The sequence below is a fragment of the Methylobacter tundripaludum SV96 genome (assembly GCF_000190755.2).
Taxonomy (GTDB): domain Bacteria; phylum Pseudomonadota; class Gammaproteobacteria; order Methylococcales; family Methylomonadaceae; genus Methylobacter_A; species Methylobacter_A tundripaludum.
This window is the reverse complement of record NZ_JH109152.1, coordinates 403,207-460,877: the sequence shown is the minus strand read 5'-3', so window position 1 is coordinate 460,877 and position 57,671 is coordinate 403,207. Positions and strand designations below refer to the sequence as shown.

The 57,671-nt window shown below is 49.2% G+C and carries 48 protein-coding genes (2 of these 48 only partly in view); 29 read left to right on the top strand and 19 right to left on the bottom strand.

Going from position 1 to position 57,671, the window contains the following annotated elements; genetic code table 11:
* Nucleotides 1–417 carry the beginning of a phosphoketolase family protein gene (locus METTU_RS02065; protein ID WP_006889644.1) on the bottom strand. The gene continues 1,956 nt to the left of window position 1, outside the view, so the window shows 417 of its 2,373 coding nt (coding positions 1–417); the start codon lies at nt 415–417; its stop codon lies beyond the left edge, outside the window.
* Between the two features lie 327 nt (nt 418–744).
* On the opposite strand from METTU_RS02065, the gene hemP (METTU_RS02060) reads away from it, so the two are divergent.
* Complete coding sequence (gene hemP / locus METTU_RS02060) at nt 745–942, top strand: hemin uptake protein HemP (protein WP_006889643.1); 198 nt, start codon at nt 745–747, stop codon at nt 940–942.
* A 176-nt stretch (nt 943–1,118) separates the two neighbouring features.
* Here hemP (METTU_RS02060) and METTU_RS22060 read toward each other — a convergent pair.
* Nucleotides 1,119–1,876, bottom strand: a protein-coding gene (locus METTU_RS22060; RefSeq protein ID WP_436969932.1) for an IS1 family transposase whose coding sequence is annotated in 2 segments (ribosomal slippage) — nt 1,119–1,618 and nt 1,618–1,876 — 759 coding nt in all. Because the reading frame shifts where the segments join, the coding sequence is not laid out codon by codon here.
* Nucleotides 1,877–2,044: 168 nt separating this feature from the next.
* On the opposite strand from METTU_RS22060, the gene hemP (METTU_RS22055) reads away from it, so the two are divergent.
* The 7 genes from hemP (METTU_RS22055) (at nt 2,045) to METTU_RS02025 (ending at nt 7,904) form a co-directional block, all read left to right on the top strand.
* Nucleotides 2,045–2,242 (top strand): hemin uptake protein HemP, encoded by a 198-nt coding sequence (gene hemP, locus METTU_RS22055; RefSeq protein WP_006889642.1) that lies wholly within the window; start codon nt 2,045–2,047, stop codon nt 2,240–2,242.
* 244 nt (nt 2,243–2,486) lie between these two features.
* Nucleotides 2,487–2,627, top strand: coding sequence for a hypothetical protein (locus tag METTU_RS23920; protein ID WP_217182753.1), 141 nt, complete (start codon nt 2,487–2,489; stop codon nt 2,625–2,627).
* Nucleotides 2,628–2,636: 9 nt separating this feature from the next.
* Entirely contained in the window at nt 2,637–3,398 is a 762-nt protein-coding gene (locus METTU_RS02045; RefSeq protein WP_006889641.1) for an energy transducer TonB, read from the top strand.
* Between the two features lie 7 nt (nt 3,399–3,405).
* A complete protein-coding gene (locus METTU_RS02040; RefSeq protein ID WP_006889640.1) occupies nt 3,406–4,194 on the top strand; it encodes a MotA/TolQ/ExbB proton channel family protein in 789 nt (262 codons plus the stop codon).
* Nucleotides 4,191–4,619: an ExbD/TolR family protein gene (locus METTU_RS02035; protein ID WP_006889639.1), complete on the top strand. Its 429-nt coding sequence runs from the start codon at nt 4,191–4,193 to the stop codon at nt 4,617–4,619. The genes METTU_RS02040 and METTU_RS02035 overlap by 4 nt, the downstream gene beginning before the upstream one ends.
* A 104-nt stretch (nt 4,620–4,723) precedes the next feature.
* Nucleotides 4,724–6,934 carry a TonB-dependent receptor gene (locus tag METTU_RS02030; protein ID WP_006889638.1) on the top strand — a complete coding sequence of 737 codons (2,211 nt, stop codon included), beginning with the start codon at nt 4,724–4,726 and terminating at the stop codon, nt 6,932–6,934.
* 310 nt (nt 6,935–7,244) lie between these two features.
* Nucleotides 7,245–7,904: a PepSY-associated TM helix domain-containing protein gene (locus METTU_RS02025; RefSeq protein ID WP_006889637.1), complete on the top strand. Its 660-nt coding sequence runs from the start codon at nt 7,245–7,247 to the stop codon at nt 7,902–7,904.
* 71 nt (nt 7,905–7,975) lie between these two features.
* Here the strand turns inward: METTU_RS02025 and METTU_RS02020 are convergent, their stop codons facing one another.
* Nucleotides 7,976–9,598 carry a GTPase domain-containing protein gene (locus tag METTU_RS02020; RefSeq protein ID WP_006889636.1) on the bottom strand — a complete coding sequence of 541 codons (1,623 nt, stop codon included), beginning with the start codon at nt 9,596–9,598 and terminating at the stop codon, nt 7,976–7,978.
* Nucleotides 9,579–11,318, bottom strand: a complete 1,740-nt coding sequence (locus tag METTU_RS02015; RefSeq protein WP_006889635.1) for a GTPase domain-containing protein — start codon at nt 11,316–11,318, stop codon at nt 9,579–9,581. The genes METTU_RS02020 and METTU_RS02015 overlap by 20 nt, the downstream gene beginning before the upstream one ends.
* 123 nt (nt 11,319–11,441) lie before the next feature.
* Here METTU_RS02015 and METTU_RS02010 point away from each other — a divergent pair, with 123 nt between their 5' ends.
* Nucleotides 11,442–11,867: a hypothetical protein gene (locus tag METTU_RS02010; RefSeq protein ID WP_006889634.1), complete on the top strand. Its 426-nt coding sequence runs from the start codon at nt 11,442–11,444 to the stop codon at nt 11,865–11,867.
* Between the two features lie 2 nt (nt 11,868–11,869).
* Here the strand turns inward: METTU_RS02010 and METTU_RS02005 are convergent, their stop codons facing one another.
* Entirely contained in the window at nt 11,870–12,529 is a 660-nt protein-coding gene (locus tag METTU_RS02005; protein WP_006889633.1) for a DUF2959 domain-containing protein, read from the bottom strand.
* 189 nt (nt 12,530–12,718) lie between these two features.
* A complete protein-coding gene (gene cysS / locus METTU_RS02000) occupies nt 12,719–14,107 on the bottom strand; it encodes a cysteine--tRNA ligase (protein ID WP_040579862.1) in 1,389 nt (462 codons plus the stop codon).
* 153 nt (nt 14,108–14,260) lie between these two features.
* Here cysS and METTU_RS01995 point away from each other — a divergent pair, with 153 nt between their 5' ends.
* From METTU_RS01995 to METTU_RS01980, 4 genes are all read left to right on the top strand, one after another.
* Complete coding sequence (locus METTU_RS01995) at nt 14,261–14,842, top strand: peptidylprolyl isomerase (protein WP_006889631.1); 582 nt, start codon at nt 14,261–14,263, stop codon at nt 14,840–14,842.
* 109 nt (nt 14,843–14,951) lie between these two features.
* Nucleotides 14,952–15,677, top strand: a complete 726-nt coding sequence (locus METTU_RS01990) for a UDP-2,3-diacylglucosamine diphosphatase (RefSeq protein WP_006889630.1) — start codon at nt 14,952–14,954, stop codon at nt 15,675–15,677.
* A gap of 321 nt (nt 15,678–15,998) precedes the next feature.
* Complete coding sequence (locus tag METTU_RS01985) at nt 15,999–17,855, top strand: methanol/ethanol family PQQ-dependent dehydrogenase (RefSeq protein ID WP_006889629.1); 1,857 nt, start codon at nt 15,999–16,001, stop codon at nt 17,853–17,855.
* 158 nt (nt 17,856–18,013) lie between these two features.
* Nucleotides 18,014–18,883 carry a quinoprotein dehydrogenase-associated putative ABC transporter substrate-binding protein gene (locus METTU_RS01980; RefSeq protein ID WP_006889628.1) on the top strand — a complete coding sequence of 290 codons (870 nt, stop codon included), beginning with the start codon at nt 18,014–18,016 and terminating at the stop codon, nt 18,881–18,883.
* 48 nt (nt 18,884–18,931) lie between these two features.
* On the opposite strand, the gene malQ is transcribed toward METTU_RS01980, so the two are convergent.
* From malQ to glgC, 3 genes are all read right to left on the bottom strand, one after another.
* Nucleotides 18,932–20,401, bottom strand: a complete 1,470-nt coding sequence (gene malQ / locus METTU_RS01975) for a 4-alpha-glucanotransferase (protein WP_006889627.1) — start codon at nt 20,399–20,401, stop codon at nt 18,932–18,934.
* A gap of 77 nt (nt 20,402–20,478) precedes the next feature.
* Complete coding sequence (locus METTU_RS01970) at nt 20,479–22,173, bottom strand: glycoside hydrolase family 57 protein (protein ID WP_006889626.1); 1,695 nt, start codon at nt 22,171–22,173, stop codon at nt 20,479–20,481.
* Nucleotides 22,163–23,443 carry a glucose-1-phosphate adenylyltransferase gene (gene glgC / locus METTU_RS01965; protein ID WP_006889625.1) on the bottom strand — a complete coding sequence of 427 codons (1,281 nt, stop codon included), beginning with the start codon at nt 23,441–23,443 and terminating at the stop codon, nt 22,163–22,165. The genes METTU_RS01970 and glgC overlap by 11 nt, the downstream gene beginning before the upstream one ends.
* A gap of 91 nt (nt 23,444–23,534) precedes the next feature.
* Here glgC and glgB point away from each other — a divergent pair, with 91 nt between their 5' ends.
* The 3 genes from glgB (at nt 23,535) to METTU_RS01950 (ending at nt 28,412) form a co-directional block, all read left to right on the top strand.
* Nucleotides 23,535–25,709 (top strand): 1,4-alpha-glucan branching protein GlgB, encoded by a 2,175-nt coding sequence (glgB, locus tag METTU_RS01960; RefSeq protein ID WP_006889624.1) that lies wholly within the window; start codon nt 23,535–23,537, stop codon nt 25,707–25,709.
* 230 nt (nt 25,710–25,939) lie between these two features.
* Complete coding sequence (gene glgA, locus METTU_RS01955; RefSeq protein ID WP_006889623.1) at nt 25,940–27,373, top strand: glycogen synthase GlgA; 1,434 nt, start codon at nt 25,940–25,942, stop codon at nt 27,371–27,373.
* A 268-nt stretch (nt 27,374–27,641) separates the two neighbouring features.
* Nucleotides 27,642–28,412 carry a polysaccharide deacetylase family protein gene (locus METTU_RS01950; RefSeq protein ID WP_006889622.1) on the top strand — a complete coding sequence of 257 codons (771 nt, stop codon included), beginning with the start codon at nt 27,642–27,644 and terminating at the stop codon, nt 28,410–28,412.
* Nucleotides 28,413–28,414: 2 nt separating this feature from the next.
* On the opposite strand, the gene METTU_RS01945 is transcribed toward METTU_RS01950, so the two are convergent.
* The 4 genes from METTU_RS01945 to METTU_RS01930 form a co-directional block, all read right to left on the bottom strand.
* Nucleotides 28,415–30,007: a phospholipase D-like domain-containing protein gene (locus METTU_RS01945; protein WP_006889621.1), complete on the bottom strand. Its 1,593-nt coding sequence runs from the start codon at nt 30,005–30,007 to the stop codon at nt 28,415–28,417.
* A gap of 448 nt (nt 30,008–30,455) precedes the next feature.
* Complete coding sequence (locus METTU_RS01940; protein WP_006889619.1) at nt 30,456–31,964, bottom strand: endonuclease/exonuclease/phosphatase family protein; 1,509 nt, start codon at nt 31,962–31,964, stop codon at nt 30,456–30,458.
* Between the two features lie 57 nt (nt 31,965–32,021).
* On the bottom strand, nt 32,022–33,686 hold the full coding sequence (locus tag METTU_RS01935; protein WP_006889618.1) for a glycoside hydrolase family 57 protein: 1,665 nt from the start codon (nt 33,684–33,686) through the stop codon (nt 32,022–32,024).
* Between the two features lie 5 nt (nt 33,687–33,691).
* Nucleotides 33,692–34,255: a DUF4912 domain-containing protein gene (locus tag METTU_RS01930; RefSeq protein ID WP_040579539.1), complete on the bottom strand. Its 564-nt coding sequence runs from the start codon at nt 34,253–34,255 to the stop codon at nt 33,692–33,694.
* A 722-nt stretch (nt 34,256–34,977) separates the two neighbouring features.
* Here METTU_RS01930 and METTU_RS01925 point away from each other — a divergent pair.
* Both METTU_RS01925 and METTU_RS01920 read left to right on the top strand, forming a co-directional pair.
* Entirely contained in the window at nt 34,978–38,145 is a 3,168-nt protein-coding gene (locus METTU_RS01925; protein ID WP_040579857.1) for a hypothetical protein, read from the top strand.
* A gap of 94 nt (nt 38,146–38,239) precedes the next feature.
* The gene (locus METTU_RS01920; RefSeq protein WP_006889614.1) at nt 38,240–38,842 is read left to right on the top strand and encodes a hypothetical protein; all 603 of its coding nucleotides are present in this window, start codon (nt 38,240–38,242) and stop codon (nt 38,840–38,842) included.
* 193 nt (nt 38,843–39,035) lie between these two features.
* Here METTU_RS01920 and ltrA read toward each other — a convergent pair whose 3' ends face one another.
* A complete protein-coding gene (ltrA, locus tag METTU_RS01915) occupies nt 39,036–40,253 on the bottom strand; it encodes a group II intron reverse transcriptase/maturase (protein WP_006889613.1) in 1,218 nt (405 codons plus the stop codon).
* Between the two features lie 639 nt (nt 40,254–40,892).
* On the opposite strand from ltrA, the gene METTU_RS25025 reads away from it, so the two are divergent.
* The 5 genes from METTU_RS25025 (at nt 40,893) to METTU_RS01895 (ending at nt 42,858) form a co-directional block, all read left to right on the top strand.
* The gene (locus METTU_RS25025; RefSeq protein ID WP_006889611.1) at nt 40,893–41,288 is read left to right on the top strand and encodes an REP-associated tyrosine transposase; all 396 of its coding nucleotides are present in this window, start codon (nt 40,893–40,895) and stop codon (nt 41,286–41,288) included.
* A gap of 341 nt (nt 41,289–41,629) precedes the next feature.
* On the top strand, nt 41,630–41,845 hold the full coding sequence (locus tag METTU_RS01905; protein ID WP_006889610.1) for an addiction module protein: 216 nt from the start codon (nt 41,630–41,632) through the stop codon (nt 41,843–41,845).
* Entirely contained in the window at nt 41,842–42,141 is a 300-nt protein-coding gene (locus tag METTU_RS01900) for a type II toxin-antitoxin system RelE/ParE family toxin (RefSeq protein ID WP_006889609.1), read from the top strand. The genes METTU_RS01905 and METTU_RS01900 overlap by 4 nt, the downstream gene beginning before the upstream one ends.
* Nucleotides 42,142–42,424: 283 nt before the next feature.
* Nucleotides 42,425–42,601 carry a RelB antitoxin-like protein gene (locus METTU_RS23480; RefSeq protein WP_006889608.1) on the top strand — a complete coding sequence of 59 codons (177 nt, stop codon included), beginning with the start codon at nt 42,425–42,427 and terminating at the stop codon, nt 42,599–42,601.
* Entirely contained in the window at nt 42,598–42,858 is a 261-nt protein-coding gene (locus METTU_RS01895; protein ID WP_006889607.1) for a type II toxin-antitoxin system RelE family toxin, read from the top strand. The genes METTU_RS23480 and METTU_RS01895 overlap by 4 nt, the downstream gene beginning before the upstream one ends.
* Before the next feature lie 131 nt (nt 42,859–42,989).
* Here the strand turns inward: METTU_RS01895 and METTU_RS01890 are convergent, their stop codons facing one another.
* The 5 genes from METTU_RS01890 to METTU_RS01870 all read right to left on the bottom strand — a co-directional run bounded on the left by METTU_RS01890 (nt 42,990) and on the right by METTU_RS01870 (nt 49,785).
* Nucleotides 42,990–43,520, bottom strand: a complete 531-nt coding sequence (locus tag METTU_RS01890) for an REP-associated tyrosine transposase (RefSeq protein ID WP_006889606.1) — start codon at nt 43,518–43,520, stop codon at nt 42,990–42,992.
* A gap of 93 nt (nt 43,521–43,613) precedes the next feature.
* On the bottom strand, nt 43,614–44,987 hold the full coding sequence (locus tag METTU_RS01885) for a glycoside hydrolase family 30 protein (RefSeq protein WP_006889605.1): 1,374 nt from the start codon (nt 44,985–44,987) through the stop codon (nt 43,614–43,616).
* A 213-nt stretch (nt 44,988–45,200) separates the two neighbouring features.
* A complete protein-coding gene (gene glgX / locus METTU_RS01880) occupies nt 45,201–47,291 on the bottom strand; it encodes a glycogen debranching protein GlgX (RefSeq protein ID WP_006889604.1) in 2,091 nt (696 codons plus the stop codon).
* A gap of 608 nt (nt 47,292–47,899) precedes the next feature.
* Nucleotides 47,900–49,270: a DNA repair protein RadA gene (gene radA, locus METTU_RS01875; RefSeq protein ID WP_006889603.1), complete on the bottom strand. Its 1,371-nt coding sequence runs from the start codon at nt 49,268–49,270 to the stop codon at nt 47,900–47,902.
* Nucleotides 49,271–49,272: 2 nt separating this feature from the next.
* Nucleotides 49,273–49,785, bottom strand: coding sequence for an ATP-dependent zinc protease family protein (locus METTU_RS01870; protein WP_006889602.1), 513 nt, complete (start codon nt 49,783–49,785; stop codon nt 49,273–49,275).
* Between the two features lie 124 nt (nt 49,786–49,909).
* Here METTU_RS01870 and corA point away from each other — a divergent pair, with 124 nt between their 5' ends.
* The 6 genes from corA to METTU_RS21520 all read left to right on the top strand — a co-directional run.
* Nucleotides 49,910–50,971, top strand: a complete 1,062-nt coding sequence (gene corA / locus METTU_RS01865; RefSeq protein WP_006889601.1) for a magnesium/cobalt transporter CorA — start codon at nt 49,910–49,912, stop codon at nt 50,969–50,971.
* Nucleotides 50,972–51,128: 157 nt separating this feature from the next.
* Nucleotides 51,129–52,004 carry a M28 family peptidase gene (locus METTU_RS01860; protein ID WP_006889600.1) on the top strand — a complete coding sequence of 292 codons (876 nt, stop codon included), beginning with the start codon at nt 51,129–51,131 and terminating at the stop codon, nt 52,002–52,004.
* A gap of 347 nt (nt 52,005–52,351) precedes the next feature.
* Nucleotides 52,352–52,957 (top strand): phosphoribosyltransferase, encoded by a 606-nt coding sequence (locus tag METTU_RS01855; RefSeq protein ID WP_006889599.1) that lies wholly within the window; start codon nt 52,352–52,354, stop codon nt 52,955–52,957.
* Nucleotides 52,958–53,103: 146 nt separating this feature from the next.
* The gene (locus tag METTU_RS01850; protein ID WP_006889598.1) at nt 53,104–53,997 is read left to right on the top strand and encodes a helix-hairpin-helix domain-containing protein; all 894 of its coding nucleotides are present in this window, start codon (nt 53,104–53,106) and stop codon (nt 53,995–53,997) included.
* A gap of 537 nt (nt 53,998–54,534) precedes the next feature.
* Nucleotides 54,535–57,270, top strand: coding sequence for a TrlF family AAA-like ATPase (locus METTU_RS01845; RefSeq protein ID WP_006889597.1), 2,736 nt, complete (start codon nt 54,535–54,537; stop codon nt 57,268–57,270).
* A gap of 218 nt (nt 57,271–57,488) precedes the next feature.
* On the top strand, nt 57,489–57,671 hold the 5' portion of the coding sequence (locus METTU_RS21520) for a Clp1/GlmU family protein (RefSeq protein WP_006889596.1). Its footprint extends 1,767 nt past the window's final position; 183 of the gene's 1,950 nt are visible here — the first part of the coding sequence; it begins with the start codon at nt 57,489–57,491; the stop codon falls past the right edge of the window.

Genomic DNA, 57,671 nt, shown 5'->3' with positions numbered 1-57,671 from the left:
CGGCGTTTCCGGTGTGCAATGACTACCGATGCCGCCCGGAAAAGAGAACTCCTTGAAGAACTGGCGCATGCCGTGTTCGTCTTCGCTCTTGTTAGGATAGATTTCGCTGTAAGCGCCTTCCAGATAGACCGGGCCTAGTACGCCCGGCGCGCCATGTCCCGGCCCGGCCAGGAAAATGGCATTCAGGTCGTACTTGTTGATCAACCGGTTGAGATGGATATAAGTGAAAGATAATCCCGGACTTGATCCCCAGTGCCCCAGCAAACGACTCTTCACATGCTCTATCTTGAGCGGTTCGCGCAACAGCGGATTGTCGCGCAGATAAATCATGCCCGCAGCCAGGTAGTTGCAGGCTCGCCAATAGGCGTCAATATTGCTGATTTCTTCTTGTGTTAGCTGGGTCGGTTGGGTGGTCATGGTTTATATATCCGGGTTTGGTTTCATAGGGGTCAATTGAATTTCGATATTAGACATTCTCATTATGACGCCTGTATGACAGACTGGCTAACAATACAAGGTAATCGCTCTTGAATGGCCTAACGATGATGAAGAAGCCCCCGGAAATGAAAGTATTTGGGGTCGAAGGGTGGATAAGCTCAGCCATCCATTCCAACACTGAATTGACATCAATACCCGCTTGAACATGCTCTGTCCCAATAGATAATTGCCCCCTGACTTTTGAGTAATTTAGCAAAAGAGAACAACAAGTGTTGACTCGCCAAATGATAATTATTATTTAAACCCATGAACAAACAACTACCCGACTCTATCGAACCTCTGGACTTAAAGCTGTCTACAAAGCAGGACACAACGCCGGCTTTACGACAACGGTTAAACAGCGCCGAGCTATTTAATACCAGCCGCGAAGTGGTCATCGAACATGCCGGTGAGGAATACCGCTTACGTTTAACGCGCCAGGACAAATTAATCCTGACCAAATAATTTGTAAAAAAACAGCCAGCCATCATCCAACACTTTCAGCTGTTGGTAGCCAGCCAATGTCAAAGACACGCTACATACCGTAGCTTCGGCCGACTCCATTCTGCCTAATATTGGGATGGTGAAATCAATGAACTCAAATAAACAACACAAGAAAGTGGTAGTGGTTAAATCTGTAATTAGGCATGAATATCCAAGCCAAACTCGACCTTGTTAATCAGCAATCCGATAACCGTATCATGCAGGGTCTCAACTTTCGAAAAGCAAATTGTTTTTCGTGTGAGCCGCTTAATCCAGGTTCTGAAATTCAGATTCTTGCGTTCAATTTTTTGGGTATTACGCTTGCCTACCTGATGCTTATCGGCTTCAAGGTGACGTTCATAAGCGCCCCAATCATCGGTGTAATAACGGCTAATGCCAAAGGGCTCAAGCAATGCTTTCAGCTCTTTGAACACCTCGTCCGTGCGTTTGCCAAACACATAAGCCCGTACGATATTCGTCGCATGATCAACGGCATACCAGAGCCGGCGTTGATTGGACTTGTTACCGACAAAAGACCACTGTTCATCCATTTCAGCGGCTTCACACGCGAGTTCCAATCTCACCTCCATATTTCCTCCTGAATTTAAGGTCTGAATGTTGGGATTTACCTGGACTAAACGGTTCGACTTTTTTTTAACGTGCTAATGACTGTGTTTTTGTTGATCTTGAGAACTCGCGCTGTATCACGGATGCCACTACCGTTAATAGCCATGTCCACAACTTGCTCCTTGATGCCCGGCTCGCACGCCTTATAGCGGTAAGCCAGCATGAACGTTTTAGTGTTGCAATCCGGATTTTGACAGCGGTAACGCTGTGTACCCTCTGCACTACGGCCAGACTTCATAATTGGGTTGCTGCCACAAGCCGGGCAGGTAATTTCTTGATAACAGGTCATAGGGGTATTATACGGGCAAATTACATATTTAACCCATTACCCTCTTTTTGGCCCTGAGTAACTAACCTCCTGCCGTTGATAAAAATTGCATAACATCAGTTAAGTATTTGTCAGAAAAAAACCAACAAGTGTTGACTCGTCAAATGATAATCATTATTATTTGTATCCATGGACAAACAACTTCTCCCCTCATCTGAATCTTTAGACTTAACGCTGTCTACAAAGCAGGACATAACGCCCGCTTTACGGCAGCGGTTAAACAGTGCCGAGCTATTTGGTACGGGAAACGAAGTTGTCATCGAACATGCGGGTGAAGAATACCGATTACGTTTGACTCGTCAGGGCAAATTAATCCTGACTAAATGATTTATCTCTTGACCTAGTTATTACGCTTTATTGCCGGCAGGTTATTTTCCTCCTACCTACCGGCCTCTCTCCTAATAATGATACGGGGAATGAACATGCCGACAATAAAGTGCAATGCATATAAGTCAAGAGCAGCCAGCCATCCGACACTCAGGTGCCCGGTAGCCAGCCAATATCAAAGAAACGCTGCCTATTGCAGCTTCGGCAGACGTTATCCTGCCTAACATTTGGATGGCAAAAATCAATGAACTCAAATAAGCGACACAAGAAAGCAGGACTATCCGGTAACGACAATTGTCGCGTGGTATTTCGCCCGGATTGCGGCGCATTAAAGATGCATTTTGGCGCATCAACCATGCAATCATTACACATACTCAACAAATAAGGAGCGGCCATGTTCACTAAAATGATCTTCCCAATAGCCACCTTCTATTTCCTGGAAAATCGGCCCGCTCTCATGTTAGGAAATATTAATCATAACAGCGTTACGCGAAGCAAGGACCGCCCATGGATCGCGTTGGTTTTGGTGCTATGCGCACACCTGGCGATGTTTGCGGCATTACGTCCACAATCGCAGTCTTTGCCACTTGATACGCCCCCCGAACCCATCATGATTAGCCTGCTGAGCGCGCCAGAGGCAACGCCGCAAAAACCGGTGCCGCCCGTCCAGCCGGTAGTAAAAGAGCAAAAACCAGTCAAGAAAAAAGTCAAACCGATCATTAAACCTGTTGTGCCACTGATAAAGCAAACACATCAGCCGGTAACCCCGCCAGTGGAACAAACATCCACGCCAGTAGCGGCAACAGATTCGCCGATTGCCGAACAGCAGACCAAGACAACAACCAACAAGCCCGCAGACACACAGCCATACCAGTCGCCCAACTTCAATGCGGCTTATTTAAATAACCCGGCACCGAATTATCCGCCAATCTCGCGGCGGCTGGGCGAACAAGGCCTGGTATTGCTGCGCGTGCAAGTGACGCAGGACGGTAAAGCCGGTTCCGTTGAGCTGCAAACCGGCAGCGGCTCAAGTCGACTCGATCAGGCTGCGCTGGAAGCAGTCAAGAAATGGCAATTTATTCCAGCCAAACGTGGTGAACAATCGGTTAGTGCATCGGTCGTTGTACCGGTCAGATTTTCAATAGAAGAAGGATAAAATCATCATGCAAGCAGAATATCTCTTAGACAACCTGAAATTCATCAGTCAAGGCGGTGCGGTATCTATCGCCGTAGCAGCGATGCTGCTGGCCATGTCCATCGGAAGCTGGACTTTAATGGTCATCAAAGCAATACAGGCGCGGCGTTTAAGAAGCAACAGCGCCCGTTTTTTAGAACGCTTTTGGCAAGCTTCGTCGACAACCCTATCATCAATGGTGACTGTCATGAGCGAGGATTTGAATAAAGCTGAAAACCCGTTCGCGCGTCTTGCGATACAAGGCATCAATGCTGCCAACCATCACAAGCGTTACACCGCTCAACTTTTTGCGGAGCACGCAGTTACCGCCAATGAAGGCGGAAGTAGCGCACTGCAAGAACATTCGCGGCATGATGAATTTATTGCCCAGGCGCTACGTCGCGTTATCGGCCAGGAAGCCATGCACCTGGAAACGGGGCTTACCTTATTGGCTTCGGTGGGCAGTATCGCCCCTTTCATCGGGCTATTCGGCACAGTCTGGGGCATCTATCATGCGCTCGGCGCCATCGCCGTCGGCGGCCAAGCCTCTGTAGACAAAGTAGCGGGACCGGTCGGCGAAGCACTGATCATGACCGCGTTCGGTCTAGCCGTTGCCATACCCGCGGTACTGGCCTATAACGCCCTGGTACGCGACAACCGCCTATTAATGGGCCAATTGGAAACGTTCGCCCACGACCTGCATACCTACCTGACCACCGGCGTACCGTTAGCAGCCGGGGAAGTTACCGAAATGACACCCATGGCGGTGTCATTATGATGGGCTCAGGCGGATTCGGCGGCGATAATCACCATACCCAGCCGATGGCGGAAATCAACACAACGCCAATGGTGGACGTCATGCTGGTGCTGCTGGTCATTTTCATCATTACCGCGCCGCTGCTCACCCACTCAATCAAAATCGACCTGCCGCAAGCCGGCAGCCAGTCCAATCCGGAAAAACTCGATATTGTGACCCTGTCGATTAATGGAGAAGGCAAACTGTTTTGGAACGATGCGCCATTTGAAGAGGCGGAACTCGCCTCAAGACTGGGGACAGAAGCGCAGAAAAAGCCCCAACCCGAAGTGCATTTACGCGCTGACAAAGCAACAAATTATCAGCAATTGGCAATGGTTATGTCCGCTGCACAAAGCGCAGGAATAGAAAAACTTGGATTTGTTACCGAGCCGAATTCAAAAAAATAACACAACCGGTTTACGCCGCAGTGCGTCGATCCCGAATATTCAGCCAGCCATCGCCTTGAGTGACTAGCCAGCCAACAAGCTAACCATAACAAGTAAGGCTATTTATGAAAAATCACAAAAACCGACCGCTGATACCGGCTATTACCCCATTATTGAACGCGCCGCATAGTTTAATGAAATGGCAACTGGGAGCGCTATTACCGCTGGGCTTGGCCTTAAGCACAGTGACCATGGCTGCCGATCCCGTTTCGAACACACGCGCAGCTGAAGGTAAAGAACTAACCTTGCCTACCGTTAAAGTAAAGGCGTCGCGCGAGAAAACGCCCAATGTTACGAAGGGCTATCAAGCCAAAAGCAACTCAACCGCAGTCAAAACCGATACGGCCCTGATCGACCTTCCGCAATCAATCACCGTTATCACGCAAGAATTGATCAAGGACCAAAATATGCAGAGCATAGCCGATACGACTCGCTATGTACCCGGTGTCGGCACCGCCCAAGGGGAAGGCAATCGGGATAACCCGATTTTTCGCGGCAACAGTTCGAATGCGGATATGTATGTCGACGGCATACGCGACGACGTGCAGTATTTTCGCGATCTTTACAACATCGAAAGGGTCGACGTGCTGAAAGGCCCTAACGCGATGGTTTTCGGTCGCGGCGGTTCAGGCGGCTTGATTAACCGCGCCACCAAGCAGGCCAACTGGAGCAATTTACGCGAAATGAATTTCCAGATCGGTTCCTTTGATAAATATCGGGGCACAGGGGACGTCAACCAAGCCATTAACGACAACGTTGCCGTGCGCCTCACTGGCATGTGGGAGAATTCCCGCAGCTACCGCGACGGCTTCGATGCCGGACGCTGGGGCGTTAATCCCACTTTAACCTGGCAGCCCAGCGAGCAGACCAAAGTATCGCTGGGCTATGAGCATTACGACGATAAAAGAACTGCGGATCGAGGCATTTCCTCGTTTGGAGGCCGTCCGGTCAACACCGATGTCTCTACTTTTTTCGGCGATCCGGAGCGCAGCCCGACCTCGGCAACAGTCGATTCTTTCAAGGCAGTGCTAGACCACGACTTCGGCGGAGGCGTCTCGGTTCGCAACAGCAGCCGTTACGCCAGCTATGATAAGTTCTACCAAAACATCTTTCCGGGCGCGGTCAATGCCGCCGGCAACCAAGTCGCGATTTCGGCCTACAATAACGCTAACCAGCGCGAAAATTTATTTAACCAAACCGACCTGACTTTTTCGTTGAACACCGGGCCTCTTAAGCACAAGTTTCTGACGGGTATGGAATTCGGCCGGCAGGAAAACGATAACTTCCGGAATACCGGTTATTTTACCAATGTGGGCGCTAACGCTACGTCAGTCAATGTTTCGTTGGCAGATCCCAGGTATCGCGGCGCCGTCGCTTTCCGGCAATCCGCCACGGACGCGAACAATCACGGCGTGACAACCATTAAGGCCGGTTATGTGCAGGATCAGATCGACTTAACGGAACATTGGAAGGCCATCATGGGGGTTCGCTTCGATCGCTTCGAAGTCGATTTCACCAATAACCGCAATGGTCAAAACTTTACTACTAATGACAATCTGGTGTCCCCACGCGGCGGTTTGATCTACAAACCGTTTGACAACTTCTCCTTGTATAGCAACTACAGCATCGCCTATGTACCGAGGGCGGGCGACCAGCTGGCGTCGCTTACATTGACTAATGCAGCGTTGAAACCGGAAGAATTCAGGAATTACGAAGTGGGAGCAAAATGGGATATTCGACCCGATCTGTCGGCAACGCTGGCTTTGTATCAACTTGACCGCCTCAATGCCCTTGCCACCGATCCCAATAATCCGGCGCTGTCGTTTTTAGTCGACGGCCAGCGCACGCGCGGTATAGAACTGGGTTTGAGCGGCAACATTACCGATGCCTGGAAAGTCATGGGCGGCTATGCCTTTCAAAACGGCGAAATCACCAAAAGCATTTCAAGCACCGCATTGGCCGGCGCCACTCTGGCACAGGTGCCGGAGCACACCTTCTCGCTGTGGAACCGTTATGACATTACCCAGCAATGGGGCGTAGGCCTGGGCTCGATATACCGCAGCAAAATATTTGCGGCCACCGATAACCTGGTCACCCTGCCCGGCTTCCTGCGCTTCGATGCGGCCGTCTACTTCAAGGCTACTAAAAATATCCAATTGCAAGTCAATGTCGAAAACCTGTTCGACAAGAAGTATTACGCTAATGCGCACAACAACACCAATATCACACCGGGTTCGCCGATCGCCGTTAATGCGGGAATCAGTGTAAAGTTTTAAACTATTGTCGTCCCTAACGCATGAAAAACAAGCAGGATGAATTCTGCTATTTTCTTGAGGTAGGCCGGGTTGGTCGATAAAGCGACCAACCCGCCGACACCTATCTTTGGTCGCACCACCAGGGCAATGAACTGATTTAACGTTCATAGTCAGCCCAACATCGACTAAGGTAGCGTTTCGGAATGGCATCAACGCAACGCACAAAGCGACTTTGGGGCTCTATGAGATGCATCCCGCTTTCGCCGCTTTCCGTGATGAAGTATTTAAAAAATACTACCGCACCGACGAACAAAACAGACAAGGATAAATAATGCTACAAACACAAAACCCGGAGGCACCATTGAACCGGAAATCGAAACGTATTCAATGGCTAAAATGGCTGCGCCGTATCCATGCCTGGGTCGGGCTGTGGGGAGCCGCATTGGGTCTGTTGTTCGGCGTGAGCGGAATTTTGCTCAATCACCGTATGGTGATGAAAATTCCGGCGGTGCAAATGGAACAGTCGCACATTGAAATGGCCTTACCCCAGCCGCTTCCAGTCGATGCAAAAGCCTTGGCCTTATGGCTGCAAGTACAGCTAAGCATCGACCGGGAGGCCAGTAAAATTTCCATTGATCCGGAAAAAACCGTGACCTGGGCCGATCGGAACCTCCAGCAACCCAGTCAGTGGCGGGTGGATTTTCACAGTCCGCAGCAGTCTGTTACCGCCGAATACTGGGTAGGCAATACTTATGTTTCGATAAAGCGTCAGGACGCAAACGCCTTCGCCTTCATCACCCGATTGCACAAGGGTGTCGGCATGGGAACGGCCTGGGTACTGCTGGCGGATACACTGGCCGGCGGCCTGGTATTTCTTTCTTTGACCGGCCTTTTGTTGTGGACCAAGCTGCACGGTTCACGTCTGGCTATGGCCGGGTTAGGCCTGACTTCGCTGGGGTCGATGGTGTTTATTACACTGAACTCGCTGTAAACTCGGCATTGAATGCCTGTTCAACGGGCGCATACACTGCGCCCGTTCCCTCATTTGTGTTTAATCCTGCTTTAATCAATCAGCATCCGGGCCAAGGGACTGTTGCTGTCTATTGACGATTGTCGACCGGCATCGGCTACACTGCAAAGCTCAATAATTCCGTCTAGCTGCTTGATCTGCCCGGCATGTTGATGGCCGATGTTTTCTATCGCCAGCAACACTTCGCCGTCGATCATGTTGATGGCGCTGTTTAAGCCTTTATTAAGGCCTCTTAAGGCGCTTTTTTCCAATGACGGCTTTAATTTTTTCAGAATGAAAAACGGCGTCAGCCAGGTAATGGCGATTAACAGACTGCTATGTACCGCAAAGTCCACGCCCAAATAAGCTACTTCGGTCATGTTGCTGGTGTAATAGCCGATAAAAACCTGATAGCCGACCCAGCAAATGGCCGCAAGCGGCAGGATGATTTCGCATAAACGCATGAACTTTAAAAAGGCGCGATGCAATACATTGCCGGGGTTCGCCAATGCTTGTCTGGCGGCCAGTTCGGTTTGCGCCTGGATGATTTTAGGCGCTTTTTCGCGTAGCGCAGACAACTGCTGCTTAAGCGGATTGACCGGAATGCCAAGCTGGTCGGCATTGATAACGAATTCATCCAGCGCATCGTCAAAACGGGCTTCGGCCCAATCATCCCACAAGTTGAATTTGGCGCCGGTCGATGCATATTTGGCCGCCGCCGGACTGCTTAATAGATCGGCCGCGTGATCGGCATAGTGCCGCGCCAACTGTTGGATGGGCCATGTAAAACCCTGTTGCAGCACTTGGGCTGACCGTTGCCATTGGTCTTGCCACAGCTCCGGCAATTGCTGAAAAACTGCTTCGGAGCCCAGCAACCGGCCGGTGCTTTGCAGGGTTTGCTTTAACTCGTCTTTTTTAATTTGCGTGCTTCGTTGCTCCAGTTGCGCAACGATATGCTCGGTCGCCAACGAGCTAATGGTCGATTCCAATATTGCAAACTCATCGACTTGCAGGCCTTCGGCGCAGGCGGTCTTGAATATGATCGGCTCGGCAAAGCCCGCTTTATGCAGTTGCCGTTTGAAATCCTCGTACTGCTCCGTCAGGCCCCTGTCCCACTGGTTCAGGACAAACAGCCAGGCGTGCCTGCCGCCTTCCGCGAGCAGCAAGCGCCAGGCTTTTTCATCGCGATAGCGTTCGGGGCTGACCACATAGATCAGCACATCGATATGCGGCAACCATTCCAACACCTGATGTTTGTTGCTTTGCTCGGTGCTGTCGAAATCGGGCATATCGATCCAGACTACATGTTTCCTGGACTCGTTGTCATGCTCGGCGGTTTTGATTTGCGCCAGCGGCAGTTGTTCGGGTAAATGCTTTATCGCAACGCTATGGTGATGATAGAGCGTGACTTCCCGCGAAGTGGGCCGCTCGACTCCGGCTCGGGCGATGGCTTTGCCCGCCAGACGGTTCAGCAAGGAACTCTTGCCCACGCCAGTGCCGCCCATGAAGGCGACGATCAGCGGCCTGGAGCCGTTATGGTTAAACAGGGTTTCGGGCGATCTGGCATCGACATCGCTCAACTGCTGCGCGGCGTCCGCATTGATCCAGCCGGCTGCCAGCGCCTGCTCCGCCCAGCGTTTTGTTGTTTGTACCAAACTAGAGTAATCGTAAGCCATGGCGCTTTTCTGTCAGTTGAGGCTCTGCCGCACGCAGCTGGTCAGGGGAGATATTAAAATGAGGAGTCATCGATAATTGCTCAGGCAGCTGCAAGAGTTTAAGGCGCAGGCTCTCGACAAATAATGCCTGTTTGACGGTATTGAATTGGTTTTGTTTTAGATCAGCTTCCACTTTGTGCATATAGCCGCCGACCGCGCTTTCCGCCAGCAACGAAGTCAGAGTCAGCATCGCTGGGGCAATGACCAAGTCATGCAGGCCGATGCCGCCCATTTGCAAGGTCAGCGCAATAACAGCGGCATCGGCAGTCGCTCGGGTTGCGCGCAAGCTGTTTAAAACCACCGGCTGTTCTTGCAGTTTGTAATACAAACGATGCGCGGCGCTGTCTACATCCTGCTGAAACGACAGATGATAATTTTTTGCCGCCAGGGCAAAATCCTGTAACGCGTCCTGTCGCTGGTTGCGCAACATGCTGTTTAGTTGCCGCCACCACGGGCCCTGATCACCTTGCTCGGCCTTATCCAACAACTTGTCGGCCAGCTGGATCAGCGTATGTTCGGCTATTTGATTTAACAAGGCTATTTCGTAACTGCTGTCTGAAACATGCAGTCTTTTGCGTCCCAGTTTCATGACCTGCCTGACCGGCCAAGTCAAGACCTGGCGGGTGCTGGCCAGAATGCGAGCTAATCCGGGGATTTCCATTAAATTCAGCAATTCGGTCATCGCAAGCTGAAAGGTTTCGTAATGATGCGGATGATTCAGGTAATCGCGCTGGTAACTTTCCATCGCCTGATTGATCATCAGATCGACTAATTCATGCCAATCGTTTAACGCCTGATGTTCGGCAACAACCGGTTCCAGCCAGGTTTGCCAGTGCCTTTTCAATAACTCCTGTTCAAAACGCGGGTGTTTGTTCAAACGTACTTTATTCGCCAGTTGCTTAAGCAACGGTTGCCTGGACTCAGGCCAATCCGGCAGCCCGCCCGGCTTTTGGTAATACAGCGAAACGACCTCGGGAAATTCGTCGGTTCTCGCTTGCCGCCACTTTTCTTTTAATGACTGGATGATGATCGACTCGGAACCTTCTACCAGTTTATTCAGGCAAATAAGGGTCGGCTGATGCAATTCTTCAACGGCGGCCATGATGTCCCAGACCGATTGATCGGCATATTTTTCCTTGCTGACCACCAGGATCACCAGATCCGCCAAGGCAATCGCCCTGATGACACCTTCGCGGTAAGTAGCTGAATCTATCGAATCGAAATCGGGCGTGTCCCACAAAACGCCATGCGGCAAAAGTCCTGAATCCGTGGCGTTTTCGGTTAGCGAATAGCAATCATGCCGGTCTTTGCTTAGCTGCGTTTGTTGCAGCTGTTGAAATCGGCCGAAATAACGTTGCAGGCCGCTACAGTCGGCAAGACTTACGCCATTGCAAAAACCCTGTGGATGTATGGTGTAACCCGCTAATGGGCTGATCCCGGCAGCATTACTGTTCAATAACACGTTGACCAGCGAGCTTTTTCCGGCCTGCGTCGGCCCTACCACAGCCATGTGCAACAACGGCTGCTGCGACGCCTCGATCAGCTGCCCCTTGCGTATGAAGGCTTCCGCCAAAATCAGCTGGTCGATCCGCTGTTGATAGCTTGTTTTAACCGACTCATTACCCTGCTGAGCCAAAACCGCCTGGTAACGTTGTTTTAATAATTGGATAAATTCCAGCATGAAAAACCAGCTCAGGATTATAATGACTGACTATTTTACTTCGTTTGACGATCCTGCGTTATATAATCACAAACCCTGTAAATAGCATGACATGCGTCCCTACTTAAACCTGAGGTTATCTTTATGAAGAAATTACCTGTTCTTCTGCTCATTCTCTGCTGCACATCGTTAATTGGCTGCAGTAAGGGCCAACAAATTAACGGTCATAATACCCGTACTGTCTTTAGATCAGTTAAAGCGCTAAAAAACCGCTTATCTCCCGATGCGCGTATTGAATTTGAAGTCTCTTTCTGGATGCTTCGCGATTCCATTAAAAGCGAACAAGACTTTCTTAACGCGGTTGACGGTAAAAAACCCGAAGAAATCATTGCATTGGGCAAAGAACTTTATCAGCAACGGAAAAATAACGGCTTTGCAGGCTATGAAAAGTACACAGGCTGGGATGATATGATCGCCAAATTCGGCAAAGAAAGAATCGATCAGGATAACCGTAAAGGTAAAAAAGAAGATCCTAAAGACAAAGCCAACGACGTTTTGTACAAGCTCTAATGTTACCGGCTGGGCAAGGCTTTTTGATCGGTTAATACTGCAACAAATTGACTTGCCTCAGCGATGGTCTGCTCCATGGCATTGATCAACTGAGAAATATCAATGCCTATCTCAATAAATTCATGCCTTAATGCCGCGATAGCCTGGGCATTAAGGTTATGTTTCAAATACAACACCTGATCTTTGAAGGCCGCCAGTACCGGCTGAATTTTCGCTTCGGCTTTTTGCATGGACCGGATCAGCCGGGCATAATTTTGCCTGGCTACCTTTAGCTGCTGCTTACTGTGGGCGCGCAAGTTACGGTTAGTGTATTCATTGAGTTCGCTTTCCCATTCTTTGAACAACGCCTCGCTGACCTGTTCAATCGCCCTGATTCTGTTGCTGACCGCATCGGATTTAGCACAACAAAACTGATACTGTCTGTTGAGCAGGTTGTATTTATGGTCCAACGTGGTTTCATTGACGCAGACCAAGTTCTTAAACCGCTGCAGCGCATCTTCAAACTCATCCCTGGTTTCCCGCAAACCCACACAAGCCTGTTCAACATGGGTGACGACTATATCGCGCTTATGTTCGCCGATGGATTCCCTGGCGCTGTAAATAGCAGTGCGGATTTTTTTTGAGAGAAAATTGCTGATGAAATTTAACACTTTTTGTGCCATATCGTTGCTGACGGTTTGTGATGATCGGCCATTAGAACCTTGGGGTATTTATCATTTAAAATCTTTTTATTCACCACGAAGACACGAAGTTTATTTCTTCGCGTCCTTCGTGTCTTCGTGGTGATATTTTTTACAACTTAACATTGCACCTTTTCCATGACTCCCGTGGAAATTCCGCTATTCAACCGATTATTCGCGCCGCCAGCTGGTTGTGCCGTCGGGCGAATCCTCCAGAATCACGCCCTGCTCTTTCAGGTCGTTACGTATTTTATCGGCCAATGCCCAATCCTTGGCTTTTTTTGCATCCAGACGTGCCTGGATTTGTTGCTCGACTGTTTCTTCCCCAAGTACAGCAGCATCCCCGCTACCTTTAAGAAAAGCATCTGGATCATCCTGTAAAATTCCCAGCAAGCCGCTTAAATATTTCAACGTAGCCGCCAAGGCGCAAGCTTTCTGCTGATCTAATTCTTTGGCTTTATTCAGGTCTCTGGCTAAATCAAATAACACTGCCAATGCGACCGGCGTATTAAAGTCATCATCCATCGCCTGTTCAAAACGGGTTTTATAAGCTTCCTCAATCGCCGCCTCGGCTGTAGTTTCCACGCCTCGCAGGGCGGTATAAAGGCGCGTTAAAGCCGCTTTGGCGTCATTGAGCTGTTCATCGGAATAATTCAACGGACTGCGGTAATGGCTTGAAAGAATAAAAAAGCGAATGATCTCCGGTTTATACTGATTCAACACTTCACGCACGGTAAAGAAATTACCCAACGACTTGGACATTTTTTCATCGTCAACGCGTACAAAACCGTTGTGCATCCATACATTAACAAATTTCTCGCCGGTCGCGCCTTCCGACTGGGCAATCTCATTTTCATGGTGCGGAAACTGCAAATCCATGCCGCCGCCATGGATGTCGAAATGATTGCCCAAGCAACAGGTAGACATCGCCGAACACTCAATATGCCAGCCAGGACGGCCCAAGCCCCACGGCGAGTCCCAGGCAGGCTCGTTAGCCTTAGCCATCTTCCACAGCACAAAATCCATCGGGTTGCGCTTTGCCAGGTCCACATCAACGCGCTCACCGGCCTGTAAATCGTCCAGGTTTTTGCCCGATAACCGGCCGTAATCTTTAAACTTTGTCACCGCATAAAACACATCGCCATTGCTGCCGACATAAGCGAGGTCTTTGTCCACCAGGGTTTTAATCATTGAGATAATATCAGCGATGGACTGCGTTGCCCTCGGCTCAAGGTCGGGCGGCAAAACGGCCAGCGCCCGCTCATCCTCGTGCATCGCGTCAATAAACCGCTCAGTCAATTTGCCGTAGTCTTCGCCGTTTTCGATGGCGCGCTGAATGATTTTGTCGTCAATATCGGTAATGTTGCGCACATAGGTCAATTCATAACCCTGGTGGCGAAAATAACGCGCAACCGTATCGAACACCACCATGACCCGCGCATGCCCGATATGACAGTAATCGTAAACCGTCATGCCGCAGACATACATGCCGACTTTACCCGCGACACGCGGCTGAAACGGTTCTTTTTTTCGGGTCAGGGTGTTATATATTTTCAACATGTCATTAAATAATTCAGTTAGGCAACGTTTTCCATTGCCGATAAGTCGAGGCAGCAGGTTAAACAAAGCTGTACAATCTACCAAGCACATGCTTCTCTTTCAAGACAAAAACACTTAAAATTTGTTCTTTGCATCACTCTATAAGGAAAAACAATGCGTGCTTTCATTTTCTCCATGATGCTGCTTTTAACCACAACACTCTCATTTGCAACGGAAAACAAAATGTCTGATACACCATCAAAAGTTAAATTAACAACCTCGCTGGGTGAAATTATTATTCAGTTGAATCATGAAAAAGCGCCTATTTCATCGGCAAATTTTTTAACTTACGTTAATGAAGGCTTTTTCAACAACACCATTTTCCATCGCGTCATCCCCGGATTTATGGCGCAAGGCGGCGGCTTTGATACTGACTTTAACCAAAAAGCGGTTCATGCCCCTATCAAAAACGAAGCCGATAACGGCTTGCCAAACAAACGCGGCTCTATAGCCATGGCGCGCACCAATGTGCCTGATTCGGCAACGGCCCAGTTTTTTATCAACTATAAAGATAACGCCTCGCTGAACCATACCAGCCCAACGCCAAGCGGCTGGGGCTATGCGGTATTCGGCGAAGTCATTGAAGGCATGGATGTTGTCGATGCCATGGCTAAACAACCCACCGGCAACCGCGGCGGGCATCAGGACGTGCCTAAAACAGACATCATCGTAGAAAAAGCTGAAGTTATACAATAGACGAAAGGCGCAAGGCTAAGGGCGAAAGAATCGATCGCGCCCTTAGCCCTTAGCCCTTAGCCCTTAGCCCTTAGCCCTTAGCCCTTAGCCCTTAGTCTTTCACTCGCCCTTGAATCAAGAAATCCTGTTCATCTCAGACCTGCATATTTCCCTGGAAAAACCTGAAATCACCCGTCGGTTTCTTTCATTCCTGAGCGATAGAGCCCCCAAAGCCGCCGCCGTTTATATACTGGGCGATCTTTTCGATGCGTGGATAGGCGACGATGATCCTACTCCCCCCAACAATACAATCCGAAAGCAGCTTAAGCAACTGACCGGTTCGGGTACACCGGTTTATTTACAGCAAGGCAACCGCGATTTTCTGCTGGGCAAACAATTTTCCGAAGATACCGGCGTAACGCTTATCGATGAGTATGCTGTCATCGATTTGCATGGCACGCCGACGCTGCTCACACACGGCGATTTACTGTGTACCGATGACTTGCCCTATCAGGCATTTCGCGCCCAATCGCATACCCCTGAATGGCAACAAGCCGTGCTGTCCAAACCCTTACTTTTGCGCTTGCTGGCTGCGCGCTGGTATCGCGTCCGTAGTTATTTCCACAAACGCAAAAAATCCCAGGACATTATGGATGTTAACCAGGACACGGTCGTTAACACCATGCGTGAACGGCACTGCCTGCGCTTGATCCACGGGCATACCCACCGCCCTGCCATCCATAACTTTAAAATAGACGACCAAACTGCCCAGCGTTTTGTACTTGCCGCATGGAGCAAGACTGCAGCCGAAGTATTATGCTGGGATAGCAACGGTTACCGAGTTGAAGCCCTGTGATTTATCCATTCGTTTTTCAGTAGCAAAAAGTTAAATTTATACTCAACCCCCTTCATTTCAATCAGCCGCATCTGAAACGAAATATCTTAAAAATCTTAAATCGCTCTTAAACACCCTGAGTTTTATCAAAACGTTACAGGAAATCGTTTTACACCAAAGCCTATAAAAGTTGACTTTTGGGGCAAAATCATTAAATTTAGGCTCCTAGAGTGAAAATTTCCTGTATCCATGGAACATGAAAACCACCCTAAAAACTAATATTAGTCATAAAAACATAATCACTATTCTGTCAAATTAACAGAATACCAGGAGAAATATAATATGAAGAAGCCTTTGAAAAGTTGGCTGCTTGCTTCCAGTGTGGCTGCTTTATTAGCTGCACCAGCAGTTTCAACTGCTAACAGCGATGTTGAGAAACTCACCCAAAACCCAGCCAACTGGGCGACTTGGGGTGGTGATTACGCAGGTACTCGTTACAGTAAACTAAGTGAAATCAACGCCACTAACGTAAAGAATCTGCAACCAGCCTGGTCTTTTTCTACAGGCGTCTTGCGTGGACACGAAGGCGGTCCGTTGGTTGTTAATGATGTTCTTTACATTCACACACCATTTCCTAACACTGTTTACGCAATTGACCAAAAAACTCAATCTGTAATCTGGGAATTCACGCCAACACAAGATGCTGATGTGACTATTCCTGTTATGTGTTGCGATACTGTCAACCGTGGTTTGGCTTATGGTGACGGCAAAATCTTCTTGCAACAATCCGATACCGTTTTAACTGCGTTAGATGCTAAAACCGGTAAACGCGTATGGAGCGTACAAAACGGCGACCCTAAATTGGGCATGACCAACACAGCCGCTCCATTAGTTGTTAAAGATAAAGTTTTAACTGGTATTTCCGGTGGTGAATTTGGTGTTCGCGGTTTCTTAGCGGCTTATGACATCAATACTGGCGAGTTGGCTTGGAAAGGCTACAGCATGGGTCCTGATAAAGACACCCTGATTGACGCCAAGAAAACAACTACCTGGAAAGACGGCAAAGTCACTCCAGTTGGCGAAAACTCAAGCTTAAGCACTTGGGAAGGCGACCAATGGAAAATCGGCGGCGGTACTACTTGGGGCTGGACCAGTTACGACCCTAAATTGAACCTGATCTATTACGGATCCGGCAACCCATCTACTTGGAACCCTGTACAACGTCCAGGCGACAACAAGTGGTCTATGTCATTGTGGGCACGTGACGCTGACACCGGTGCTGTTAAATGGGTTTACCAAATGACTCCGCACGACGAGTGGGATTTTGACGGTATCAACGAAACTGTCCTGGTTGACCAAGACGTTAAAGGCAAAATGCACAAAACTATCGTGCATTTCGACCGTAACGGTTTTGGCTACACTTTAGATCGTGAAACCGGTGAACTGCTTGTTGCTGAAAAATTCGACAAATCAGTTAACTGGGCAACTCATGTCGACATGAACACCGGTCGTCCACAAGTTGTAGCTAAGTACAGTACTCAGCAAAACGGCGAAGACGTTAACACAAAAGGCGTTTGCCCTGCGGCGTTAGGAAGTAAAAACCAACAACCGGTTTCTTACTCTCCACAAACCGGCTTGTTCTACATCTCCGGTAACCACTTGTGCATGGACTACGAACCATTCGAAGTTTCATACACAGCGGGCCAACCTTACGTTGGTGCTACATTAACTATGATGCCTGCCGGCGCTGATGTATTGACTGGTAAACCGGACAATTCAACTAACCTGGGTCAGTTCACAGCTTACGACGCAAAAACAGGCAAAATCGCCTGGTCTAACAAAGAACAATTCTCTGTTTGGTCCGGTTCTGTTGCAACTGCGGGCGGCGTAGTATTCTACGGTACTCTGGAAGGCTATCTGAAAGCGGTTGATGCTAAAACAGGTAAAGAACTGTACAAATTCAAAACACCTTCCGGCATCATCGGCAACGTTAATACTTGGGAATATAACGGCAAGCAATATGTTGGCGTTCTTTCCGGTATCGGCGGTTGGGCTGGTATCGGTATCGCTGCCGGTCTTGACAGCGGTGAAGAAGGTTCAAACTCAGAAGGTTTGGGAGCGGTTGGCGCGTACAGAAGCCTAAGCTCTTACACTAAACTGGGCGGTACATTAACTGTATTCGCATTACCCAGTAACTAAATCGATCTGATTTTTTAGATTGTATTAAAAGCCCTGGTTGATTTATCAACCAGGGCTTTTTTTTTGCCCTTTATGCAGTAAACTATTGTCCGGCAATCGCTCTACCTCCTGCATCCCTGCAGTAGTCCTTATCGTTTGATATACCCAAGGAGATTTTAATGAGGCCCTTACCTCAATACACGACATGCTTCGCCATCCTGTTTCTGGCTGCATGCAGCTTTGCTGCCTCGGCAGAAGAAAAATTCAAGGTCTGTGCAGACCCGCTGAACCCACCTTATTCCACAAAAAACAAAGACGGCTTTGAAAACAAAATCGCCGAACTGTTTGCCAAAGAACTGGGACAGACCATTGAGTATTACTGGCTTCCCCAACGAATCGGTTTTATCCGCAACAGCTTAAATGCACCGTTAAAAGACAGCGATGTGGAAAGCAACGAATATAAATGCGACGTGATTATGGGCGTTCCGGCAGGTTACGACCTCACCTTAACAACCGCACCCTACTACCAATCGACTTATGTACTTTTGATCGCCAAAGGACGCGGCTGGGACGATATTACCGATGCGGCCCAATTAGTCGACCTACCTTTGCAAAGACAAGAATCATTAAAAATTGCGATGTTTGACCGCGGCCCAGGCACAACCTGGATGCAAAAAAACGGACTACTCGACGTGGGCATCCCCTATCAATCGATGTCAGGCGACGGTGAAAATAATGTGGCGATGCAGATAGAAAAAGATCTTAAAGCGAAGAAAATTGATATGGTTATTCTGTGGGGGCCTATGGCGGGATATGTCGCCGCGCAAAGCCCAAAAAACAGTTACTCAATGATTCCGATGAAATCGACTCCTGACATGAAATTTGATTTTGCTATGGCGATGGGCGTTCGTAATGGCGACAAAGCAAGGAAAGAAACCCTTAACAAGCTGATAGCGGCCAAAGCAGACGCGATTCGCTCCATCATAGCCGGTTACCATATCCCTTTGCTGCCACTGCCTAAACAAGCTATTCGCGAAGACAACGATTAATCTTAACGGCTCTCATCCAGGGCGACCGCCCGGTCGCCCTACAAGGCATTATTTACGATTAAACAATCCAACCAGATACGCAAATCTGACCGACCGCTCATGTGACAATTGATTCCACTGAAAGCGCCACTTCCAGTTACCCACCGTCGTACCGGGAGTATTCATTCGATGCTCAGAACCCAGCTCCAAAATATCCTGCATCGGAATTACCGCAAGATTTGCAACCGATGCCAATGCGGCATGGATTAGCGCACAATGCAATGGCATTGCCGGATTGCCGAGATAATTGTAAATGTAGTTTCTCTCATCATTGCTAATGCCCTGCAACCAACCCAAAGTCGTGTCATTGTCATGAGTACCGGTATAAACAACGCAGTTTTTTTCATAATTGTCAGGTAAATAAGGATTATTAGGGCCGCCGCCAAATGCAAACTGCAAAATCTTCATACCGGGCAAATCAAACTCATCCCTTAACGCTTCGACTTCAGGCGTAATAATGCCCAGATCTTCAGCAACCAGCGAAATCAACCCATGTTCTGCGTTTATTGCATTCAATAATGCCTTGCCTGGCGCCTTAACCCATAATCCATTAATTGCAGTATCTTCATTTGCCGGTATTTCCCAAGCCGCTTCAAGTCCCCGGAAATGATCGATCCGGATAATATCGAACATCTCAAGCTGGGTTTTCATCCTTTCAACCCACCAATGAAATCCGGTTTTCTTCAAGTAATTCCAGTTATAGTGCGGATTGCCCCAGCGCTGCCCTGTTTCAGAAAAATAATCGGGCGGCACCCCCGTCACGACCGGCATTTCACCTGATTCATCGAGCTTAAAAACATCGCGATGAGCCCAGACATCAGAGCTGTCGTAAGATACGAAAATAGGAATATCGCCAAACAAAAACACGCCATACCGGTTGGCATAAGCTTTCAATTCCAGCCATTGCTGAAAAAACACATATTGCTCAAATTTAATACATGCAATTTGTGATTTTAACCGGCGCCGCGCCTCTTTTATTGCTTTTGCATCCCTTTCCTTAAAATGCTCGGGCCATTGATTCCAACATTGTTGATTAAACTCAACTCTAAGAGCCATAAATAAAGCAAAATCATCAAGCCAAAATGCTTTTTCCTGGCAAAAGTGCGCAAAACTATCCTCATCCTGTGGTTCGGCGCGCGCCAAAAAACCATCATAGGCCTTTGCCACCAGACACCTAACGGCGCAGTCACCGGCACATTCTTCACATTTTTCAGAGCGCTGCAGCCAACCCTTCTTCACCAACCCATCAATGTTAATTAATTCAGGATTACCGGCATGAGCAGACAGGCACTGATAAGGGGAACCATCCGCATGGGTCATGCCTAAAGGCAAAACCTGCCATACGCTAACCCCGGAATCATGCAGGAATTTCACGAAATGATAAGCTTCCTGCCCTAAATTGCCTTGTCTACCCGCACCCGGTAGCGATGTAATATGCAACAGAATTCCGGCGCGACGTTTATTTAAGATGTCATTCACACTTAGTGATCTCTCGTTTATGTTTTCAGTTGTTAGTTTTTATTAAATGCGGAGGACTAAATACTAATAATCATCAATTATGTAAGTTCGACGCCTGGGCGCATTGCGCCACCCATAGCCGGAGCACCGGATCCCTGCGTAAATGACATCGCCAAATAAGCGGGCGGCTCTTCGCCCAGCAGTCTATACAGATTAGCCAAATTAAGCCGAAATTGTTTTTCAAAGTTACTGACCGCTTCACCGGGATTATAATCACCAAACCACCAAAACCAGTCGGAACCTTCACAGACGGCCAGCTGAAGCTCAGCCTGTTGTATTTGTTTATCCGTTAATCTGCCGACCGAAATCACCTTGTCAAATGTCCATTTGGCATCGCCGAGCATGTCCCAGCCGCGATTCTTGTCCGCATCGCCTATCCAGGTCGAAAAAGTACCGTAGACCCAGCTGCCCGCAACCATTTTCACCAGTGGTTTAACATCTACCTTATTTTGCAAACATTCCGAAAAAGTCGTTAGTTCAATATGCGGATGGCTGGCCAGTCGTTGATACAAGGCGCTGAGAAAGTAATACCCGTTAGCGGGGTAATATTCCCAGGCATTCTCACCATCCATGATGATTGAAACCACCTTGTCGCCGGACTCATGTACAGCGATATTTTCGAGATGATGGATCAAATCGCCGACAGCATCATCGGCATGCCATTTTGAATACTCAAAACCGATAAGGTCGGATAGGCCGTCATCACGAAAAAAACAGGCTATATCGGTTTCCTGAAGTTTAAAAGGATGATGAATTCCTGGCTTTTTGCCGTTCTCAGGAAGATTCAAACTATTATGCAGCACAGAACCGCCGCTTGCGGTCCAGTCAAAGCCGAAATCACCCAATATTTTTAGTGTCTGACCGCTAACACCGCCTTCCGAAGGCCAGCATCCCTTAGGTTTAAAGCCGAATAATCGCTTAAAAGTCTGCACCCCCTTGTCAAGATGCCACTTTACGCGCTCTTCTCCGCCCGGATAGGTATCCAACTCCGGCAAAGGAGCATCAGGCATAGCCTCACAGGTAGAATTCAAATCCAGCAAAAGCGGCATGATTGGATGGGCGTAAGGCGTCACTGAAAGCTCAACCTGCCCTTTTCTGGCTAATGCCTTATATCGACAAATAACACTGGTCAATTGCTCGGCAATGACCTCTATAATTTCGATCCTGTCGTGTAACGTATAACCGGAGCCTTTCTCTATCAGGCGTTTTATTCGGCTATCCGTTAACTTTATTGTTTCTCCCATCCAAATCAGATGATACCAAGCCAGAACATCACTGATAAATTGAGAGTTGACATAGGTTAAGGAATCGTAGTGATGTTCAAGCCAATCGGCCATCTCAATCAATCTCTTGAACGTCGGATAACGGTCTATTTGCCTTTCCCTGTTCGCTCGCATACAGTCTTTAACTAGTCTCATCCGTTCTTCAGGATCTGCCGGGATACTGGGATCAACCAGTGCCGCCAACAAAGGATCGGTAATCGAAATGCGATCATGCAAATAGCCGTTGACTTGCCTGGCATATTCCTCAATTTGCTCCAGTAGTATAGGCGCAAAATTCACGACCGCCTTAGCCTTAGGCACCGCTTCCAGATGCGCCACCATGTCTACATAGTCTTTAATAACATGTAGATACGTCCATGGCAGCTTAAATTCTCCTGTTTGCAAATCCCTGTATTCCGGCTGATGCATATGCCAGCACAAAACTAATTTCAATTTCCTTTTATCTGACATAGTGTCTTTTTTGCCCCAGCATATCAGGCGTAACCAAAACGACTCCGCCAGGACTCACATGAAATCTCTTCTCGTCTTCCGCTCTATTTTCACCAATCACCGTGCCTTCCGGAATTTCACAGCCTTTTTCTATAATCGCCTTGGTAATGCGGCAATGACGACCGATATTAACTTCCGGCAAAACGATAGTATCTTGCAACGTCGTGTACGAATTAACGCGGACATTCGAAAATAACAGGGAATGCCTGACTTTCGCTCCGGAAATCACACAGCCTCCTGAAACCATGGAGTCTACTGCCAGACCGCGTCTTTTATCGCTATCAAAAACAAATTTGGCCGGAGGCGTTTGCGCCTGATAAGTCCATATAGGCCAGGTCTTATCATATAAATTCAAATCCGGTTTTACGCCAATCAATTCCATATTGGCAGACCAGTACGCATCAATGGTACCTACATCGCGCCAGTAACTTTGTTCCCCGCTTTGTAAATCCAGAAAAGGATAAGCATTGACGATATATTTATCGATAACGGCGGGAATAATGTCTTTACCGAAATCACGGGTTGAACCTTTGGTGTCGGCATCTTTCAGTAATTGTTCAAACAGAAAAGCGGCATTAAAAATATAAATCCCCATGGAGGCCAATGCCGTGTCGGTTCTGCCCGGCATAAGCGGGGGATGCTCAGGCTTTTCTACAAAAGCCTTGACGCGCCGATTGCTGTCAACATCCATGACACCAAAAGCCGTTGCATCCTGTAGCGAGACTTCTATACAGCCTATCGTTAAATCGGCATTTTTTTCAACATGATCGGCAAGCATCGCGCCGTAGTCCATTTTATAAATATGATCGCCGGCCAGTACTAAAATATGTTCAGGATGGCGACTGCGCAAAATGTCGATATTCTGGAAAATGGCGTCAGCGGTCCCTTCATACCAGGAGTTCTCATCGTGCCGTTGCTGAGCCGGCATCAAGTCGACATATTCGCCAAATTCGCCGCGTAAAAACCCCCAGCCCTGCTGAATGTGCCTGATCAGTGAATCCGACTTGTATTGGGTCAAAACGCCTATCTTGCGTATACCGGAATTCATACAATTCGACAGCGGAAAATCGATGATCCGAAACTTGCCTCCAAAGGGCACAGCCGGCTTGGCGCGCCAATCGGTCATATTCATTAACCGTGAACCGCGACCACCGGCCAATATTAACGCAATGGTATTACGGGTTAAATGACTAATATTATGATCATGCTTTTGATTACTTGACGCTGACATTTTTCATCTCCATGTGGAATAGACTGACAACTCTTGATGTGTTTGGTAACATTCACCTAACTATTATTCCACTACGCCGAGGCTATTCATAGTGAAAAAGCAATCTAAAAACGCACTTGATTCCGATGCTCTAAAAATCATGGAAGCCAGACATCATGATCCTTTTTCAATTTTAGGTCGCCATCTCAAGAACAATCACATTCAAGTTAAGGTGTATCTGCCTTATGCAGAAACAGTGTGCTTTAGCCATAACGGCGCGGCTTTAAACCGGGTACCCGATACAGACTTTTTCGAATATAACGCCGAACATGAACAATTGCCAGAACATTATCAATTGTCCTGGGTAGACAAGAGCGGCTACAGCCACGAAAACCATGACCCGTATGATTTCGGCACTCAACTGCCGGAGTTCGACCAGCACTTATTCGGCGAAGGTAAACACTGGCATATTTATCAAAAACTGGGCGGACATCTGCACAAGGCCGATGGTATTGACGGGGTTTTGTTTACGATCTGGGCGCCCAATGCCGGACGAGTCAGCGTGGTGGGCGATTTTAATCACTGGGACGGACGTTGCAACCCAATGCGCAGCTTGGGCGGCAGCGGCATCTGGGAACTGTTCATACCGGATTTGCAAGCCGGCTGTTACTATAAATTCGAGATATTAAACCGCAACACCAACGAGGTTCTGTTAAAAACCGACCCTTACGGCCAGCAGTTTGAGTTCCGCCCCAATACCTCGTCCATTGTCGTCCATGAAAACAACTATGCTTGGCGGGATCAGCAATGGATGGGTGAGCGTGTCCGTCACAATTGGCTGCATGAACCCATGTCTATCTATGAGGTTCACCTGGGTTCCTGGCGACGCGATCATCTGGGCAACTTCCTCAATTATCGCGAACTGGCCGTGCAGCTGGTCGACTATGTCAAAGAGATGGGCTTCACCCATGTTGAATTATTGCCGGTGACCGAGCATCCGCTGGATGCCTCGTGGGGTTATCAAACCACCGGTTATTTTGCCCCGACCAGCCGTCACGGCACACCGGACGATTTTCGCTATTTTATCGACACCTGCCATCAAAACGGCATCGGCGTAATTCTGGACTGGGTGCCCGCGCATTTCCCCAAAGACAGCTTTGCGCTGGCCCGCTTCGACGGCAGCGCGCTTTATGAGCACGAAGATCCGCGCAAAGGCGAACACCGCGACTGGGGCACATTAATCTATAACTTTGGCCGCAATGAAGTTAAAAACTTCTTGCTGTCCAGCGCCATCTTTTGGCTGGAGGAATTCCATCTTGACGGCTTGCGTGTCGATGCCGTCGCCTCAATGCTGTATCTGGATTATTCCCGCAACGATAATGACTGGATTCCCAATATGTACGGCGGCAACGAGAATCTGGAAGCGATCGACTTTCTGAGAGAACTCAATTCTGTCACCCATCAACAGCATCCCGGCACCGTGATGATGGCTGAAGAATCCACGTCCTGGCCGCAAGTGACCCGTCCGACCTGGACCGGCGGCTTGGGCTTTTCGATGAAATGGAATATGGGCTGGATGCACGACACGCTGGCTTACATGAGCCAGGAGCCGATCCACCGCAAGTATCATCATGACCAGCTTACTTTCGGTATGCTCTATGCCTTTACCGAAAACTTCTGCCTGCCCTTTTCCCACGATGAAGTGGTCCATGGCAAAGGCTCGCTGGTCAGTAAAATGCCGGGGGATGAATGGCAGCGCTTCGCCAACCTTCGACTGCTTTACACCTTGATGTACACCTATCCCGGCAAAAAGCTGCTGTTTATGGGCTGCGAATTCGGTCAAGGCACCGAATGGAATTTCAACAAAGCCTTGGATTGGTATGTACTCGACTATCCGCATCACCAAGGCGTGCAAGCGCTGGTCAAAGACCTGAATCACCTTTATAAAAAACACCCGGCGTTATACCAGCATGATTTCGATCATCAGGGTTTTGACTGGATCGATTGCCATGATGTGCAACAATCCATCATCAGTTATCGACGCAAAACCGAGCATGAAGACTTGATTGTCGTGCTCAATTTTACCCCGGTAACCCGTGAGCAATACCGGATCGGCGTACCCTTGGCAGGCACTTATACGGAAATATTCAATTCCGACTCCGGCTACTACGACGGCAGTAATGTCGGCAACGGCGCCGCCTTGTCTGAACCTACCGCATGGATGAATCAACCTCACTCAATCAGCCTTAATTTACCGCCCTTGGGTGCCGTGATTTTGAAATTATAGGATTTTAGGCTAAAGGCAAAGGGCAAAAATAGCTTGCCTTTAGCCTTTAGCCTTTAGCCTTTAGCCTTTAGCCTTTAGCCTTTAGCCTTTAGCCTTTAGCCTTTAGCCTTTAGCCTTTAGCCTTTAGCCTTTAGCCTTTAGCCTTTAGCCTTGAAAATATCATCCGTATTCCGTGACACCCCCAACATCTGTTAGCAGTTACCATTTAATAAAAACCACATCCCAGGCACATGAAAAAAATACTTTTTGTCACCAGTGAAGCCCATCCGCTGATTAAAACCGGAGGCTTGGCTGATGTTTCCGGCAGCTTGCCCAAGGCGTTGTCGGAGCTGGGTGAAGATGTGCGCATTATCATGCCCAATTATCAGGCCATCAAAACAACCGAAGAAGTTCGCTACCTAAGCACCGTCTATGTCAATAATTATGCTGTGAACATTCTGGAAACCCGGCTGCCGGGTACCGGCGTCATCGTGTGGCTGGTTGATTGCCCGGAATTCTTTAATTTTCCCGGCAACCCCTATGTCGATGAACACGGCAAGCCCTGGGCGAACAGCGCTGAACGTTTCGCCCTGTTTTGCCGGGTCACGGTAGAAGTTGCGATGAACCGGAGCTGGCTGGATTGGAAACCCGACATCGTCCACTGCAACGACTGGCAAAGCGGGCTGGTACCGGCACTGCTGTCGCTGGAATACAGCCGCCCCGCTGTCGTTTTCACCATACACAACATGGCTTATCAGGGCATATTCCCAAGCTCAACTTATCTTTCTTTAAACTTGCCCGGCCAACTTTGGAATCCAAGCGGTATAGAATTCCATGACATGCTGTCATTTCTTAAAGGCGGCCTGATCTATTCCGACCGCATCACCACCGTAAGCCCGACCTATGCCAAGGAAATTCAAACCGCCGAGTTCGGCTATGGTCTGGAAGGCCTGCTAAGTCACCGAAAAGACTTCCTGAGCGGCATCATCAACGGCATCGACACCGACCACTGGAATCCGGAAACCGACACCAACATCAGCCAAACCTTTAATCGCTTTACGATACACAAAAAACTGCTTAATAAAGCAGCGCTACAGGAACAATTATCCCTGCCCGTTGACAAAAACATTCCCGTATTCGGGCTGATCAGTCGTTTGGTGGAACAAAAAGGCATCGACCTGATCTTGGAATGCCTCCCCGAGATGCTGACCCACCCGCTGCAATTTGTACTGCTCGGCAGCGGTAACAAAGGTTTTGAACAGCGCTTGCATAATTTTGCCGAAAGCCACCCCGATAAAATATCGATCACTATCGGTTATGACGAAACACTGGCGCATTTGATTGAAGCGGGCGCGGATATTTTCCTGATGCCATCGCGCTTTGAACCCTGCGGCTTAAACCAGATCTACAGCCAACGCTACGGCACCATTCCCGTCGTCAGAAAAACCGGAGGCTTGGCCGATACCGTTGTCGACACCCTTCCAGACTCGCTGAAAAACAACACCGCAACGGGCCTTGTTTTCAATGAAGCGACTCCCGGCGCCTTAATGGAAGTCATTAAACGCGCGCTTATCTTGTACAGCCATCCTAAAACCTGGAAACAGCTACAAACCAATGGCATGCAAAAAGACTACTCATGGAGTAAAAGCGCCAAACAATACATGACCTTGTACAGTCATCTGTAGCGGCAACCATACCATGCCCCATCAACTTAGGAACTGTTGAAATAACGTGAACGAGTTGCCAATAGCCGGAGTGCAGGCTTCGCCTGCAAACGCAAGCAAAGCTTGCACTCCGCCCACAAACTTACAGTGCGAGTCGTCCACATTATTTCATGCTCAATCCCTAAACATAAACCCACAAAAAACCAAGGCGGTAACCCACGGCCTTGGTTTGTCCCGTTAAGCCACGCTAACCTGATCCGCTCCCTTGCAAGATCAGCAAACATATCAAATGACATTTAAATCAACCCGCAACAGCTTCATCATTGCCATCAGCGTTGTTGGCTTGTTACACCTATCTTTTGGGATCAGCCTAGGGTGGCTGATATTGCCAGGCACAGTTTATCTGGCATTAATCATTTACGGTTCGGCGATCATTCAATCCAATTTCTTCGCCTACGCTTATTGTCATGCTAATGTCTCAGAAAAAGAAATTGCCCTGTCGTTTGACGATGGACCCAACCGGGAATACACCCCACAAGTACTCTCAACATTAGCGCAGCACAATGCACCGGCAACTTTTTTTGTCATCGGAAAAAACATCCAGGGCAATGAAAGCATTTTGAAACAAATCGATGCAGAAGGACACAGCATTGGCAACCACAGCTACACGCATTCTTTTTATGTGGATTTTAAGAACCTGCAAGGCTTCAAGAATGAACTAAACCAGACCGCAGAGAGCGTCTTTAAAGTCATCGGCAAACGCATGAAACTGTTCCGGCCGCCCTATGGAGTGACCACGCCCAATCTTGTAAAAGCCTCAAATAGTTTGAATTACAGCATCATCGGCTGGACCATCCGCTCGTTCGATACAACGTCCGACAGCGCACAAGTCATAACCCGGCGCGTACAGACACAAATAAAACCGGGCGCGATTATCCTGTTTCATGACACGTCGGATAAGACTATCCAGGTATTAAAACAAACGCTTAATTTTGCCAAAGAAAATGGCTATAAAATTGTCAGCGTGGAGCAGCTTTTGAAGATTGAAGCTTATGAATAATTTCAATAATACACCCTGAACGATCGCTGTATTTGCTCAAACTCATACAGATAAGGCTGTGCCACTTCGTAGTTGGCGGCCACAACCAGCAGATCATGGGAAAAAACCGAGGTGTTATACCAATTGAAACTGCCTTCAATGACGATGTAGTCGTCGATAATGCAATACTTGGAATGAATCGGCGAATACGGCACCGGATGGTCGTCTTGTCCGTAAACCAAGCCTACCGCGATACCGGCATGCTTTAAGCGATCTACGGTCGGCAGCAATGGGCGGGCCAATTCTTCCGCCATCGGCCGTTCTACACCGATACGCCCCTGTCTGGCCAGATGCCCGTTAAGCAGGATATGCACGTTGACGCCCCGGTTCTTGGCATTGATCAGCGCATTGACCACGCTGTCATGATGATCCCCCAACAAATCGCCAATCAAAAATAACGACACTTTAATCGAATATCGGGCGCGGTTAATTTCGGCCAATATGGCGTGATGGGGGCGATAAGGCTTGCCGTTAAGCATAACGTGCCGACCGAAGGTATAAAGCAGGTTGAAATGGCTCAACGGATCGATGCCGTATTTTTGATTAACGCCGCCGCGCTGGCTTTGGAAGATATTATCCAGCAGCCGGCAAATGCCTTTGGAATGAAAAGTCATCCCCGATTCCCAATTAGCCCACCAGCGGTCGAAGGTGATATTGAATGAACCCAGTATGCTGTCCTCATCATTAAAAATAATGAACTTGGTGTGCATATCCGGTTCCACTTCGATCAAGTGATGCTTGGGGCTGCAAAACACGCCGATCAGCTCAATCCGAGATCGCTTTAACCGGGCGTAGTTTTGGCTGTTGGTCAGGGTCATTTTTCGCCAATCGACGATGCACTGAACCAAAACACCCTGATCGCTGGCGCTTAGCAAATGGGTAGTGAAGTCATGGTCGTCAATGCAATCCACGCTGACTTTTATCGTGCATAAACGCTCCGGATTCTCGTGCTTGCAGCGGATCACCTTGTCGATAAGGTCGTGAATATAACGCTTGGGATGATACGGATGATGCTGCTGTCCTTTGGTGAATTTAGGCACCAGCTGCAATGCTTCGAAATGATGGTTATACCAATCGACATCGCTCTGCAATTCGCCGGCATTCAGCTCATAGGTTCGATAGTTATTGCCTGTCGCCCAATCGCCGGTAATCCTCCGGTACTGCGGATGGTCGCCCTGAAGCTGATGCCAGTCCATAAAGATATATTCGTTCCGGGAGGCAATGGAGTGTTCATCCAGATGCACGATAAAGGCTAACTTGACGCAGTTGATCGGGCCGAAGTTGCTGGAAAACGGGTGTATGTAAAAATCCCGCGTACAGCGCTTGTGCCTATCCCAGTGAATATCATAGGCATCGGTATCGACAATATAGGTTTCACAGACCGCATCGCGGTAGACTTTTAGAATAACCTTTACATTAGCCTGAACGCCGTAAAACACATCAAAATCTATTTTTCCCCAGCGGATATAGAATTTGTCATTGAAGTCGTTCACTCTTTGAAAAGAGCCGCCCAGGTTTCCATGAGTCGGCGAGGCATAGTGTTCAGCTATCTGCATAGGTTTATCTCCATGATAAAGACCGTGGATGTGTTAAGTATGGATTGGTATCGTTCCCACCGGGCGAGTCACTGCCATTAAGTTAAGGATTTTTCCGTTCGCCCTGAGCCTGTCGAAGGGTGAATGGAAAAATCCCCCAGAGCGGGACGGGGGTTGCACCCCCGTCCCTACCGTTTTCGATAACTACTGCCATATCTTCATCCGTCAAACGTTTCGGACGGGGTTGCAAACCCCGTCCGGCCACAGAACGTAGATGTCTAGCATACACTTGTGCATAACGATGAGCACGCTGCGTGAAAACGAGGCAATCGGCTACTCGCGTGCAGGCTTCGCCTACTTTAGCAGGCGAAGCCTGCACTCCTGCACTCCTGCACTCCTGCACTCCTGCACTCCTGCACTCCTGCACTCCTGCCTTTCGCCTTTCGCCTTATGCCTTGCATCTTTCGCCTTAAACCTTAGGCTCAAAAGTCATAAAATAACCGCAATGATCGGAAACCCTTCCATAATCCTGCTCGGTAAACAAAACCTTCGCTGAAAAAACTTGCAGCTCGCTGGTTTTATTCAAGAAAATATAATCGATACGATAATCGTCGCTCAAATAATTTTGCCAGTACGGATCGTTAACCCTGAAGATTTTTTCAAACACGCCCTGCGAATTGGCCGCTAAGTACTGGTCATCATATTGGTGTCCATCGACCACCAGATGATAGCCCGTTGATCCGGCGGCAATATTGAAATCGCCGCACAGCAGCGTGGTGTTGACATGCGCCGACTGTTTAGCCTCGGCCCACTCGCACAAGCGTTGGAATTGCCCGGCAAACCCGTCTTCCCACCAGCTTAAATGCGCCGAAAAAACATTAACCCGCCCCATGTAAGGCACTTTGATTTGAGCCATGACCACTTTTCTGGAGTGAATACTGTGGACATCATGGCTGTCCGACACATACTTGGCGTCCTGTTTGAGCAGCGGATATTTGCTTAAAATGGCAACGCCTTCGCGGTACTTGTCGAAACCCAGATGCGACCAGTCGGTGTGAATATGATAGGGCGTAGCGAGGCGGTCATTAATGATTTTGGCGGAATTTGACGCCCAGTCCCCTGCCCCGTCATTCCAAAGTTCTGCCACTTCCTGAAGACAAACAACATCAACATTCAGATCGTTAATCGCCTTGGCTATTTGGGAAAATTTATAATCCTGGTTATCTTCCTGATAACAATGCAGATTAAGAATCAAGACCTTTAGCGGTTCGCGGCTAAGCGAGTAATTTTTGCCGTAATTATTGTCCCAAAAAATCTGTCCGTTGCGTTCGACGGAGATACTGTATTGCAAGCGGAACGCCTGGCCGATCCTAAGCCAGCCTTTCCAGATTGCAACGCCGTACTGATTGGGGTTTCTGGCATTACTGAGCGCCACTTTGTCCCAGTAATTTCTTTTGAAATGACAAGAGGTTTTATGAGCGTGCCGCCAGTTATCCGTCGTCCAGTGTACCGTCACTTTGTCGGCATCGTTAAACGGGTCCACCGCTACCGTGATCGGAACGTTTTTTTGTCCGTCGTCCAGTTTGCTTGCAAAGTCGATATTCAAAACCGGAACATCGCCAGCCACCTTGATGCCGGAATCGGCCTGACTGGAATAATTCAAGCCTTGATTGTTATCCCAATATTCGGCGGCAGAAGTCTGATAGCACAATCCGAAGCGGATATTGCCGGGCAGCGATTTATCCGGGGTAAGCTGAAAATGTATCCGGGCCTGCCAGTACTCCTTATCGTGTTCCAACTTGCTGTGATAGCTTGCAGGCAAAGTTTGCCAGACGCCGTCTTCACCCGACCAAACCACATCAATCCGTTTGTCGTAACTGATGCTTTCCACCTGCATAAAAAAACTCAGCGTCTGCTGAACGCCCGCCTTTTTTCGGGTAATCACATTTTCAACATACAGCAGTTGGATTTTGTTCATCCGTTGTCTCCGGTGATTGCTGCCCTGAAATACAGGTCAGAAGGAACGATAAATCATCTAACGCACATTGAACCGGCCGGGTTTGGGACTCACCCCTGCGCTTGGAGGATTGTAATCCCGGAAATCGATGTCCGGGAAAATGTTATCCATGATCTCCAGAGCGGTCAGGTATCGCTCATTGATCCTGTTCTTGCGAATACTGTCGTGCAAATAGTTAAATCGGGCCAGATGATCGGTGACGCGCTTGTTCGCATAATCGATAGTGGTCCCCGATTTCAGGATAAACGGCCAATCGGAAGCTTGCGCAAGCAAAACCGATCTGGCAGCCTGATTCAAAGCCCGCGTCTGCAAAGGCGTGAGCGCTAATCCCCGCACATCGCGCGCCAGTTTTTCCATCTCCTGTTCGGCCTTGTGGAGCAAGGGGTAAATCCAGTCATTTGCTTCATTTATCCAGTAACTGGAATAACCTTGATCGCCCCAGGTTGATGCGGCAGGCGTAGCGACCTGGGGCGACGGCTGCTGTTTTAAATAATCGCCGCAGCCGGCCAACTGAACGCCATGGCTGTTTTCGCTCGCCAACCTCAGTACGCATTCCAGCCAGTGAGTTCCTTCAAACCACCAATGACCGAACAGTTCGGCATCGTAAGGCGCTATTATGATCGGCGGAGGCCTGTCCATGGTAGCGCCAAGCCGATCAATCTGATGCTGCCGTTTATCGATAAAATCCTGGGCATGCTCATAGGCCTTTGCCAATGCCTTCCTCGGATTATAAATTTCCTTGGCCCCGTTGTCGCCGGTCACGCGATGATACTTTATCCCGGTATTGATACGGGTTTTCCGGTCGAGAATATAGGGCGCGATATAATCCGCGTCCAGCTCGAAACCGATGTCGCTATAGTATTCGCGGTAGTTGAAATCCCCAGGATAGCCTTCCTTTGCGCTCCAGACCTGCTGCGACGATTCGGGATCGCGCGCAAACGCTGCGACACCGTTGCCGCAATCGATCGGCGCATAAACGCCATTCCAAGGTTGCTGACTTGCACCCGTAACGCCGTGGGTATCGACAAAGAAATACTCAATACCGGCATCCGCCAACACGGTTTCCAGACCGGGATAATAGCCGCATTCAGGCAGCCAAAACCCGCTCGGGGCATGGCCGAAATTGGCTTTAAACGTAGCGATACCGGTATTAACCTGATTGCGGACTGCGGTTTCGCTGACATTGAGCAGCGGCAGAAAACCGTGGGTCGCGGCAGTCGTTATCAATTCAAGTTTGCCGGTGGCCTGGTGCTTTTTAAAAGCCGCCAATAAATCGCCTTGATACTGCTCTTGGTAAGTGTTTAACGCGTTCAGAAAAAAACGACGATAGAGCCGCGCTAATTTTTGATATTCCGGCTGCTTGCGGGTTCTGATGATTTCCTTTTCGGCCAGTTCCAGCCGACTATGCAGATATTTCAGGTAACGCGTTTGCAACAACTCATCGCGCAGCATGGTCATCAGCGTCGGCGACAAGGACAGCGTCAATCGGTAGTCCACGTTGTCTGAGTGCAAGCGGTCAAGCACGCCGATCAGCGGCAGATAGCATTCGGTCATGGCTTCGAACAGCCAGTTCTCCTCAAAAAAACTGTCATGCTCAGGGTGTCGCACATAAGGAAGATGTGCGTGGAGAATAATACTCAGGAATCCTTGCTTGTCATTAGAACGAGGTAGGCTTTTTGTCATCACGCTTATTTGCTGATTCCTTGACCTGAGGCATTTTTGCTCAGGCAATCGGTGGAGTTTTGATGGTCTTGCCCCCATGCCGTCGCTCCATGTGGGACATGAATAATGTTCGAGTGCGCAAATTCAATAAAGCTGTCATCGGCGCAACATTTGCCAATAGCCGCTGAATAAGCCGTGTCATCAACCGGACTGGGTAAGGATACTTGTTGCTGGGTCTTGGGGCTATCAATGGCAACATCGAACCAGGATATGGTTTCGACTGCCGCACTCTGTTCATCGGGTTGCGAATAAATCCTTAAAGTGAGCCGGTCCTTGCGCTCGTTATCGGGCGTAGTGATTTCCCGGCTGCTGCCAAGATTCCAATAGGCGTAGAGATGTCCGGGGTCGACGGGTAAAAGAGTGACTTCGGGAGTATTGCAGGACGCTTTGGGCGCAAAATCCCGGCCGATTTCCTCGCCTATATCCAACAGTTCCTTTGGCGAAAGCCTGATTTTTTCAACAAGCTCCGGCATCCAACTTGAAAAACATGGCGTAAAATTTCGACTGATTTCCTGACTTATTTCAAGCATATCTTTCGCCGATAGATTAATTTTGGAATTGTACCCTGAATGCAAAAACGTCATCACCAGCCTTAAACGTTACGATTACCTTATCTAAAATTCTTCCCTGCACCCGGCCTTACTTTTTCTTGGCTTATAACCTTGAAAAGCAAGCCTATCCAAGTATACGTAGTAAATTCCGCAGGGTCTAGCTGCGGATTTAATCACCCTAAACATACCGGCATTTTCCACAGTCGCGCCCTCCATCATCCGCTTGCCTCCAAAACAACAATTCCCGATGAATGACAACATCAAATCGGCAATTCGCATTGTCAAAAACCGCTACAGTCCGGTATTTACCGGATAACAGTTTACGCGTACAGTGTTTGGGTCTTGCGGAGGCACTATAAATTCAACAAAGTGTCGCCGTGCTCGACCGGCACTTGTCGGTCCGACATGTTCATTGCAATATGCAAATCGGGCAGGCATAGTCGATTGGCTGATTTTACTGACAATCTGAAATACCTGCTGAATGGCCTTAACAGTGTGTAGGGCGTGCCGCGCGCCTTAGAAACCGAGGCACGCACGGCACAGCGAATATGCCTCTACCGGAACAAGACAATGATCTGTGATCTATCGTTTTCGCGGCTGTAATGGGCAGCGCACAACATCAATTAAATATTATAGACGCTAAGATATTGCCCTACGCCCAAAACCGCCGATTCAATACTCAACTCAAATGGTGCAACCCCGTGAACCAGACCTACTATGCCTTAGACAACGATAACTGCTTCGTCATTGACCAGTACAACGACCTTGCCCCTTTCGCCAGTTTTTTGCCCGGCATCGCCGGCGCCCTGGGTCGCCCGGCGTGGGCTTTTTATGTCAACCGAGGCCAGGCCATTGCCAGTTTTGGCGTGCGCAACAAAGACGGGGCCTTTTTGGAGTTTTTCCCTGCCGATAAGGCTTATCAACTCACGCCATCCCGAGGTTTCAGGACTTTCCTGAAGATTACCGATGGCGAGCAAATCCTGGCCCATGAACCTTTCCAGCGCGGGGCGGGGCCGGAGATCAAGCAACGCCTTTACGTCACGCCTCATGAGGTCGGTGTGGAAGAGATCAATCCGCAGTTGGGATTTAGCATTCGGGCCGATATGTTCACCTTGCCCGAGGCGCCCGTGGCCGGTTTACTGCGGCGTGTCACAATCACCAATACATCCAAGCAAACTAAAAAGATAGAGATCGTCGACGGTTTGCCGCAAGTGCTGCCCTTTGGCATGAACCAATGGATACTGAAGTTCATGAGCCGAACCTCGGAAGCCTTCATGCGGGTCGAGGGGGTCGAGGAAAATTTGCCTTTTTATCGCTTGAAAGTATGGCCTACCGATTCTCCACAGGTGGAGCCGGTGATCGCCTGCAATTTCTTCGCCGGTTTTTTGAATGGCGGACGCACCCGCGTAGTCGTGGACGCGGAGAGGATTTTCGGCTTGGCCGGGGATTTTTCCAGGCCGGAACGATTTTTTGCCAATGATGGTCTGGATTTCGATCATCAGGTGGCGGGCAATCAAACGCCATCGGCTTTCCAGACGTTGACCTTCGAACTCCAGCCGGGACAAAGCCAAGTCTTTTATGGATTTTACGGCCATGCAGAATCGCAATCTGTGCTTGCACAATTCATAGCGGAAGCCGATAAAGAAGGTTACTTCGAAGCCAAGCGGGAAACGAACCGCCGCTTAATAGAAGACATCACCCAACGGATATTTACCGCGACGGCCAAGCCGCTATTCGATGCCCATGCCCGGCAATGTTATCTCGACAACGGTTTGCGCGGCGGATTTCCTAGGGAGGTGCCGGGCGGCGCGCAATTGTATTTGTTCGGTCGCAAGCACGGCGACCTGGAAAGGGATTACAACGACTTTCTGTTGCAGGACACGCCGTTTTCCGAAGGTAATGGCGATTTCCGCGATGTGCTGCAAAACCGGCGGATGGACGTGTTCTTCGATCCTGCGCTGGATGCCAAAAACATCCGCTATTTCTTCAACCTGATTCAGACGGATGGCTACAATCCCTGTTCGTTGCGGAACTCGCGTTTTGTCGTGGACGCTCCCCAAACCTTGGCGCATCATTTCGCCCGGTTTGCGGGCCTCGAACAATTGCTGTCCCGGGAGTTTAAATACGCGGAACTATGGCAGGCGCTTCAAGGCGCGGAAAACCCGGAACCGATCATCAAGGAAATTCTGGCACAAGCGCAGGAAGTGGAAGATGCCGAATTCGACCGAGGCTATTGGTCGGATCACTGGACTTATTTGCTGGACTTGCTGATTAGCTATGCGGCCATTTTCCCGGATCGATTGCCCGGCTTGTTCAAGGAAAAGACCTACACTTTTTTCGATTCCACCCATTTTGTCGTCCCGCGCGCTCAAAAATACGTGGTCACGGCCAACGGCGTCCGCCAATACGGCGCGGTGCAAGGCACTCCTGAGAAAGAATCCCTGATCAACTCCCGTCCCCGTCGCCGCCGCCAAGTCCGCTCGCAAGGCGGCCACGGCGACATTGTTTACACCACGCTACTCGGGAAAATCCTGACCCTGGTCGCCAACAAACTGGCCACGCTGGACCCGTTCGGCGTCGGCATAGAAATGGAGGCCGACCGCCCAGGCTGGTGCGACGCCTTGAACGGGCTGCCCGGCATTTTCGGGTCTTCGGTCAATGAAACCATTGAGCTCAAGCGCCTGGTGGGCTTTACCTTAAAAATACTTGCCGATGTCGATGGCGAGTTTTCCCTGCCAGCCGAATTGGCGGATTTTATATCCGGATTGGAAGTGTTGTTAAACCGACCCATCCTGACGCCTGAGCTATTCTGGCAGGAAAGCGGAGCCCAAAAGGAAGCCTATCGGAAAAAGGTGTTCATGGGCTTTGATGGTGCCGAACAAGTTCTCTCTGTTGCCGCAGTGCAAACCTTCCTGGCGACGGTTTCGAGCTATCTGGATGCGGCCATCAACAAAGCGCGGACGCCGGAAGGCATCGTCACCTATTTCTCCTATGAAGCCGAGCAGTATCAGGAAACCGCGGACGGCAAGGCGACTGTGACCCGCTTCAAGCAAAAACCGATACCGCTGTTTCTGGAAGGCTTCGTCCATGCCCTGCGCATCGCCGAACCGGAAGAAGTCCGGCGCTTATACGACGCGGCGCGCAACTCCGAACTGTTCGACCAAAAGCTGGGCATGTACCGCGTCAATGAACCACTCGGGGAAAATGCGCTGGAACTGGGACGGATCGGGGTTTTCAACTACGGCTGGCTGGAGAACGGTTCCATCTTCCTGCACATGCATTACAAATTCGTGCTGGAAGTGGTTCGGGCCGGGTTAATCGAGGAGTTTTATGACCAAATTGAACATCTGCTGGTGGCTTTTCGCGATCCGATGGAATACGGACGCAACCCGGTCGAAAACTCCAGCTTCCTGGTCAGCAGCGGTTTCGCCATCGATCCACGACAACACGGACGGGGCTGCGTAGCCCGTCTTTCCGGTTCCACGGTAGAATTCCTGCATCTTTGGACTCATCTTTTCTTGGGGGCTAATCCCTTTGTGTTCGAGGAAGGCAGGTTGCTGTTCAGACCCGCCCCCGTCCTGTCGAAGACGTTTTTCTCAACGAATGAGCAATGTGTTAATCCGTTCGATTTTGAAGAAACATTGCCAGCGCATAGTGTGGCCTGCGCTTTGTTGGGGGCAACCTTGCTGGTTTATATCAACCCCGAACGCCAAGACACCTTCGGCGATGCTGCCGTTAGGCCCTGCCGCTATCAGTTACATGGGCGGGACGGCAGTATGCAGACTGTGGAAGGTCAGCACCTGGAGGGTCAAACCGCTGAAGCGCTACGACTCAACCAATTCCGGCGGGTGGATGTGGTGCTTGAGTGATGAATCCTCGCTATAAAAAAGCCCGACATAAATACGCGCAAAATGTTGGGCAACGAAAAGATGTTGTCCAACCTTAATTAAAGAGAAATATCTTATGACTACTGACTTCCCAGTTCAATCAATAACAGCGATAGCCACATTAGTAGCTTCGCTAATTGCAGCTGCAATGTCCTTTGTAAATTTAACTCTCAACAAAGAGCAAAAAACATCTGAATTTAGACAGGCATGGATTGATGCGCTTCGTGAAGACCTATCTGTCTTTTTCGGTTGCTGTCGGGCATTTGCGAGAGCAACTGAAGAGCAGCACAAGTTAGGTGAAGACCATGAAAAATCACCTTTTAAAATCGACAAACAAAAAATTAGCGATATAAGGTATCAAGTTGCTGAGGTCTATAGTCGCATAATACTTCGACTCAATCCCGAAGAGCCAGAGCATGAAGAACTTTTGCGTCTTATGAAGAGAGCTATTGATGAGCAAAATAAGGCTTTTGTTGAAAAAGAAGATAGCGCAAAGACTATGCAAGCAATTCAAATTGCTACTGAATATGCGAGGCCATTAATTAAAAAAGAATGGGTACGAGTAAAAGAAGGCGAGCTTCCTTTTCGTATAGCTAGAAACTGGATTGCTCCAATTATATTTTTTCTATCTATTTTCGCAATTGCTTTTATATGGCATGGTACGTTTTCACTACGGTAAAACGTGGTAAGAGAGTAGATACCATCTCTCCAAATCAATCACAAGTGGAAAATCGTCATCCCATTTGTGGTTGATAGGTTTTTTGGTGTTTCAAAGCGAGGTCGAGTAGCCCCAAGGAACTGCCCCTTGAGGCTCTCACAGAACCGGACGTGAAACTCTCGCTTCATCCGGCTCTTATCATTCAACCTTAAGCCTACCAATGGGCAAACGCCCTTGGATTTCTTGACTTAAAAGCGTTTAATCGCCTCAGCGCTTGTGCAATAGTTTTAAGCTTCTTGTATTTTCGCTTTGCCCAGCGGCTCAGCTTCTTGTCAAAATGAAACAAAACGTGGTTAAGTTTGCCACGTCCATATTTTCCGTAATACATCATCCAACCGCGCAACTTGCTTTGGCTATAGGCGATGATGTCTTTCATCTCGCCTTGTGTCCATTTTAGCCAGGGCCATGCGTTAATCTCGGAACGTATCCTTTTGGCGGCTTTCTGGCTGATGGCAGGCAGAAAGCAGACCAATAGGATGCCATCCCTGCATTTTGTCAATCGGGGACGAAACGTAAATCCCAGAAAGTCAAAGCTGATCTGCGTGTAGTCCGCTTTGTTCTTCCAGCTCTTACAATAGACAATCTTGGTTTTCTCCGGATGTAGCGTCAAGCCACATTGCTCAAACCTTTCCGTGAGAACCGTTTTAAGGGTTTCTGCTTCTTGCTCAGTCCGGCAATGGCAGATGATATCGTCTGCGTAGCGCGCAAACTGTATCCCTTCCCAGTGTCTTTCCACCCATTGATCAAACGCATAGTGCAGAAACAGGTTCGCTAACAGCGGGCTGATAACGCCGCCTTGCGGCGTTCCCTGGGTTCTCTGTTCTATACGTCCATCCGGGTGTTGTACCGGCGCCTCCAGCCATCGTTTAATATACAGCCGGTGCCAATCTTCCTTGATGTGCTTGTCTACTGCTCTAAGCAGCAGGTCGTGGTCGATGGCATCAAAGAATCCTTTGATGTCCATGTCCAATACCCACGCCCGGTGCCAGCATCGCTCTTTGACTTGCTCTATGGCTTGGTGCGCCGATTTGCTCGGCCGGTAGCCATAGGAGTCCGGATGAAAATGCCGCTCCAGTTCGGCTTCTATTTGCATTTTGACTGCCATTTGCGCAATCCTGTCCGCAACCGTTGGAATACCTAGAGGCCGTATCCCGCCGTCTGCTTTCGGGATGTCTACCCGCTTCACGGCTTGTGGAAAATAGCTGCCCGACGACAGCCGGTTCCACAGTTTATACAAGTTGTGGCTAAGGTCTTGATCAAAACTTTGTAGGCTTTGACCATCTACCCCGCTACTGCCTTTATTGGCTTTGACGCGTTGGTACGCTTCATAAATCAATCGCTTAGGTATAGCATAAGGTTTTGTCCGATTCACTGAGTTCCTCCCGTTGCCGGTTGTTTCAATCAACCCAACTGAATGATTGAGCCCCTTCGCTCCCTTTCCATTACAGAAATTTCATCGCTACTACGGACTCATCCGTCCCTGTGCCCTGCATCGGTACTCTCGCCTCACGGGGTTACCGTTTGTGCTTCTCCCTTCTCATCAGGACGACAGGTTCTCATGTTCCGTATTAAAGCCTGTATTGTGTTCATGCCCTCTCTATGCCGGTCGCCGTTCCGCCCGTTATCCAGTTGACGTCGGAACTTATCCCTGATTAAGGCTAGGAATCAGGTTTTGACAACATCGTATTCATTTCGACACCTCATCAAGGGTTCACTTGCGTTCATCTCCACAATACGCACCTGACGGCTCAATGACCGCCTTTTTCCCTGTCGCTCACGACAAAGGCTTTTAACCTATGCCGCACAGGGTGGTTTGATTCCAGCGGCTGGTCGCCGAAATCGAGAGGCCTACTCTCATCTTTAATACAGCATAAAAGGCTTGCGCCTTTCTTCATGACACACTAGCCTGGATGAAGCGTAGCGGAATCCGGGGCTTCGGAGCTACGATCATCCCGTATTCCGCAAGCTACATACGGGCTACGCAATTTTTCAAACTTGTTGATGGTGCGGCATGGTGTTATATCGGCGGAACCGGGTTGCTGGAGGGACGTATTTCTTTACGGTGACGTTGTTGCGGGATCGTTGTTCCGATGGGCTGGTGCGACACGTCGGGCTACTGCGACACGCGTTTCGCAAGGTGCGGGCGGAACGGCCTTTCACCATCGACGCCATTGTTATTCTGCCGGATCACTTGCATGCTGTATGGACGTTGCCTGACGGCGATGCCGATTACTCGGGACGCTGGCGGGCGATTAAATCCAACTTTACGCACGAACTGCGGCTGTCGGGAATGCCGTTAACTCCCTACAAACGTGGTGAATGTCGGCTTTGGCAACATTTCTCCCTTGAAACCGAAAAGACAGGGAGCGGGTCTATTATTGTATTTTGTAGACGGTACTCTGGGTAGGAAATCGTAGTACAATCATCTGAGCTTGCCTTCGCTGAAAATCTTGGAAGCGGAGCACCGCGTAGCGAAGATTTTTAGTCCGCAGAAGCGATAGCGCATGTGTTTTCACGAAGCGCTTTTTGCGTAGTGAAAATGCAGGCTTTCCGACATCGCGTCGAGTCATTGCGAGAATGATGTTGGATACCCCTTGCTGGGTATCCAACGAATGAAGCAGGACGGCTGGGGCCGCCGGAGGCATTGGCTGCCGCGTAATTTTTGCCGCTTGCTTGGGCTGGGATGCCCAAAACAAGCTTTCGCAAAAATAGCGGCACTTTCACGCTATCTCTACTTAGGAAATCATCATGACAGCCATTCAAATAGAAAAATTGTCGGTCACAGAAAAAATCCAAGTTATGGAATCTCTTTGGGACAGCTTATGTACTCATGCTGATAATATCAACTCTCCGGCTTGGCATTCCGAGGTATTACAACAAAGGGAAGAAATGCTTAATGATGGAACCGATACCTTTATCGATTGGAATGATGCAAAAAAGGACATTCGCAACCAGCTTCCATGAAAATCCAAATACAGCGATCTGCGCAACGGGATTTAATCGACGGTTACCGGTTTTATGAGCAGCAGGCAGAAGGCTTGGGAAGTTATTTTGTAGACACGCTTTTTTCAGACATTGACTCATTGATGATTAACGCCGGAGTTCATCAGGTCTGTTTCGGGATATATCATCGCTTATTATCAAAACGATTCCCGTTTGCCGTTTATTATCGGGTTGAAAATCAAACCGCACGAGTTTACGCCGTTCTTGATTGCCGAAGACATCCGGCATGGGCGAGAAAAAAACTGAGCCAAAAATAGAGTTCTTATCGTTCCCACGCTCCAGCGTTGCCTTCACCAAGAGTCTATCTCTATCAACCCCTCCCTGAGGTTCTGCAATGTCTGGCTAAACAATCACATTTAACCGCCGCAAAACGTTTCGGACGCGGCAACATGCCCCGTCCGGCTGGAGGTCCGGGTGATGTTTGCAGGAAACGTCAGTTCTTGCCGACGCTCGAACCAGCTTTTTCCTGCCTACAAGATTAATGTCCATCTATGCCCAAAGCGGTATAATCCAAAGCGACAGGAAACAGGAGCCAAGACAATGAGCGCACAACCACAATACATAACTGATTCAAACGGCCACAAGTTGTCAGTCATTTTGCCAATGGCAGACTATCTGGAGCTGTTGGAAGACCTTGAAGACCTGGCAACCATTGCTGAACGTAAAGATGAAGATACTATTCCGCTTGAGGACGTTTTAAAAGAACTTAATCTATGACCCGTTACCGGATTGAGTTTAAACAGACTGCCAAAAAAGAATTGGCGCAACTGCCGCGACCGATAGCCGAGAAAGTGGCGGAACGCATCAAGGCGCTAGCCGAAAACCCAAGGCCGGATGGATGTAAAAAGCTGACCGGATCGGCATACTCATATCGAATTCGAATAAACGATTACCGCGTAGTGTATTCAATAGCCGACCAGTACCTGATTATTCAGGTTATTAAAATAGGTCACCGCAAAGACATTTATCAATAATCAGCTTGTTAAGCGTGGTTCAACACGAGTTAAAAGCACTAATCGGCTGGACTTGGTGGCTAACCGGCATACTCTTTATCATTCCCACGCTCCAGCGTGGGAATGCAGTCTCAGACGCTCCAGCGTCGACTTCACCAAGGGTCTATATCGATCAATCCCTCCAAACCCGCATAATTACTGGCACTCGAATAGCGCCAATGTTCAGGCAAGTTTACATAACCGCGCTTCACAGGATTAGCGTGGATATAGTCTAATTTCTCCCGCATCATTGCTTCGCTAAAAACTAGTTCAGCATGAACACCTTCTTGCCAGAATTGATTTTCCCGGTCTGTTTTATGCGCTGTTTTAAAATAACGTAAATGTGCCAATAAACGCTCAGCGTGCTGTGATTGTAAATGGTCGATAATCTGCCGCGCAGTATATGATTTGAAACTGCTCACGCATTTGTTCAGGTTTTTCGCTTGGGCAATAAAATGTAAATGGTTTTCTAAGATGACATAACCGTAGAGCTGCAAACCTTCGTGTTCTCGTTGGTAACGCCGGCAATCGAGTATGATTTGTACGGTCTCAGGGCGTGTGAAAACGGGTAGCCATTCCAGTACCGTACAGGTCATAAAGTGCGGTCTATCGGGTTCGGTTATTGTGTAACGGCTTCTTCCCATGACGACTTTTTTGGCTGTGGTTTAGTGGAACGGGACGCTGGAACGTCCCTTACTGCATTCCCACGCTGGAGCGTGGGAACGATATATAAACTTTTACGCTGCTCGCCAGACATACGTAGCCACCGAGCTTGCCGGCAGGGTGGCTACGGCATTTTTCCCTTGAAATTGGATAGTAAAGGATCGTGATTCAGCCCCGTCATTGAGCACAATCAGGACGATGTAGCCCTCGGGCGTAACAAAAGCCACATTGGGCAAGGACGCTTGTTGATCGGAATAAATTCTCACCGAACCGGGGCGGACGAATTTCGCGGCATGGGCGATCACATAGTAGGCGACGTTGCGGGTAACCTCTTCGCCTAGGGTCAAAGCGCCGACGCAACGGGCCTCGCCCCCCGGCGTATGGGGACAGCAAAACGGGTCGGAGGCCAGGTTCCATTCGAACACTGTCCGGCTCCAGTTGCGTATGGAGCCAATCAGCACATTTTTCACGTGCCACATCAAATCCCCCCCGAACTGTCCGTCTGATCCCACCCACTGCTCGGTGAAATAAAGTTTCATTTCCGGGTAAAGCTGATGCACCTCGGAAAGAACTGAAATATCGCCCCCGTACAGATGCCAGGCCGAACCGGTCAGATAACGGCGCGCTTCGGCATCGGCGAAGACTTCCAAAGGATACTCCGGGACATCGCAATTGTGGTCCCAACAAAACAGTTCCACATCGGCCAGTCCGGCTGCCTGCAAAGCCGGTCCCAGATGATTTTTGATGAACTCGGCCTGCTCGCCCGCTTCCATGATCATGCTGGGTTCGTTTTTTTGATTCAAGGGTTCGTTCTGCGGGGTGATGGCATGGACGGTAATGCCTCTGTCCCGCATGGCTTGCAGATATTTGACCAGGTAAGCGGCGTAAACAGCGTAGCAATCCGGCCTCAGTTTGCCGCCGGTGAAACTTTGGTTAGTCTTCATCCAAGTCGGCGCCGACCATGCTGTAGCCATGATCTTGATCTCGGGGTTGATAGCCAAGATTTCCCGTAACAGCGGAACGACTTCAAGGTCCCCGGCTTCGATGTCGAAATGGACCAGCTCGGGGTCCGATTGATCGTCCGGCCTGTCGTTATAGGTAAAGCAGCGCTCGCTCAGGTCCGACGCACCGATACTCAGACGCAGAAAACTAACGCCGATGCCGTCGCCACCGGGCAAGAACAATTCCCTCAACAATGCGCTTCTGTCTGGAGCAGGCAGGCGACTGATCAGCATGGCGCTGCCGCCGGTCAAGGAAAATCCGAATCCTTCCATGATTTGATACTTCTGCCCCGCATCCACGGTTATCACAGGAAAATCATTGGCGTTGTCGGCAAAGCGAAGGTCATCCGCCTGCCGTTGCAACAACAAGGTTTGATCGGCGGTGGTCAGCCAAACAGCCAAAGAAGAAAGAGAAATTGAATCGTAAGGATTGGTTTGTTCAGGCATGGCAGCCCTCTTGGCGGAATATCTTTACGTTATACATACGAGCCCATCTGAAAGCCTGACAGGTCGGATAATCGCCTGCAAAATCACTTTACTGCGAAGCGGAGCAAAGTACAGTCTGCCCTGATTTGCCCCCGACAACGGCAAGGATGAATCTCTCGATCCAAAGGCCTTGATGCCGCAACCGCGCCAACGATGTACTCGACAAGCTATTGATCAACTACATCCATTCTCAAAAACCACTACGGCCCTGTTATTTACCGAATAGAAATCTTCGTGTACCGGTTTTTGGTCTTGCGGAAGCACGATATCCTGCGGTGAATTCAGCGAAGTGTCTAAAGCCAGACACCATGCTCGACCGGCAATAACCGGCAATTCAATGCGAACGTATTGGTCCGACATGTTCATTGCAACATGCAAATCAGGTTCGCCGTCTTCAACGCCCGCCAGGGTAAAAGCCAAAACCTTCGCGTCATAATCGCCCCATAACGGCTTGTTGATTTCAGTGCCGTGCCATTGAATTTCGGCTATACCCCGACCATTGACGGATTTTCCTGTCAAAAAACGCCGCCGCATGATGGATGGGTGTCGTTTGCGTAACGCTATCATTAGTTGGACAAAACGCAGCATATCGGCATTTTGCTCGGTCATGCTCCAATCTATCCAGGACAATTCGTTATCCTGGCAGTAGCAGTTGTTATTGCCGTGCTGGCTGTTTAATAGCTCGTCGCCCGCCAGTAACATGGGGACGCCATGACTGAGCAGCAACATGGCGAAAACATTTTTCACCTGTTTCCTGCGCAACGCCAGAATGCTTAAATCTTCGGTTTGTCCCTCAATGCCGCAATTGAAACTTAAATTATTATTGCAACCGTCCTGATTATATTCACCGTTAGCATAGTTATGTTTTTCGTTGTAGCTAAACAAATCGTACAGGGTAAAACCGTCGTGACAGGTGACGAAGTTGATGCTGTTAATCGGCAGTCGACCTTTGTGCTCATACAAGTCGTTACTGCCGCAAAGACGGGTTGCCAGCTCGTTGACCAGCCCCTTGTCGCCGCGCACAAAACGCCGGATCACATCCCGGTATCTACCGTTCCATTCGGCCCAGCGATAACCGGGAAAACTGCCGACCTGATACAGTCCTGCCGCGTCCCAAGCCTCGGCAATCAACTTGGTTTTGGCCAGCTGCTCTGAAAGCTCGATGCCCCAAAGCAAAGGCGGATCTTGCAGCACTTCGCCGCCCTCCCCTCGCGCCAACGCGCTGGCCAGATCGAAGCGAAAACCGTCGACATGCATTTCCCTGACCCAATACTCCAGACAGCTGATAATAAAATTGGCCACCAGCGGATGATTGGCGTTTACGGTGTTGCCGCAGCCGGTGTAATCGTGAAGGATGCTCTTGTCGAACTGGTCATGATGATAAAAAATATCATCGCCTATGCCCCTGAAATTAATGATCGGACCGTCTGCCCCGGCCTCTGCGGTATGGTTAAACACAACGTCCATAATGACGCCCATGCCTGCCTGATGCAGCGCTTTAACCAGGTCGCGAAACTCATGGACATGGGTTCCCTGCTCCGGAGTGACGCAATAACCCGGATGCGGGCTGAAAAAACTGTGAGTGCTGTAGCCCCAGTAGTTTTTCAGCCCCAAATCGTCAGTATGCCTGGGAACATCCTGCTCATCGAAAGCCATGACCGGCAATAGTTCAACGTGGGTAATACCGAGCGCTTGCAGGTAAGGGATTTTTTCAATCAGTCCGGCAAAGGTGCCCGGATTGGCCACTTTTGAAGAGGGATGCCGCGTAAAGCCGCCGACATGCAATTCGTAAACAATGGCTCTTTCGCTACGAATGCGCAGCGGCACATCGCCTTCCCAGTCATAACGATCGTCAACGACAACGCAACGCATGGCGGTCAGTTTATTGTCGCCCGGCATACACGCGGCCTTGCGGCTCCAACGCTTATGACTGACCGCACGCACCCAAGGGTCAATCAGCTGCTTGTCCTTATCGAAATGCAATCCCGCTTCACGGACATGATTAGGCCCGTCCATGCGCCACGCATACCAGGTACCGGCCGGCAATCCGGTCACATAAACATGCCATGAAAAAAAAGTGCGATTAACGTCTTCCTTTAACGCTATGGTTTGAAAGGGTTCATCGCAGTCTGCCGCATCAAACAGCAACAGCTCAACATGCGTCGCATAACGACTGAAAATGGAAAAATTAACACCCTTGGTTTTAGCTCTGGAACCGGAAGGATAAGGATTTCCCGGCCTTAACTGGTATTCTTTTTTGTGCATATCCTCATCTCACGCCTTGAAATCACAAAGCCTAATTAACTCATTTGGGTTGTCTTCAATTGAAAACAGGAACTTATAACAGCTATTATCCAAAGCCACCGGCCGCAAGGCAAAGGAATTTAAAATTCATTGATAAATAGTACCGGTTCTTAACCGTTTGAATTCATACAAATGCAACCATTTTTAAAATACGGTTTCCGTCCGCCGCAATAACAAACCGGGCAACCGCCGATAACAATCTCAGGACTCCATCAATAATAACTTCCGCTTATAGTTCCCTCGCCCTGCGTCACTGCCATTAAGTTAAGAAATACGCTGGTTCCCAAGCTGGAGCTTGGGAACCAGCGCTCACTAAAATTCTTAACTTAATGGCAGTGTCGCCCTGCGTGGTAACCCGGTCAGGGAGGCTGTCGTCATTCCGATAGTCCCTTACTTGACGTTTGACGAGAAACAGGCCTATATGCAGAGACCTTCCAGGTTTTAAAAACCTGGAAGGTCTAACTTGCAACGTTCTGATGACGACTTTTGGGCAGCGTTGTGTATAAAGACAAGCACAGCGCGTGGGAATGATGAGTTTATGTTTCGGGGAGTTATTACCGGCCATATCCTTACAGCTCTGAAAGAATATCCAACGCCTCGGACAGCGTGGAGACGCCGTGAATCTCCAAACCCTCAATCGATTTTTTAGGCACATTGGCCTTGGGAATAACGGCCTTCTTGAAACCGTGTTTTGCCGCATCGTTAAGCCGCGCATGACCATTGGCGACCGGCCTGATTTCGCCGCTCAGGCCGATTTCGCCGAAAAAGAACACATCATGCGGAATGACTTTATCCCTCAGGCTGGAAACGACACCCACCACGATGGCTAAATCGGAACTGGTTTCGGTCACTTTAATGCCGCCGACCACATTGGCGTAAATCTCATCGTTCGCGGTAAAAATGCCGCCGTGCCGGGACAGCACGGCAAGCAGCATCGCCAGACGGTTTTGATCGAAGCCCACCGCCAGTCGCCGTGGATTGCCGTACTGACATTCGGTCACCAACGCCTGGATTTCCACCAGCAGCGGCCGCGTCCCTTCCCACAGCACCGTCACCACACTGCCTGACGAGGGTTTGTCCGGCCGGTTTAAAAACATCGCCGAGGGATTTTTAACTTCTTTAAGTCCCGTGCTGTCCATCGCGAAAAAACCCAACTCGCCGACGCTGCCGAAACGGTTTTTGTCCGCCCTTAACACCCTGAACCGGGCGTCATCGGTGGACCCCAGCATCACTTGCGTATCGACAATGTGGCTCAAAGTCATCGGTCCCGCCAGCGATTGATCCTTGGTGACATGCCCCACCATAAAAATCGACACATCATGCTTTTTGGCATATTGGGTCAAATAACTGGCCGACTCCCTGACCTGGGAAACCGATCCCGGCGCGGACTCCGTATCCTGGGTATGCATCACCTGAATCGAGTCGATCACCAGAATTTGCGGTTTAACCTCATCCAATACATCGCAGATGCGTTGCACCGAGGTTTCGGCCAGCATCATGATTTTGTCCGCAGGCAGTTTGAGCCGGTGCGCCCGTTCGGCAATCTGTTGCAGCGACTCCTCACCGGACACATACAGCACGCTGACGCCGCGCGCGGCAATATTGGCAATCGCCTGCAACAACAGCGTACTCTTGCCCGCCCCCGGCGCCCCGCCAATCAGCACCACACTGCCGCAGACTATGCCGCCGCCCAGTACCCGGTCAAATTCGGAAATGCCGCTAAAAATCCTCTCCGCCTGGGAAAGATTAACATCCGACAGTAATTTGACCTCGGACCGGCTTCCGGCATAACCTGCCGAGCGGCTGTTACGCTCCGCCCCGCCCAGCCTGACTTCCTTGATGGTATTCCATTCGCCGCAACTGGTGCATTGCCCGCCCCAGCGGGGATAATCGGCTCCGCACTGATCGCAGACAAACGCGGTTTTTATTTTCTTACTCATGATTAATCAAAATGCCTTTCGACTATTAAACTGCCTGGAACTATACTCCTTTCCGGCGCCAGCAATCGCCGGTATTCATCCGCATCCGGCCGACCCTGCAAATACGATGCGCCGGGGTCGATGATAAACCGCGCATCCATCGCAGTACGCCCCAGCAACATACGAAAACGCATCGTGTCCCGATTGGTCAGCGTCATTTCGGCCCTTATCGCCGATTGCCCCAGAACCAACTGCGTTTCTATCACATACCGACGCTGTTTGTGTCCCCCGGAATCCGTAACCATCCGCCTGTCTTTAACCGGCGCATGACATTCAATCGACACATCGCAACGTTGTTGCAAGGGATGAATGGCAAACATCACCCAGCGTTGCCCGTCTTTTCGATAAGGCTCGATAGCAAACGCATGCAGCGCCGATGATCGGGCGCCGGTATCGATTTTTGCCTTAATCCCCGCCAGCTTAAGTTCCGGTAGCCCCACCCACTCGCGCCAGCCCAACATCGGTTTGTGTATCATCTGTGTAAAGCCTTAATCTAAAGTTATACTTTGATCCCAACAACTGCCGGAGCACCTGTAAAATGTGCGCCATTATGCTTGAATACAGCAACCAGATAAAAATATTTATCAAAAGGGATAAACCATGTCCGAATCACTGAGTTACGCTTCCGAAAAATCAGGTTTGCCGCCCGGCTCGCTGGTGCATGTCGGCGAAGTGCATAAACACGAGCATAAAATCACCGTCATTGATTACGACAAATCAACGCTAACCAATCGCACCATCAAGAATATTGAAGAACTGCTGCCCTACCAAAGCACCGATACCATCACCTGGGTGATTATCGACGGCTTGCAAGACGTGTCGATTATTGACGCGATCGGACAGCATTTTGATATTCATGCGCTGGTACTTGAAGATATTCTCAACACCCATCAGCGTCCGAAATTCGAGGAATTTGATGATTACTTGTATATTGTTATCAAAGCACTTTCCCTGGCTGATGAATTTAACGTGGAATATGAACAGGTCAGTTTATTGCTGCTGGATAAATTCGTTTTCACCTTCAAGGAAAAGCCGGATGCGATATTCGACCCGATCTTCAGCCGACTTAACAACGATAAAAGCCATCTCAGGAATCTTGGCACCGACTACCTGACCTATATCATCATGGATACCATAGTCGATGAGTATTTTACGCTGCAAGATACCTTCGATGAACTGATTGAAAGCGTTGAAGATGAATTGCTGTCGGACCCGTCGGCGCAAACCCTGAACACCATCCAGAAAATCAAGCGCGAATTGATTTTCTTGCGCCGAAGCGTATCGCCCATGCGGGAATTGCTGGCCTCCATTCAGCGTAGCGAATCGCAGTTGCTTAATGAGAAAACCAAGCGCTACTTCGGCGATATATACGATCACGTCATTCGCGTGACTGAAGCCATGGAATCCTACCGGGATTTAATCGCCGGCATGCTGGACATTTATTTATCCAGCGTCAGCAACAAAATGAACGAAACCATGAAAGTGCTGACCGTGTTTGCGTCCATCTTTATTCCATTAACCTTCATCGCCGGGGTCTACGGCATGAATTTCGAATACATGCCGGAGTTGAAATGGAGATGGGGCTACCCGGCGTTGTGGGCGGTATTTATCGGCGTGTCGGTATTTTTGCTCAGGTTTTTCAAGAAAAAAAACTGGCTTTAGCTACGTAAAATTTACCGACATGTACCGATTCTAAACCTGTAGACTTAAAGTGGACCCTGTCCAATATTTTGCTTTGTAACACGTGCAATCCCCGGCTTGATACGAACATCGCCGGAGCTCTTGCCAACTTTCGTTTTAACTTTGTCGGCACAGAAACATGAACGAAATTTCAATTCAGCGCTTACGCACACATGTCTATGAACTTGCCGGTAAAATCGGCGAGCATAATGTTTTTCATCCGGATGCGCTGCATGCTGCTGAGGCTTATATTACGGGAGAATGGCGGCAGCAAGGCTATGACGTCCGCAAGCAGACTTATACCGCACAAGGTATTGAATGCGCCAATCTTGAAATCACCCGCCCCGGTAACAGCCGTAACAACGATGTCATCCTGATAGGCGCTCATTACGATTCAGTCTTTGGCAGTCCGGGCGCTAATGATAACGGCAGCGGCGTTGCAGCGTTGCTGGAACTTTCGCGCCTGTTCAAGGATGTTGCGCCTGAAACCAGCCTGCGTTTCGTCGCTTTTGTGAACGAAGAGCCGCCTTTTTTCTTCTGGCCGAGCATGGGCAGTATGGTGTATGCCAAAGCCGCCAGGCAACGCGGTGATCCGATACGTTTTATGATCTCGCTGGAGACCGTCGGCTATTATCGGGACCAACCAGGCAGTCAAACTTATCCGCCTTTTCTGAAGCATTTTTATCCCGATACCGGCAATTTTATTGCTTTCGTTTCCAACTTGCGCTCCCGGCACACCTTACGGGACTGCGTTCGAGCGTTTTCCTCGGCGACGGATTTTCCGGTGCAATCCATCGCCGCTCCTGCCATTGTGCCGGGAGTGTCCTTGAGCGATCAGCTGGCGTTTTGGCGGCACGGTTACAAAGCTTTGATGATTACCGATACCGCTTTCTACCGTTATCCCTATTACCATACGGCTCAGGATACGCCGGATAAGCTCGACTATGAGCCATTTGCAGAAATGACTAACGGCCTGTTTTTGATGTTATGCCGGTTGGCGAATGTTCTGCAATAAAGGCCGGAATCGTTCCGTTTAGCCTAAAAAGATTAGTTGGAGCTTGTGGAATCCGTTCGTGCTGAGCCTTTCGGCTATGCTCAGGCATAGGTATCTACACAAGTGCCAGCCCCTTCTCCCTTGAGGGAGAAGGTTGGGATGAGGGGGATATAAATGGTTGTTTTTATTCTCCTCACCCCTACCCTCTCCAGCAGGAGAGGGAGCTAGATCGACTTGTAACTCATTGTATTTATAGTGCAAAAAGTTACATAGATATTTATGTACGCTCAGGAGAGCCTTGTCGAAGCGTGAACGGATTCCACGTCCCTTCATTTGGGGACCATTACTGATAACCCCGAGGTTTCGATATGGATGAAGAATTACCCTGTACTTTAATCACATGGGAAGATGTCTACAGTTTATGCCGCCGACTGGCTCAACAATTGCGCCAGGAAAATTTCCGGATCGATGTCATCGTCGCCATAGGGCGAGGCGGTTATATACCGGGACGGCTTTTATCGGATATGCTCGGCATCCATGACCTGACCGGCTTCAAAATCGAGCATTATCAAGGCGTGTATAAACAGCATCAGGCCTATGTTAAGTACCCGTTAAATGCCGACATCAACGGGCGAAACGTCCTGCTATTGGACGATGTCTGCGATAGCGGCGATACCTTTACCGTGGGCGTCGAGCATCTCCGGCGCTGCGGCAAGGCGAACGAATTGCGCACAGCCGCCATGCACCTCAAAACCGTTTCCAGCTATATTCCCGACTTTTACGTCGAATCGGTTAGTGAATGGCGATGGCTGATCTATCCCTGGGCGGTTAATGAGGATTTGTCGAGCATGCTTGCAAAAATGCGGTTCGATAATGCCGACGCTGCCTTGCTGCAACGGGAAATCAAGCAGCGGCATGACATCGATGTAACCGACAGGCAGATAGAAGATGCGCTGATATTGCTAAAGCAATAGAGACTCGTGTTTTTAACAAAATTAAAAAACTCACCACGAAGGCACGAAGATCACGAAGAACAACAGTTGATTCAATATATTGAAAACTTCGTGCCCTGCGTGGTGAATAATGCTTTTGCCCCGTTCAACATGAGGTCCTGTGCATCATGGTAACCAATAAAGAAATTGCATCGAAATTACGCCAAATCGCCGATTTACTGGATGAACAAAGAGCCAATCCTTTCCGGGTCAGCGCCTACCTAAATGCCGCCAAGACCATCGAAACCATGACCGAAGCGGTCGAGGATTTACTGGGCCGCGAGGGTTTTTCGGCGTTGCTGGAACTGCCCGGAATCGGCGAAGGCATTGCCAGGTCCATTAACGAATACGTGATGACCGGGCGCATGAGCCGCTTGGAAAGCTTGCAGTCAGGTCATGATCCCATCGCATTATTCGAACAGATTCCGGGCATCGGCCCCAGATCGGCGCACCGGATCATTGAAACGCTGCATATCGACACCCTGGAAGCCCTGGAACTGGCGGCGCATAACGGCCGCTTAAACAAAGTCCCCGGCTTCAGCACCAAAAAAATCGCTTTGGTGCAAACCTGGCTTGCCCATGTCCTGGGTTTTCGCAGGCCTCGTTTCGAAGCGCAGCAAACCATTGCAGAGCCGCCGGTCGAATTATTGTTGAAAATAGACGAACAGTATCGCAAAAAAGCGCAAGCCGGAGAGCTGCCGACCATAGCGCCGAAACGCTTCAACCCGACCGGCGAAGCCTGGCTGCCCATTTTGCATTCAAGCCGGAAGGGTTGGCATTTTACCGCGTTATATTCGAATACCGAGCGCGCTCACCAGCTGGATCGCGTCAAAGACTGGGTGGTGATTAATTTTTACGATGACAGTCACCACGAGGGCCAGCATACCGTCGTCACCGAAACCCGAGGCCCTGCAACCAGCAAGCGGGTGGTTCGGGGCCGCGAGAAGGAATGCAGTGAATATTATGCGGAACATGCGGTAAAAGGCGATGCAGCAGGGATAGGCTTTAGCCACGGCAGTTAAATATCGGGTGATGGATTGTCTGTACCGAAGGGCTGTTTCCGGCCAAGAGCCGACTTCCGCCTGTTTTCAGGAAGCGAGCATTCAGCAGTCATTCGTCACCCAACCATCGATTATCGAGTGTTCAACTAACCTCGACCATCGCATTGAGAGTTCGAAATCACAATCGAGGTTTCGCTAGTTCCCAAGCTCAAGCTTGGGAATTCAGTTACGGAAGCTCCAGCTTCCCGTCTCACGAAGCTGGAGCTTCGCATCCTGGGTTCCCAACCAAGCGGGACGGGGTTTGCAACCCCGTCCCTAACGTTTCTGAGATGTTCGAGCTAAGCGACTGCATTTAACCGTTGCAAAACGTTTCGGACGGGGCAACATGCCCCGTCCGGCTCTAGGTATTCATTAAACCAGAATTGGTTTCACACTTTTGCCGTGGTGGTTGTAGAATTCATACTTTTAAATTCAGGGGCCTCTGCTCTGCTGATAGCAACATAAGCAATCGAGGATCAACTCCAATCTACATATTAAACCATCCGAGACAGATCAAGAATGAGCGCTTACCCCAAAGGATCAGAATGGCGGCTGTGGGATCTTCACATCCACACACCAGCTTCTTACAACTTCAAGCGAGGGGGATTCGCAGGAATGACTTCCGTGGAGAAGTCTAATGCAATCAAACAGGTTATAAAAAATATAAACGAGAGCTATGTCTCTGTTTATGCGATCAATGATTATTGGACATTTGACGGTTATCTAGCACTTCGCGCTGCTCATGATGCTGGAGAGCACATTCAAAAAACGGTGTTTCCCGGTATCGAGTTGAGGATCGAATCAGCTACGAATCACAGATTGAACATTCATGTCATCCTGTCCGACACCCTCACTATTCAAGAGTTGCAAGACTTTAAAGGTGAATTGAAAGTCCGGCTTGTCGATCGTCCACTTTCAGACGAAGCGTTACAAAAATTTGCACTTGAACTCGATCCTGCCAAGGCGAAGCGACATGGTGCGGTTGAAGGCTACAAAAATGATCCAGAAAAGCTATTTCAGATCGGTGCTCAAACAGCAGAGATAACAAAAGAGTCTTTTGTTAGAGCGTTGGAAATGATTCCGGCAGACAAGCGGTTGGTGATGATTCCTTATGATTGCTTCGGTGGCGCAGAAAGCATCGACTGGAAAGCTCAAATGGCAGAAGATCTCTATTTCCTACGACTGGGAGACATTTTCGAAGAGAGGAAGCAAGAGAACATCGAACTATTTGCGGGCCGAAAAACCCCCGCAAACCAAGAATTCATCGAAAACTTTCAAATTTCTATTGGGGGGCGACCAAAGCCATGTGTTTCTGGAAGTGACGGTCATTCCATCGAAGGATTCAAGACTTGGAGGAAGGAAACCAATACAAGAAAAACGTGGATTAAAGCAGATCCTACTTTTGAGGGGCTCCGGCAGATCATTTTTGAACCTATAGCGCGGGTGCGAGTGCAGGAGACAAATCCTGGAATAAGCTACACAAAGCCATTCGTGAGCTCGGTTACGATCACTCACGAGATGTCGCCATTTCCAGATAACCCACATTATGAGAACCCTCGTTTTGATACGCTGCCGGGACTCCCACTGAACAGTGATCTTGTTTGTGTTATTGGTGGGCGTGGAACGGGTAAAAGTTCTCTGGTTGATTATCTAGGAAAGGCATTTGGCCCAGTATCCAAAACGACACCATATGTTCTGAATGGCAACTTCTCTGTAGTTTTCAATAAGGATATTGTTAGCACATCTATACATAATGCAAAAGAAGGTGCAGAGCTTCCCTTCGTCTATATCTCACAGAATGAGGTTAAAACGAAGGTTACGACCGGAACTGTCGGCGACGAAATCAAACAGATGCTGGGGGTGCAAGGTCTATCGTTTGACAGCGATGTGGACAGCAAGATTCGAGAGTTCCGGTCTAATGTTGATAAACACAAAGCGTGGTTCAAACAGAATGATGAAAAAGGTGAATTGATTCATGATCAAGCAAGCATTGAATTCCAGATCGGCAGGTACCAAAGCCTCCTCGAATCGATAACAACTGAACAAAACCAAGAGAAGCTGGAGCGCTTTACTGTAAATATTTCGAAGATGGAAGTAGCGGCAGACAAGGTACGTCGTCTTTATCTCCTGAATGAAGAACTTAAGGCATACAAGGATGAATTCGACAAAAAGGCTAGCCTAGTTGATAACGCGATTCCTTCTCTCGATATCACTGCACAGTTGGAGGGCATTAGTCTTCTAGTTGAGCAGGCGATTAAGAATGTGGCTATCTGCGAAGTCGACAATACCGGAATCCGCGCCGATTTCGCGCAGGTCTATACTGGGGATCTTTCAGGCCTACTACAGAACGCCGAGGCTTACAGAAGCGCCATTGAGAAACTCAAGGCTAGGCTTTTGACAATTATGGAGAACCAACAGCAACTCAACGCTGCTGTGGCCAAACAAAAAACGATTCCAAGGCTCATTGCACACGAGCTTCATCGTCAGAAAAAGACGATTGATGCCAGATGGAAAACGATCCAGCAAGGCCAACCAGATTGGACGCCGGATCAGAAGGACTTGATGAAGCGAATCCTCGCTGATCGTGAAATCTCCCTCGAAGGACGCATCATTTTTGACATACAGATATTTATCGCGAAGCTCAAAGAAGTTTTGAATTTGAGGTCATTCCGTGCGACGAACGAGCTTTCCATAGAGGATCGTATCCGAGAGCAGTTCAAAATTAATGACCTGTGGTCATTCTTGAGGTTTATGAAGCATCGGCTGCATAAGACCGAGGAGGAAGGATTCGTTTCTGGCAACCTTGCTGAACTTTTTTATGATGTCGCACAGCGATCAGCATTTCTTCGTGTCGAACCGGTGGTTACATATGGCGGACGACCATTAGAACGCCTGTCTGTCGGCCAAAAAGGAACCGTTTATCTCTGCCTAAAACTTGCAACTCAGACGTTCACTCAGCCACTGATTTTTGATCAACCGGAAGATGATCTTGATAACGAATTCATTATTGAGGAACTAGTCGATATTTTTCGTGGGATTAAACAATTTCGGCAGGTCATACTCGTCACACACAATGCGAACCTAGTTGTCAACGCAGACGCAGAGCAGATAGTGGTGGCCGAGAATATCCATGGAGTGCTGAAATACACTTCAGGGAGCCTGGAGTCATCCATAACTAACCATGCGGTTCGTCGGATTCTAGAAGGTGGCGACGAAGCCTTCCGAAAGCGCGAGCTTCGATACAACCTTAAATGAAACGTGACAACTAGCACGACCGGCTAGCTATCCCTTTGGATGTTCTGCGGGAACTAAACTTCGAAGGGCGCCAACAATGCCTGAAAATACTAGCCGGTCATCAGTCACGTCTGACTGCTATGGGTCGGGTTGAGCCTGTGAGCAATCTCTATTGTCATAATTGCCACCAGCTATGGTTTTCTGCGATAGTAACAAACTATCCAGCACAGGTAGCCGCCATGCCTCATCCAGCGCCACTCCCGTTATTGCCCTACTGCCCTTCAAGCCTCGCCGAGCAACTGCTGAGCGGCGGGCAAAGGATTTTACTGTTTGGCGAGACCGGTATCGGCAAATCCACGCTGACTGCCGAACTCGCGCGGATATTTTCCGAAAGAGGCCTAAGCTGCTTCTGCATCGCCGCC

Coding starts and splice junctions, on each gene's coding strand:
- hemP (WP_006889643.1), top strand. CDS start 745: ATGAACAAACAACTACCCGACTCTATCGAACCTCTGGACTTAAAGCTG.
- hemP (WP_006889642.1), top strand. CDS start 2,045: ATGGACAAACAACTTCTCCCCTCATCTGAATCTTTAGACTTAACGCTG.
- METTU_RS23920 (WP_217182753.1), top strand. CDS start 2,487: ATGAACTCAAATAAGCGACACAAGAAAGCAGGACTATCCGGTAACGAC.
- METTU_RS02045 (WP_006889641.1), top strand. CDS start 2,637: ATGTTCACTAAAATGATCTTCCCAATAGCCACCTTCTATTTCCTGGAA.
- METTU_RS02040 (WP_006889640.1), top strand. CDS start 3,406: ATGCAAGCAGAATATCTCTTAGACAACCTGAAATTCATCAGTCAAGGC.
- METTU_RS02035 (WP_006889639.1), top strand. CDS start 4,191: ATGATGGGCTCAGGCGGATTCGGCGGCGATAATCACCATACCCAGCCG.
- METTU_RS02030 (WP_006889638.1), top strand. CDS start 4,724: ATGAAAAATCACAAAAACCGACCGCTGATACCGGCTATTACCCCATTA.
- METTU_RS02025 (WP_006889637.1), top strand. CDS start 7,245: ATGCTACAAACACAAAACCCGGAGGCACCATTGAACCGGAAATCGAAA.
- METTU_RS02020 (WP_006889636.1), bottom strand. CDS start 9,598: ATGGCTTACGATTACTCTAGTTTGGTACAAACAACAAAACGCTGGGCG.
- METTU_RS02015 (WP_006889635.1), bottom strand. CDS start 11,318: ATGCTGGAATTTATCCAATTATTAAAACAACGTTACCAGGCGGTTTTG.
- METTU_RS02010 (WP_006889634.1), top strand. CDS start 11,442: ATGAAGAAATTACCTGTTCTTCTGCTCATTCTCTGCTGCACATCGTTA.
- METTU_RS02005 (WP_006889633.1), bottom strand. CDS start 12,529: ATGGCACAAAAAGTGTTAAATTTCATCAGCAATTTTCTCTCAAAAAAA.
- cysS (WP_040579862.1), bottom strand. CDS start 14,107: ATGTTGAAAATATATAACACCCTGACCCGAAAAAAAGAACCGTTTCAG.
- METTU_RS01995 (WP_006889631.1), top strand. CDS start 14,261: ATGCGTGCTTTCATTTTCTCCATGATGCTGCTTTTAACCACAACACTC.
- METTU_RS01985 (WP_006889629.1), top strand. CDS start 15,999: ATGAAGAAGCCTTTGAAAAGTTGGCTGCTTGCTTCCAGTGTGGCTGCT.
- METTU_RS01980 (WP_006889628.1), top strand. CDS start 18,014: ATGAGGCCCTTACCTCAATACACGACATGCTTCGCCATCCTGTTTCTG.
- METTU_RS01970 (WP_006889626.1), bottom strand. CDS start 22,173: ATGTCAGATAAAAGGAAATTGAAATTAGTTTTGTGCTGGCATATGCAT.
- glgC (WP_006889625.1), bottom strand. CDS start 23,443: ATGTCAGCGTCAAGTAATCAAAAGCATGATCATAATATTAGTCATTTA.
- glgA (WP_006889623.1), top strand. CDS start 25,940: ATGAAAAAAATACTTTTTGTCACCAGTGAAGCCCATCCGCTGATTAAA.
- METTU_RS01950 (WP_006889622.1), top strand. CDS start 27,642: ATGACATTTAAATCAACCCGCAACAGCTTCATCATTGCCATCAGCGTT.
- METTU_RS01945 (WP_006889621.1), bottom strand. CDS start 30,007: ATGCAGATAGCTGAACACTATGCCTCGCCGACTCATGGAAACCTGGGC.
- METTU_RS01940 (WP_006889619.1), bottom strand. CDS start 31,964: ATGAACAAAATCCAACTGCTGTATGTTGAAAATGTGATTACCCGAAAA.
- METTU_RS01935 (WP_006889618.1), bottom strand. CDS start 33,686: ATGACAAAAAGCCTACCTCGTTCTAATGACAAGCAAGGATTCCTGAGT.
- METTU_RS01930 (WP_040579539.1), bottom strand. CDS start 34,255: ATGCTTGAAATAAGTCAGGAAATCAGTCGAAATTTTACGCCATGTTTT.
- METTU_RS01920 (WP_006889614.1), top strand. CDS start 38,240: ATGACTACTGACTTCCCAGTTCAATCAATAACAGCGATAGCCACATTA.
- METTU_RS25025 (WP_006889611.1), top strand. CDS start 40,893: ATGGTGTTATATCGGCGGAACCGGGTTGCTGGAGGGACGTATTTCTTT.
- METTU_RS01905 (WP_006889610.1), top strand. CDS start 41,630: ATGACAGCCATTCAAATAGAAAAATTGTCGGTCACAGAAAAAATCCAA.
- METTU_RS01900 (WP_006889609.1), top strand. CDS start 41,842: ATGAAAATCCAAATACAGCGATCTGCGCAACGGGATTTAATCGACGGT.
- METTU_RS23480 (WP_006889608.1), top strand. CDS start 42,425: ATGAGCGCACAACCACAATACATAACTGATTCAAACGGCCACAAGTTG.
- METTU_RS01895 (WP_006889607.1), top strand. CDS start 42,598: ATGACCCGTTACCGGATTGAGTTTAAACAGACTGCCAAAAAAGAATTG.
- METTU_RS01890 (WP_006889606.1), bottom strand. CDS start 43,520: ATGGGAAGAAGCCGTTACACAATAACCGAACCCGATAGACCGCACTTT.
- METTU_RS01885 (WP_006889605.1), bottom strand. CDS start 44,987: ATGCCTGAACAAACCAATCCTTACGATTCAATTTCTCTTTCTTCTTTG.
- glgX (WP_006889604.1), bottom strand. CDS start 47,291: ATGCACAAAAAAGAATACCAGTTAAGGCCGGGAAATCCTTATCCTTCC.
- radA (WP_006889603.1), bottom strand. CDS start 49,270: ATGAGTAAGAAAATAAAAACCGCGTTTGTCTGCGATCAGTGCGGAGCC.
- METTU_RS01870 (WP_006889602.1), bottom strand. CDS start 49,785: ATGATACACAAACCGATGTTGGGCTGGCGCGAGTGGGTGGGGCTACCG.
- corA (WP_006889601.1), top strand. CDS start 49,910: ATGTCCGAATCACTGAGTTACGCTTCCGAAAAATCAGGTTTGCCGCCC.
- METTU_RS01860 (WP_006889600.1), top strand. CDS start 51,129: ATGAACGAAATTTCAATTCAGCGCTTACGCACACATGTCTATGAACTT.
- METTU_RS01855 (WP_006889599.1), top strand. CDS start 52,352: ATGGATGAAGAATTACCCTGTACTTTAATCACATGGGAAGATGTCTAC.
- METTU_RS01850 (WP_006889598.1), top strand. CDS start 53,104: ATGGTAACCAATAAAGAAATTGCATCGAAATTACGCCAAATCGCCGAT.
- METTU_RS01845 (WP_006889597.1), top strand. CDS start 54,535: ATGAGCGCTTACCCCAAAGGATCAGAATGGCGGCTGTGGGATCTTCAC.